The sequence below is a fragment of the Streptomyces sp. NPDC047841 genome (genome assembly GCF_040704085.1).
Taxonomy (GTDB): Bacteria; Actinomycetota; Actinomycetes; order Streptomycetales; family Streptomycetaceae; genus Streptomyces; species Streptomyces argyrophylli.
The window spans coordinates 1-55,781 of the sequence record NZ_JBEYRP010000031.1 but is presented as its reverse complement, the minus strand read 5'-3'; the positions used below and the strand labels follow the sequence as shown (position 1 = coordinate 55,781).

At 73.1% G+C, this 55,781-nt stretch carries 52 protein-coding genes, 1 pseudogene and 1 riboswitch (1 of these 54 running past the window's edge); of the genes and pseudogenes, 19 read left to right on the top strand and 34 right to left on the bottom strand.

Features of this window, described 5'->3' with window-relative positions:
• Both AB0947_RS35875 and AB0947_RS35870 read right to left on the bottom strand, forming a co-directional pair.
• Positions 1-1,093 carry the 5' portion of a hypothetical protein gene (locus AB0947_RS35875; RefSeq protein WP_366754570.1) on the bottom strand. Its footprint begins 437 nt before the window's first position, so the window shows 1,093 of its 1,530 coding nt (coding positions 1-1,093); it begins with the start codon at positions 1,091-1,093; its stop codon lies off the left edge, out of view.
• 179 nt (positions 1,094-1,272) lie between these two features.
• Positions 1,273-1,974, bottom strand: a complete 702-nt coding sequence (locus AB0947_RS35870) for a GntR family transcriptional regulator (RefSeq protein WP_366754569.1) — start codon at positions 1,972-1,974, stop codon at positions 1,273-1,275.
• A 127-nt stretch (positions 1,975-2,101) separates the two neighbouring features.
• On the opposite strand from AB0947_RS35870, the gene AB0947_RS35865 reads away from it, so the two are divergent.
• From AB0947_RS35865 to AB0947_RS35845, 5 genes are all read left to right on the top strand, one after another.
• Positions 2,102-3,427: an MFS transporter gene (locus AB0947_RS35865; protein ID WP_366754568.1), complete on the top strand. Its 1,326-nt coding sequence runs from the start codon at positions 2,102-2,104 to the stop codon at positions 3,425-3,427.
• Positions 3,424-4,263, top strand: coding sequence for a putative hydro-lyase (locus AB0947_RS35860; RefSeq protein ID WP_366754567.1), 840 nt, complete (start codon positions 3,424-3,426; stop codon positions 4,261-4,263). Before AB0947_RS35865 ends, AB0947_RS35860 begins: the two co-directional genes overlap by 4 nt.
• A 75-nt stretch (positions 4,264-4,338) precedes the next feature.
• Positions 4,339-5,097 carry a 5-oxoprolinase subunit PxpA gene (locus AB0947_RS35855; protein WP_366754566.1) on the top strand — a complete coding sequence of 253 codons (759 nt, stop codon included), beginning with the start codon at positions 4,339-4,341 and terminating at the stop codon, positions 5,095-5,097.
• Complete coding sequence (gene pxpB, locus AB0947_RS35850; RefSeq protein ID WP_366754565.1) at positions 5,094-5,711, top strand: 5-oxoprolinase subunit PxpB; 618 nt, start codon at positions 5,094-5,096, stop codon at positions 5,709-5,711. Before AB0947_RS35855 ends, pxpB begins: the two co-directional genes overlap by 4 nt.
• Before the next feature lie 190 nt (positions 5,712-5,901).
• A complete protein-coding gene (locus tag AB0947_RS35845) occupies positions 5,902-6,771 on the top strand; it encodes a biotin-dependent carboxyltransferase family protein (protein WP_366754564.1) in 870 nt (289 codons plus the stop codon).
• A 43-nt stretch (positions 6,772-6,814) separates the two neighbouring features.
• Here the strand turns inward: AB0947_RS35845 and AB0947_RS35840 are convergent, their stop codons facing one another.
• From AB0947_RS35840 to AB0947_RS35820, 5 genes are all read right to left on the bottom strand, one after another.
• Entirely contained in the window at positions 6,815-7,858 is a 1,044-nt protein-coding gene (locus AB0947_RS35840; RefSeq protein ID WP_366754563.1) for an SGNH/GDSL hydrolase family protein, read from the bottom strand.
• Positions 7,855-9,030: a glycosyltransferase gene (locus AB0947_RS35835; RefSeq protein ID WP_366754562.1), complete on the bottom strand. Its 1,176-nt coding sequence runs from the start codon at positions 9,028-9,030 to the stop codon at positions 7,855-7,857. The genes AB0947_RS35840 and AB0947_RS35835 overlap by 4 nt, the downstream gene beginning before the upstream one ends.
• A complete protein-coding gene (locus AB0947_RS35830) occupies positions 9,027-10,154 on the bottom strand; it encodes a glycosyltransferase family 1 protein (protein ID WP_366754561.1) in 1,128 nt (375 codons plus the stop codon). Before AB0947_RS35830 ends, AB0947_RS35835 begins: the two co-directional genes overlap by 4 nt.
• A gap of 228 nt (positions 10,155-10,382) precedes the next feature.
• The gene (locus tag AB0947_RS35825) at positions 10,383-11,801 is read right to left on the bottom strand and encodes a HEAT repeat domain-containing protein (protein ID WP_366754560.1); all 1,419 of its coding nucleotides are present in this window, start codon (positions 11,799-11,801) and stop codon (positions 10,383-10,385) included.
• Between the two features lie 300 nt (positions 11,802-12,101).
• On the bottom strand, positions 12,102-12,494 hold the full coding sequence (locus tag AB0947_RS35820) for an ankyrin repeat domain-containing protein (RefSeq protein ID WP_366754559.1): 393 nt from the start codon (positions 12,492-12,494) through the stop codon (positions 12,102-12,104).
• A gap of 294 nt (positions 12,495-12,788) precedes the next feature.
• On the opposite strand from AB0947_RS35820, the gene AB0947_RS35815 reads away from it, so the two are divergent.
• Positions 12,789-12,983: a hypothetical protein gene (locus tag AB0947_RS35815; RefSeq protein WP_014671463.1), complete on the top strand. Its 195-nt coding sequence runs from the start codon at positions 12,789-12,791 to the stop codon at positions 12,981-12,983.
• A gap of 44 nt (positions 12,984-13,027) precedes the next feature.
• Positions 13,028-14,695 (top strand): hypothetical protein, encoded by a 1,668-nt coding sequence (locus AB0947_RS35810; protein ID WP_366754558.1) that lies wholly within the window; start codon positions 13,028-13,030, stop codon positions 14,693-14,695.
• A 46-nt stretch (positions 14,696-14,741) separates the two neighbouring features.
• On the opposite strand, the gene AB0947_RS35805 is transcribed toward AB0947_RS35810, so the two are convergent.
• The gene (locus AB0947_RS35805) at positions 14,742-16,250 is read right to left on the bottom strand and encodes a PLP-dependent aminotransferase family protein (protein WP_366754557.1); all 1,509 of its coding nucleotides are present in this window, start codon (positions 16,248-16,250) and stop codon (positions 14,742-14,744) included.
• A 103-nt stretch (positions 16,251-16,353) separates the two neighbouring features.
• On the opposite strand from AB0947_RS35805, the gene AB0947_RS35800 reads away from it, so the two are divergent.
• From AB0947_RS35800 to AB0947_RS35785, 4 genes and pseudogenes are all read left to right on the top strand, one after another.
• A complete protein-coding gene (locus tag AB0947_RS35800) occupies positions 16,354-17,025 on the top strand; it encodes a hypothetical protein (RefSeq protein WP_366754556.1) in 672 nt (223 codons plus the stop codon).
• Complete coding sequence (locus AB0947_RS35795) at positions 17,022-17,798, top strand: glycerophosphodiester phosphodiesterase (RefSeq protein ID WP_366754555.1); 777 nt, start codon at positions 17,022-17,024, stop codon at positions 17,796-17,798. Before AB0947_RS35800 ends, AB0947_RS35795 begins: the two co-directional genes overlap by 4 nt.
• Positions 17,799-17,851: 53 nt before the next feature.
• Positions 17,852-18,695: pseudogene (locus tag AB0947_RS35790) on the top strand (MFS transporter); the annotation flags it as partial.
• A gap of 170 nt (positions 18,696-18,865) precedes the next feature.
• Positions 18,866-19,240: an RNA polymerase-binding protein RbpA gene (locus AB0947_RS35785; RefSeq protein WP_003977404.1), complete on the top strand. Its 375-nt coding sequence runs from the start codon at positions 18,866-18,868 to the stop codon at positions 19,238-19,240.
• A gap of 88 nt (positions 19,241-19,328) precedes the next feature.
• Here the strand turns inward: AB0947_RS35785 and fxsA are convergent, their stop codons facing one another.
• The 4 genes from fxsA to AB0947_RS35765 all read right to left on the bottom strand — a co-directional run bounded on the left by fxsA (position 19,329) and on the right by AB0947_RS35765 (position 23,449).
• On the bottom strand, positions 19,329-19,880 hold the full coding sequence (gene fxsA / locus AB0947_RS35780; RefSeq protein WP_366754554.1) for an FxsA family membrane protein: 552 nt from the start codon (positions 19,878-19,880) through the stop codon (positions 19,329-19,331).
• Between the two features lie 93 nt (positions 19,881-19,973).
• On the bottom strand, positions 19,974-20,768 hold the full coding sequence (locus AB0947_RS35775; protein ID WP_366754553.1) for a polyprenol monophosphomannose synthase: 795 nt from the start codon (positions 20,766-20,768) through the stop codon (positions 19,974-19,976).
• 549 nt (positions 20,769-21,317) lie between these two features.
• Entirely contained in the window at positions 21,318-22,925 is a 1,608-nt protein-coding gene (locus AB0947_RS35770) for an amidohydrolase (RefSeq protein WP_366754552.1), read from the bottom strand.
• Positions 22,926-23,008: 83 nt separating this feature from the next.
• On the bottom strand, positions 23,009-23,449 hold the full coding sequence (locus AB0947_RS35765) for an Lrp/AsnC family transcriptional regulator (RefSeq protein WP_014671472.1): 441 nt from the start codon (positions 23,447-23,449) through the stop codon (positions 23,009-23,011).
• 237 nt (positions 23,450-23,686) lie between these two features.
• Between AB0947_RS35765 and AB0947_RS35760 the strand changes: the two genes are divergently transcribed.
• Both AB0947_RS35760 and AB0947_RS35755 read left to right on the top strand, forming a co-directional pair.
• Positions 23,687-24,121: a hypothetical protein gene (locus AB0947_RS35760; RefSeq protein ID WP_366754551.1), complete on the top strand. Its 435-nt coding sequence runs from the start codon at positions 23,687-23,689 to the stop codon at positions 24,119-24,121.
• 246 nt (positions 24,122-24,367) lie between these two features.
• Positions 24,368-24,610, top strand: coding sequence for a hypothetical protein (locus AB0947_RS35755; RefSeq protein ID WP_366754550.1), 243 nt, complete (start codon positions 24,368-24,370; stop codon positions 24,608-24,610).
• Here AB0947_RS35755 and AB0947_RS35750 read toward each other — a convergent pair.
• The gene (locus AB0947_RS35750) at positions 24,573-25,745 is read right to left on the bottom strand and encodes an acyl-CoA dehydrogenase family protein (protein ID WP_366754549.1); all 1,173 of its coding nucleotides are present in this window, start codon (positions 25,743-25,745) and stop codon (positions 24,573-24,575) included. The two genes, AB0947_RS35755 and AB0947_RS35750, sit on opposite strands and share 38 nt — an antisense overlap.
• 329 nt (positions 25,746-26,074) lie before the next feature.
• Between AB0947_RS35750 and AB0947_RS35745 the strand changes: the two genes are divergently transcribed.
• A complete protein-coding gene (locus AB0947_RS35745; protein WP_366754548.1) occupies positions 26,075-27,307 on the top strand; it encodes a glycoside hydrolase family 18 protein in 1,233 nt (410 codons plus the stop codon).
• 14 nt (positions 27,308-27,321) lie between these two features.
• Here the strand turns inward: AB0947_RS35745 and AB0947_RS35740 are convergent, their stop codons facing one another.
• From AB0947_RS35740 to AB0947_RS35720, 5 genes are all read right to left on the bottom strand, one after another.
• Complete coding sequence (locus tag AB0947_RS35740) at positions 27,322-27,969, bottom strand: TetR/AcrR family transcriptional regulator (protein ID WP_366754547.1); 648 nt, start codon at positions 27,967-27,969, stop codon at positions 27,322-27,324.
• A 100-nt stretch (positions 27,970-28,069) separates the two neighbouring features.
• Complete coding sequence (locus AB0947_RS35735; RefSeq protein WP_366754546.1) at positions 28,070-28,210, bottom strand: SCO1431 family membrane protein; 141 nt, start codon at positions 28,208-28,210, stop codon at positions 28,070-28,072.
• Between the two features lie 119 nt (positions 28,211-28,329).
• Positions 28,330-29,697 (bottom strand): peptidase C39 family protein, encoded by a 1,368-nt coding sequence (locus AB0947_RS35730; protein ID WP_366754545.1) that lies wholly within the window; start codon positions 29,695-29,697, stop codon positions 28,330-28,332.
• A gap of 220 nt (positions 29,698-29,917) precedes the next feature.
• Positions 29,918-31,456, bottom strand: coding sequence for an amino acid permease (locus AB0947_RS35725; protein WP_366754544.1), 1,539 nt, complete (start codon positions 31,454-31,456; stop codon positions 29,918-29,920).
• A 45-nt stretch (positions 31,457-31,501) separates the two neighbouring features.
• A complete protein-coding gene (locus tag AB0947_RS35720) occupies positions 31,502-32,458 on the bottom strand; it encodes a hypothetical protein (protein ID WP_366754543.1) in 957 nt (318 codons plus the stop codon).
• A 239-nt stretch (positions 32,459-32,697) separates the two neighbouring features.
• Between AB0947_RS35720 and AB0947_RS35715 the strand changes: the two genes are divergently transcribed.
• Both AB0947_RS35715 and AB0947_RS35710 read left to right on the top strand, forming a co-directional pair.
• Entirely contained in the window at positions 32,698-33,318 is a 621-nt protein-coding gene (locus tag AB0947_RS35715) for a hypothetical protein (RefSeq protein WP_366754586.1), read from the top strand.
• Between the two features lie 431 nt (positions 33,319-33,749).
• Positions 33,750-35,621 carry an AAA family ATPase gene (locus AB0947_RS35710; protein WP_366754542.1) on the top strand — a complete coding sequence of 624 codons (1,872 nt, stop codon included), beginning with the start codon at positions 33,750-33,752 and terminating at the stop codon, positions 35,619-35,621.
• Between the two features lie 69 nt (positions 35,622-35,690).
• On the opposite strand, the gene AB0947_RS35705 is transcribed toward AB0947_RS35710, so the two are convergent.
• From AB0947_RS35705 to AB0947_RS35660, 10 genes are all read right to left on the bottom strand, one after another.
• The gene (locus tag AB0947_RS35705; RefSeq protein ID WP_366754541.1) at positions 35,691-36,764 is read right to left on the bottom strand and encodes a hemolysin family protein; all 1,074 of its coding nucleotides are present in this window, start codon (positions 36,762-36,764) and stop codon (positions 35,691-35,693) included.
• Positions 36,761-38,095: a hemolysin family protein gene (locus tag AB0947_RS35700; RefSeq protein WP_366754540.1), complete on the bottom strand. Its 1,335-nt coding sequence runs from the start codon at positions 38,093-38,095 to the stop codon at positions 36,761-36,763. The genes AB0947_RS35705 and AB0947_RS35700 overlap by 4 nt, the downstream gene beginning before the upstream one ends.
• A 164-nt stretch (positions 38,096-38,259) precedes the next feature.
• Entirely contained in the window at positions 38,260-38,730 is a 471-nt protein-coding gene (locus AB0947_RS35695; RefSeq protein WP_366754539.1) for a PH domain-containing protein, read from the bottom strand.
• A 14-nt stretch (positions 38,731-38,744) separates the two neighbouring features.
• Positions 38,745-39,593, bottom strand: coding sequence for an ATP phosphoribosyltransferase (gene hisG / locus AB0947_RS35690; protein ID WP_366754538.1), 849 nt, complete (start codon positions 39,591-39,593; stop codon positions 38,745-38,747).
• A 55-nt stretch (positions 39,594-39,648) separates the two neighbouring features.
• Entirely contained in the window at positions 39,649-39,921 is a 273-nt protein-coding gene (locus tag AB0947_RS35685; protein WP_007491392.1) for a phosphoribosyl-ATP diphosphatase, read from the bottom strand.
• A 34-nt stretch (positions 39,922-39,955) separates the two neighbouring features.
• Positions 39,956-40,441, bottom strand: a complete 486-nt coding sequence (gene ribH, locus AB0947_RS35680; RefSeq protein ID WP_132786606.1) for a 6,7-dimethyl-8-ribityllumazine synthase — start codon at positions 40,439-40,441, stop codon at positions 39,956-39,958.
• A 23-nt stretch (positions 40,442-40,464) separates the two neighbouring features.
• A complete protein-coding gene (locus AB0947_RS35675; RefSeq protein WP_366754537.1) occupies positions 40,465-41,787 on the bottom strand; it encodes a bifunctional 3,4-dihydroxy-2-butanone-4-phosphate synthase/GTP cyclohydrolase II in 1,323 nt (440 codons plus the stop codon).
• Entirely contained in the window at positions 41,784-42,425 is a 642-nt protein-coding gene (locus AB0947_RS35670) for a nicotinamide mononucleotide transporter family protein (RefSeq protein ID WP_366754536.1), read from the bottom strand. Before AB0947_RS35670 ends, AB0947_RS35675 begins: the two co-directional genes overlap by 4 nt.
• Positions 42,422-43,027, bottom strand: coding sequence for a riboflavin synthase (locus AB0947_RS35665; RefSeq protein WP_366754535.1), 606 nt, complete (start codon positions 43,025-43,027; stop codon positions 42,422-42,424). Before AB0947_RS35665 ends, AB0947_RS35670 begins: the two co-directional genes overlap by 4 nt.
• 163 nt (positions 43,028-43,190) lie before the next feature.
• A riboswitch (FMN riboswitch) is annotated at positions 43,191-43,321 on the bottom strand.
• 357 nt (positions 43,322-43,678) lie between these two features.
• Positions 43,679-45,034, bottom strand: a complete 1,356-nt coding sequence (locus AB0947_RS35660; protein WP_366754534.1) for an ROK family transcriptional regulator — start codon at positions 45,032-45,034, stop codon at positions 43,679-43,681.
• A gap of 140 nt (positions 45,035-45,174) precedes the next feature.
• Here AB0947_RS35660 and AB0947_RS35655 point away from each other — a divergent pair, with 140 nt between their 5' ends.
• Positions 45,175-46,386, top strand: coding sequence for an MFS transporter (locus AB0947_RS35655; protein WP_366754533.1), 1,212 nt, complete (start codon positions 45,175-45,177; stop codon positions 46,384-46,386).
• On the opposite strand, the gene AB0947_RS35650 is transcribed toward AB0947_RS35655, so the two are convergent.
• Positions 46,346-46,804 (bottom strand): thioesterase family protein, encoded by a 459-nt coding sequence (locus AB0947_RS35650; RefSeq protein WP_366754532.1) that lies wholly within the window; start codon positions 46,802-46,804, stop codon positions 46,346-46,348. The two genes, AB0947_RS35655 and AB0947_RS35650, sit on opposite strands and share 41 nt — an antisense overlap.
• Positions 46,805-46,911: 107 nt before the next feature.
• Positions 46,912-48,180 carry an alginate lyase family protein gene (locus AB0947_RS35645; RefSeq protein ID WP_366754531.1) on the bottom strand — a complete coding sequence of 423 codons (1,269 nt, stop codon included), beginning with the start codon at positions 48,178-48,180 and terminating at the stop codon, positions 46,912-46,914.
• A gap of 146 nt (positions 48,181-48,326) precedes the next feature.
• Between AB0947_RS35645 and AB0947_RS35640 the strand changes: the two genes are divergently transcribed.
• A complete protein-coding gene (locus AB0947_RS35640; protein WP_366754530.1) occupies positions 48,327-49,727 on the top strand; it encodes a solute carrier family 23 protein in 1,401 nt (466 codons plus the stop codon).
• Between the two features lie 76 nt (positions 49,728-49,803).
• Positions 49,804-50,490 (top strand): DUF5995 family protein, encoded by a 687-nt coding sequence (locus AB0947_RS35635; RefSeq protein WP_366754529.1) that lies wholly within the window; start codon positions 49,804-49,806, stop codon positions 50,488-50,490.
• Between the two features lie 75 nt (positions 50,491-50,565).
• On the opposite strand, the gene AB0947_RS35630 is transcribed toward AB0947_RS35635, so the two are convergent.
• From AB0947_RS35630 to AB0947_RS35615, 4 genes are all read right to left on the bottom strand, one after another.
• Positions 50,566-52,278, bottom strand: a complete 1,713-nt coding sequence (locus tag AB0947_RS35630) for an NAD(P)/FAD-dependent oxidoreductase (protein WP_366754528.1) — start codon at positions 52,276-52,278, stop codon at positions 50,566-50,568.
• Positions 52,279-52,325: 47 nt separating this feature from the next.
• Positions 52,326-53,114 carry a carbon-nitrogen hydrolase family protein gene (locus AB0947_RS35625; protein WP_366754527.1) on the bottom strand — a complete coding sequence of 263 codons (789 nt, stop codon included), beginning with the start codon at positions 53,112-53,114 and terminating at the stop codon, positions 52,326-52,328.
• A gap of 304 nt (positions 53,115-53,418) precedes the next feature.
• Positions 53,419-53,871, bottom strand: a complete 453-nt coding sequence (locus AB0947_RS35620) for an Lrp/AsnC family transcriptional regulator (RefSeq protein ID WP_366754526.1) — start codon at positions 53,869-53,871, stop codon at positions 53,419-53,421.
• 27 nt (positions 53,872-53,898) lie between these two features.
• Positions 53,899-55,386 (bottom strand): amino acid permease, encoded by a 1,488-nt coding sequence (locus AB0947_RS35615; protein ID WP_366754525.1) that lies wholly within the window; start codon positions 55,384-55,386, stop codon positions 53,899-53,901.
• Between the last annotated feature and the right edge of the window lie 395 nt (positions 55,387-55,781).

Here is a 55,781-nt window from a genome sequence, read left to right as displayed (position 1 = left end):
GGGTGCGCAGTCCGGTGCCGCGCGCGAAGAAGGCGTCGGCGACCCGGATCGCCTGCTCCAGCGGCAGCGGCAGGACGGGGGCGACGAGATGGCCGTAGAGGTCGATCCCGGACGCCGTCGCCGGTGTGGCGAAGGCCTGCCGGTCCTGTTCGGCGCGGAACAGCGGGCCCGCCTCCAGCAGGCGCGACTGGAGCTGGGTGTGGCGCCGGATGCAGTCCTTGACGATGTCGACGAGTTCGGCGGCGCGGCGCTTGTGCTCGGGGTCCTCGGTCTCGTCGCGGGCCTTGCGGATGTTGGTGAGGATCGCGTTCTCGTGGCGGTAGCGCTCGGCCACGTGGTCCAGGGCCTCGGCGATCATGTCGGGGACGGCTTTGAGCCAGTCGACCGCGCGGACGTTGCGCCGGGTGGCCTCCAGGGCCCGGCGCAGCGTCTCGGAGTACTGGACCGTGCGGTAGCGGGCCTGCTCGGCGGCGAGCTGGGCGTCGGCGAGCCGGCCGCGGCTGATCAGCACCTCGAGCTTGACCTCGGCGGCGATCTGGGCGCTGGTGACGTCGGTGTCTAGGGCGCCGACCAGGACGTTGACCGCCTCGTCCGTCGTCCGCAGGTAGACCGTGCCGCCGGGGCCGGGGACCTCCTCGATCAGCTTGAAGTCGTAGTCGCGGCGGACGTAGGTGCCGTCGGGCGCGAAGGTGCCGTAGACCGCGCGGAAGCCGCGGTCCACGCTGCCGACGTTGATCAGGTTCTCCAGCACCCAGCGGGCCACGCGCTCGTGTTCGGCGGCGGGCCGGGCCGGGGCCTGGGCGGCGATGCGCGGGACGAGCCGGGCCACGATCTGCTCGTGGTCGGCGCCGGTGTCGAAGTCCATGTTCAGGGTGACCAGGTCGATGGCGGCCAGCGCCACCTCGGCCATCCCGTACACCGAGTACTCGCCGGCCAGGTTGGCCTTGCGCGCGTCCAGGTCGTGCAGCGGCGCGGTGCAGGCGAGGGCGCGCAGCCGACGCGCCAGCCCCTCGTCGGCGGCCGGGCCCGGAGCCGGGCGCGGCCCCGCGCTGAGCTGGGGCGGAACACGGTCCGTCGATGCAGGCGAAGTCACGGTGCACAGACTAGGTCCTGGGTCTGACATCGGCCCAAACGAGCGGTTCCGCCGGTTCGCCGCCCTGGCCGCGGGTCGTTGCCGGCACGCGGTCCGCCGGGCCGTTCGGGCGGCTCGCGGGCCGCTGAGGGGCACCCTCCTCGCCCGACCGCCCGGCCCGTCGCGCGGCTCCCGCCCCGCTACGGGGTGCCCTCCTCGCCCACCCTGCGCCGGTACACCTCGACGACCCGTTCCAGCGAGTCCGTGAGATAGGTCTCCAGGAGCCGTTCGGCGCCGCGCCGGTCGCCGGCCTGGAGCGCCTGGAGGATCTGGGCGTTGCGGGTGAGGTACGGCTCGTGCAGCCGGCGCGGGTCGTCCACGACGTGGAAGGCCAGGCGCAGCTCGGCGAAGACGCTGCGCATCAGCTCGTCGGTGCGTTCGCTGCCGGCGAGGGCGACCAGTTCCCGGTGGAAGTGGATGTTGGCCGTGCCCAGCGCTTTCCAGTCATTCTCCGCGGCCGCCGCGCGCCCCTCCTCGACGGCCGCGACCAGCCCGTCCAGCCGGTACGGCGGTTCGCCCAGCCCGCGGACGACGGCGCACTCGACGAGGGAGCGCGTGCGGTAGATGTCCTCCACGTCCTCGACAGTCAGGACCCGGACGAACACGCCCCGGTTGAGTTCGTGGATCAGCAGGCGCTCGTGGGTGAGCAGCCGGAACGCCTCGCGCAGGGTGTTGCGGGAGACGCCGAGCGCCCCGCCGATGCCGTCCTCGGACAGCCGGGTGCCGGGCGGGAAGTAGCCCTCGGAGATGCGGCTTCTGAGGATGTCCGAAACGCGCTCCGCGGTGCTCGTGCGGCCCAGAAGGACCCGGTCGCCGGCCAGTCCCGTCAGCTCCTCTGCCATGCCCGGAATTCAATCGCAGACGCCAGGACGAAACAACACGGGTATTGAAGGATCGTTGAACGATCCTCTACGGTGCTCCGCACGGCTCACTTCCCAGCACCCTCCGTCCCTCTCCTGCGAGGTGCCCATGAGCACGACCCCACCGCCACGGTCCGCGCCCCCCACCGGCCTCCGCCCGGGCCCGGCCGAACACACCGCCGAGGACGGCGCGTTCGCCTGGCTGCGCGCCCTCGGCCCGCGCGGCCGGCGCGCGTTCGCCGGAGCTTTCGGCGGCTATGCCCTGGATTCGTACGACTACTTCACCCTGCCGCTGAGCATGGTGGCGCTCTCGGCGTACTTCGGCCTCAGCAGCGGCCAGACCGGCCTGTTCACCACCGTCACCCTGGTGGTCTCGGCGGCCGGCGGCGCCGCCGCGGGCGTGATCGCGGACCGGGTGGGCCGCGTCCGGGCCCTGATGATCACGGTGGTCACGTACGCCGTCTTCACCGTCGCCTGCGGCTTCGCGCCCACCTACGAGACCCTGCTGGTCTTCCGCGCCCTTCAGGGCCTCGGCTTCGGCGGCGAGTGGGCGGTCGGCGCCATCCTGGTCGCCGAGTACGCGAGCGCGCGCCACCGGGGCCGGACGCTCGGCGCGGTCCAGAGTTCCTGGGCGGTCGGCTGGGGGCTGGCGGCGGTCGTCTACACCCTGGTGTTCTCCTTCGCCGGCGACGACCTGGCCTGGCGGGTGATGTTCTGGACCGGCGCCCTGCCCGCGCTGCTCGTGGTCTGGCTGCGCCGCTCGGTGCACGACGCCCCCGCGGCGACGGCGGCCCGTGAACAGGACCCGCGCCGGGGCTCGTTCGCCGCGATCTTCCGGCCGGCCCGCGGCGACGGCGCCCCCGGCCTGCTGCGCACCACGGTCTTCGCGAGCCTGCTCTCCACGGGCGTGCAGGGCGGCTACTACACGCTGGCGACCTGGGTGCCGACGTATCTGAAGTCCGACCGCGGTCTGTCGGTCGTCGGCACCGGCGGCTACCTGGCCTTCCTCATCTCCGGCGCCTTCCTCGGCTACCTGACCGGCGGCCACCTCACCGACCGGCTCGGCCGCCGGAACAACATCTGGCTGTTCGCGCTGCTGTCGGCGGTGTGCATCCTGGCGTACGCGAACATCCCGCACGGCGCCAACACCCTGTTGCTGGTGCTCGGTTTCCCGCTCGGCTTCTGCATGTCGGCCATCTTCAGCGGCTTCGGCTCCTACCTGAGCGAGCTGTACCCGACGGCGGTACGCGGCACCGGGCAGGGCTTCACGTACAACACGGGCCGCGCGGTGGGCGCGGTGTTCCCGACCCTGGTCGGCTTCCTGGCCGACAGCTGGGGCGTCGGCGGCGCGCTGGTCTTCGGCGCGATCGGCTACGGCCTCGCGGCGCTGGCGCTGCTCGGGCTGCCGGAGACGCGCGGGAAGGAGCTGGCATGACACGGGTGAACCGCACCGAGGACCGGCCCGTCGCCACCGTCGACGCGCACGCGCACGCGTGGAGCCCGCAAACCGCGCGGGCTTGCTTCCGCGACGGTCTCACCGGGCCGACCGCCGGGGTCGCGGCGGGCCACACCCAGGCCAACCTGATCGCGGTGCCCGCCGACTGGGCCTACGACATGCTGCTGTTCTGCCAGCGCAACCCCAAGCCGTGCCCCGTGCTCGACGTCACGGACGCCGGTTCCCCGACGACCGTGCTCGCCGAGGGCGCCGACCTGCGCACCGATCTGCCGCGCTACCGGGTGTGGCAGGACGGCGAGCTGGTGGACGAACCCACGGACGCGCGCGCGTACTGGCGGGACGACCTGGTGTCGTTCCTGCTCGGGTGCAGCTTCACCTTCGAGTGGGCGCTGGCCCGCGCGGGCGTGCCGATCCGGCACGTCGAGCAGGGCCGGAACGTGCCGATGTACGTGACCAGCAGGGCCTGCCGGGAGGCGGGCCGGCTGCGCGGGCCGATGGTGGTCTCCATGCGGCCGGTGCCGCCCGAGCGTCTGGGCGCGGCGATCCGGGAGAGCAGCCTGCTGCCGGCCGTGCACGGCGGCCCGGTGCACTGCGGGGACCCCGCGGCCCTCGGCATCGAGGACCTCGGCCGGCCCGACTTCGGCGACCCGGTGACCGTCGCCGACGGCGACATCCCGGTGTTCTGGGCCTGCGGAGTGACTCCGCAGGCGGCCGTGATGGCGTCCCGGCCGCCGTTCGCGATCACCCACGCGCCGGGCCAGATGTTCCTGACCGACGCACGGGACGAGCAGTACCGGCTGGCCGGCGTCGACTGAGCCGCGGCCGTGCGTACCGCAACCCCGAAACCGCGCACGAATGAGCGCCACGAGAACCGGAGACGCGAGAACATCATGACCGCGATCGATCTGAACGCCGACCTGGGCGAGGGCTTCGGCCGCTGGCGGCTGACCGACGACGACCAGCTCCTGTCCGTCGTCACCAGCGCCAACGTGGCCTGCGGCTTCCACGCCGGGGACGCGGCCACCATGCGCCGGGTGTGCGAACGGGCGGCCGAGCGCGGGGTGACGATCGGCGCGCAGGTCTCCTACCGGGACCTGGCCGGTTTCGGGCGGCGCGCGATGGATGTGCCGCCCGCCGAGCTGGCGGCCGAAGTGGCCTACCAGATCGGTGCCCTGGAGGTGTTCGCACGGGCGGCGGGCGCGCGCGTGGCGTACGTCAAACCGCACGGCGCGCTCTACAACCGCGTCGTGCACGACGGGGAACAGGCCCGCGCGGTGATCGAGGGGGTGCGCCTCGCGGACGCCTCGCTGCCGGTGCTGGGGCTGCCCGGCTCGCGGTTCCTGGAGCTGGCGGCCGAGGCAGGTCTTCCGGCCGTCACGGAGGCCTTCGCGGACCGCGCGTACACCGACGAGGGCACGCTGGTGCCGCGCGGTCACGAGGGCGCCGTGGTGACCGACCCGGACACCGTGGTGGAGCGCTCGGTGAGCCTCGCGCGCTCCGGTGCGGTGATCGCGCACTCCGGCGCGCGGATCCGGGTGCGCGCCCGGTCGCTGTGCCTGCACGGCGACACTCCGGGCGCGGTCGGCCTGGCCCGGCGGGTGCGGGAGCGGCTGGTGGGGGCGGGCGTGCGGGTGGAGGCGTTCGCGTGAGGGCGCTTCCCGTCGGCGACGACGCGCTGCTCGTCGAGGTCGCCTCCGGGCAGGAGGCGCAGGCCGTGCACGCGGAACTGCTGCGGCGCCGCGCGGAGGGCTCGCTCACCGTGCGCGAGATCGTCCCGGCGGCCCGTACGGTCCTGCTCGACGGGCTGGCCGAGCCGGCCCGCTGGGCGGCGGAACTGACCGGCGCGCGGGTGCCGCGGGTGCCTGCCCGCGCGCGCGAGCTGGTCGAACTGCCCGTGCGGTACGACGGCCCCGACCTGGCGGCGGTCGCCGCGCACTGGCAGGTGCCGCAACACGAGGTGGCCCGCGTCCACGCCGGCACCGAGTTCACCGTGGCCTTCTGCGGCTTCGCCCCCGGCTTCGGCTACCTCACCGGGCTCCCGGAGCGCTACCACGTGCCGCGCCGCGCCACCCCGCGCACGGCGGTTCCCGCCGGCGGCGTGGCCCTGGCCGGCCCGTACACCGGCGTCTACCCGCGCTCCTCGCCCGGTGGCTGGCAACTGATCGGCACGACGGACGCGGTGCTGTGGGACCCGGCACGCGTCCCGGCGGCCCTGCTGGAGCCGGGCACGCGCGTGCGGTTCGTGCCGGCGGGGGACGCGTGAGCGGCCAGCACAGGGGCGTACCGGCAGGGGTGCGCACCGGGCAGACGGCCGCACCGGTGGCGGTGCGCAGGGCGGGAGCAGCCGCACCGGCGGTCGTGCGCGCCGGGGAGGACCGTGCGGCCGGGCGGCGGACGGCAGCCCACGCGCGCGCGTGCCCGCTGCCTGCCCGACCCGTGGCCTGGGAGGCCCCATGACCGACCGTGCGCTGGTCGTCGTGCGCGCCGGGGCGCTGACCACCGTGCAGGACCGCGGGCGGCCGGGCTACGCGCACCTCGGCGTGCCCCGCTCCGGAGCGCTCGACGCGCCCGCCGCTGCGCTGGTGAACCGGCTCGTCGGCAATCCCCCGGACGCCGCCGTCCTGGAGACGACCCTCAACGGCTGTGCGCTGCGCCCGCGTTCGACGGTGACCGTCGCGGTCGGCGGTGCGCCCTGCCCGGTGACGGTGGGCGGCCGCCCGGCCGCGTGGGGCGCGCCGGTCGTGGTACCGGCGGGCGAACTGCTGGACGTGGGCACGGCCACGGCCGGCGTGCGCGGCTACGTCGCGGTCGGCGGGGGCGTCACCGTGGAGCCGGTCCTCGGCAGCCGCGCCACCGACCTGCTGTCCGGCCTCGGTCCGGCACCGCTCACCGACGGTACGGTGCTGCCGCTGGGCGCCCCGGCCGGCCCTCCCGCGCGCGTGGACGGGGTGCCGCAGCCGGGTCCGCCGGCCGAGCTGGTGCTCCGGGTGACGCCCGGCCCGCGCGACGACTGGTTCACGGCGCGGGCGGTGCGGGATCTCACCACGCGCGCGTACCGGGTCTCCGCGGCGAGCAACCGCATCGGCCTGCGCACCGAGGGGCCCGCGCTGGAGCGGGCCCGGACCGGTGAACTGCCCAGCGAGGGCATGGTCCTGGGCGCGGTCCAGGTCCCGCCGGACGGACGCCCGGTGGTCTTCCTCGCGGACCATCCGACCACCGGCGGCTACCCGGTGATCGCCGTCGTGCGCGCCGCCGACCTCCCGTCCGCCGCCCAGGCCCTCCCGGGCACCCCGGTCCGCTTCGTACCGGTGCGCCGCCGCTGAGCCCCTGCGGCCGGGACGGCGGTCCTCCGCTCCCCCGCCGGTCTCAACCAGCCGCAACGGCCCCCGCGGAGGCGGCCGTCTCCACCACCGCCGTCTCCCCGAGGCCGACCGCCTCGACCGCCCCGTCCCTCCCGTCGCCGCGCCACCGAGCCGCTGCCCGCTCGGCGGAGACGTCCGGCAGGGCCGCCAGCGCCGCCGACACCGCCGCCGACGCACGGAGGTCCAGGTGGGCTCCGGTGCCCCGGGCGCGGTGGCGCAGTTCGCCGGCGGCCAGGAGCAGCAGCTGCGGCAGCAGGTCGTCGCAGCGCCGGAGCACCCAGGCGGTTCCCGCCGTGGCCAGCCACCACAGGCGCGCCGTGCGGGTCGGCGCGGGGAACTCCGGTTCGGGTGAGGGAGGTTGCCCGGTCGCGCGGCCCGCCTCGGCGAGCAGGGCGTGGCAGCGGACGGCGAACCGCCGGTGGCCGCGCTCCGCGGGGTGCAGCCGGTCCGCGCTCCACAGGCTCCGGTCGCCGGTCCAGCGGTCGTCCGCCGCGTGCAGGTGGAGGGCGCCGTACCGCTCGGACAGCGCGTGGACGACCGCGTTGACCGCCCGTTGCCGCCGGGCCAGCGGACGGGCCAGGGCGTCCGGGAGCCGGAGCATGGCGCCGGGGTCGGGCAGACAGGCGGTGAGCAGGGTGGCGCCCTGACGGGTGAGGGAGCCGTAGACCTGGTCGAGGTGGGCGGCCACGGCGTGGATGTCGAAGGTGCGGCGCAGCGTGTCGTTGACGCCGACGACCACGGACACCAGGTCGGGGCGCAGCTCCAGGGCGGCCGGCGTCTGCTTCTCCCGCACGTCCCGCGTCTGCGCCCCGCTGACCGCGAGGTTGGTGAACAGCACCTCTTCGCCGTCCCCGGCGAGGGAGGCGGCCAGCAGCGCCGCCCAGCCCCGCCATCCGGCACCGACCGGGTCGCCCACACCCTCGGTCAGCGAGTCCCCGAGCGCGACGAAACGCGAGGAGCCACCGCGCCCCGTCGCGGCACCGGCTTCCACGTCACGCCCACCCGTGCGCGCGGGGCCACTGCGCCGCAGCGCGGCGTCGGCGCTCATGCCACACCCTCCGGTACGGCGGGCCGCGCGTCGGCGGGACGCAGCACCTCCGTGTCGTGGGCCGCCAGGAAGGCCTCCACGGCCGTCGCCCAGCCGAAGCACTCCGCACGCGCGCGTGCCGCCTCGCGCCGCTCGGGCTCGGCGCGCTCCAGCAGCAGTTCCACGGCGCCCGCGAACGCCTCCCCGCCGCCCACCGCGGTGGCGCCCGCCGAGCCGATGACCTCGGGCAGCGCGGAGGACGCGCTCGCCACCACGGGTGTGCCGCAGGCCAGGGCCTCCAGCGCGGCCAGCCCGAAGGTCTCGGCGGGCCCGGGCGCGAGGCACACGTCGGCGGACGCCTGGAGCGCGCCGAGGGACGTCCGGTCGGAGACGTGCCCGAGGAAGGTCACCGGGAGCCGGCGGTCCCGTGCGCGCTGCTCAAGGCGGGCCCGCAGCGGCCCGTCCCCGGCGACCACGAGCACCGCCCGCCGTCCGCGCCGCAGCAGCGCCTCCAGGGCGTCCAGGGCCGTGCCGGGGCGCTTCTCGACGGAGAGCCGGGACGCCATCACGAGCAGCGCCTCGTCCCCGCGCGCGTGGCGGTCACGCAGCCCGGGGTCGCGCAGCGCGGGGTGCCGTTCCATCAGGTCGACTCCCAGGGGGGCGCGTACGACGTTGCGCGCGCCGATGCGCACGAACTCGCGCTCGGCGAACTCGGTGGTGCACACCACCCGCGAGTAGACGTGCGCGGTCCGGGTGTTGAGGGAGTCGGCGGCGCGCCGCGCGAGGTGCTCGGGCAGGCCCCAGGTGCGCAGCACGCCGTCGGCGGTCTCGTGGGAGACCATCACGGCGGGCACGCGCGCGCGGCGGGCCCAGCGGCCGGTCCAGCGCAGGGTGGTCCGGTCGGAGACCTCCAGGCGGTCCGGGGCCAGTTCCTCCAGGAGTGCGGCCACGCGCCGCTTGTCGGTGAGGACGCGGTAGCCGCCGGTGCCGGGCAGCAGCGGTCCGGGCAGGGTGATGACCCGGCCCTGTCCGGTGTCGCGGTCGGTGTGCCGTTCGCCGGGCACGATCAAGACCGGTTCGTGGCCCGCGGCCCGGAAGCCCTTGCCGAGTTCCCGCAGGGCGGTGCGCAGCCCGCCGGAGGCGGGGGCGACGAAGTTGGCGAGGCGGACGATGCGCAGGGACTGCCCGGTCATGCCGCCACCGCCGTCTTCCGGTCCGCGAGGACGTCGTCGTAGTGGGCGATCAGCTGGTCGCCGACGGCGGCCCAGGTGCGGCCCTCGACCGTCGCGCGGGCGGTGGCGCCGTACGCGGCGCGCCGCGCGGGGTCGGCGGCCAGGGCGCGGACCGCCTCCTGTACGGCGGCGGCGTCGCGCGGCGGGACCAGCAGGCCGGTACGGCCGTGGTCGACCAGGTCGAGCGGGCCGCCGGCGGCCGGCGCGACGACCGGGACTCCGCTGGCCATGGCCTCCTGGACGGTCTGGCAGAACGTCTCGAAGGGGCCGGTGTGCGCGAACAGGTCCAGTGAGGCGAAGATCCGGGCCAGTTCGTCGCCGGTGCGACGGCCGAGGAAGACGGCGCCGGGCAGGGCCTCGGCCAGATGGGCCTGGCTGGGTCCGTCGCCGACGACCACCACCCGCACCCCGGCCAGCCCGCAGACTCCGGAGAGCAGTTCGACGTGCTTCTCCGGGGCGAGCCGGCCGACGTAGCCGACGATCAGTTCGCCGTTCGGGGCGAGGGCGCGGCGCAGCGCCTCGTCCCGGTGCTGTGGCCGGAAACGTACGGTGTCCACCCCGCGCGGCCAGAGCCGTACCCGGGGCACGCCGTGCTCCTCCAGGTCGGACCGGGCCGCGCTGGAGGGGGCCAGGGTGCGGTCGGCGGCGCCGTGCACGGAGCGGATGCGCCGCCAGGCCGCGGCCTCCCCGGCGCCCATGTAGGTGCGGGCGTAGCCGGCCAGGTCGGTCTGGTAGACGGCGACGGCGGGGACGCCGAGCCGGGCGGCTGCGGCCATGCCGCGTACACCGAGGACGAAGGGGCTGGCCAGGTGGATCACGTCGGGGCGGTGCGCGACGAGGGCGGCGGCGAGACGCCGGCTGGGGAGGGCGACGCGGACCTGGGGGTAGCCGGGGAGCGGGAGGGAGGGAATCCGGACGACCGGGCACGGGGCGTCCGTGTCCGGGCCGCTGCCGGGCGCGGGAGCGGGGGCGACGACGAGGGGGAGGTGACCGCGGTCCACGAGGTGCCGGGCGGTCTGGAGCGCGCAGTGGGCCACGCCGTTCACATCGGGGGGAAAGGATTCGGTCACGATGACGACACGCATACGGGTGTTGTCGCCGCGCCGGACGTGCCCGCGTCAACTTCGATCTTTCGGCGCGGGGAACGTCCCATGAGCGTTGGGCTGCACACCCGAGCGGGTCAGGCGGCCGTCATGGCCGCCTGACCCACGGGTCACCGGGTGTTCACCCGGCGGGCGCGCGTCCGCCGAGCGGGGTAGGGCCGGGTGCCGGCGGACACGCCCGGCGGAGGCTCCCTCCGGGTCCGGGACGGCTCAGCCGAGAGCCGCATCCGGTCCGAAGCGGCTGCGTACCGCGGTCTGCACCTCGTCCTCCTCCGCCGGATCGGCGGCCAGGCGGCGCAGGCGCTCCACGACCCGGGCGTCGCCGGTCTCGGCGTGCCGGGCGGCCAGTTCGCGGGTGGTCTCCTCGCAGTCCCACAGGCATTCGACGGCGAAGCCGGTGGCGAAGGAGGGATCGGTGGCGGCCAGCGCGCGGGCGGCGCGGCCGCGGAGATGGGAGGAGGCCGTCTCGCGGTAGACATGGCGCAGGACGGGGGCGGCGCAGACGATGCCGAGGCGTCCGGCGCCGTCGACGAGCGTCCACAGGGTGGGCGCGTCGGGTCCCTCGCCGCGCACGGCCTCGCGGAGGGCGCCGAGGACCAGGTCGCGGTCGCGTGTGCCGCCGCGGCAGGCGAGCATGCGTCCGGCGGCGGCACCGAGCGCGTCGGGGCGCTGGGCCCAGCCGCGCGCGCGGTCGACGGCGGCGACGCTGCGCATGCGTTCGAAGGCGTCGACGGCGGCTTCCACGACGGGTGCCGTCCCGTCGACGACGGCCGCCTCGATCAGGCCCAGCGCGTCACGGTCGTTGCTGTCGGCGAGGTAGCGCAGTGCGGTGCAGCGGGCCCCGTCGGTGCCGGTACGGGCGGCCTGGAGGATCTCGGGCCGGTCCTCCGGGCCGGCCACGGCGACCAGGCAGCGGGCGGCGGGCACGTGCAGGGCGGCACCGCGCTCCATGCCCTGCTGGGCCCACTCGAAGACGGCGCGGACGCTCCAGTCGGGGCGGGGGCCGGTGGGCCGCATCTGCCGCTGCCAGCGGTCGAAGCAGCCGGCCTCCTGGGCGGCACGCACCCGCGTGGCGATCGACGCGCGCGGATCCTCGGCCCACAGCCGCCAGGGCCGTGGCTCGAAGGCGTCGCGTACGGCGGCGGCCAGCTCGGCCTCGCCCTCGGGATCGGTGGGGAAGCGGGCCAGGACGGGGGCGGCGAGGGCGCGCAGGCCCGCGTCGTCGTCCCTGAGGGCCAGCTCGTCCAGGGCCCATGCCCAGTTGGCGCCGTGCGCGGCGTACCTGCGCAGCAGCTCCAGGGCGTCCCGCCTGCCGTAGGAGGCGAGGTGGCCGAGGACGGCCAGGGCCAGGCCGGTGCGGGACTCGTCGGCGTCGACGACGTCCTCGGGGTCGAAGAGGTGCGCCTCCACGGCGTCCAGCTCGCCGTTCAGATCGAGGTAGAGCCGGGCGTAATACAGGGAGCGGTTCTCCACCTGCCAGTCGTGGCGGGGGTCGCGCAGCACACAGTGGTTCAGGGCCGCGAGCGCCTCGGCGCGCGGGGCCGTGAGCGCGTGCAGCGTGCCGTCGCCACGGCCGCGCTGGAGCAGGCCGAGCAGCGTACCGCTCGGCGCTATGACCGGATCGAACATGGGAAACAGCCTCACATCAAGCGTCGACGCAACCGGGAAACGCGCATTACCTGGCCGCGTGACACAACGTCGGAGCGCCCGCCGTCTCTTGCTTGCTGTAGACCATCTCTCTCTGCCTCTCGTCGGTGGCCCATGCGGACCGCATCACGGCCCGCGCGGTGCGGCAACACCTGCCCGGCCATCGCGTCCGTGAATCACGACGTCATGATGACCCGCGGTGTGTGCTGCCGCGACCGTATTTCCGGCGGCCCTGTACCGCCTCCCCCGTTTTCCGTGTCGTTCCTGATCAGTGCGTCAACGTCAGTGGACGCCGAACAGTTCCAGGAGTTCCTTCTTGCCGAACATCCGGGCCGTGTCGACGGCCGACGGCGTGCCTGCGGAAGGATCGGCTCCGCCCTCCAGGAGGGCCTTGATGACGTCCGTCTCACCCTTGAAGACGGCACCCGCGAGCGGGGTCTGGCCCCGGTCGTTGACCTGGTCCGCCGCCGCGCCGCGGGCGAGCAGCGCGCGCACCGCGCCGGCGTGACCGTGGTAGGCGGCGAGCATCACCAGGGAGTCGCCGCGGTCGTTGGTGAGGTTGGCCGGAACACCCGCGTCGACGTACGCCACGAGCGCCTCGGTCTGCCCCCGCCGGGCCAGATCGAAGATCTTGGTCGCCAGCTCCACGACCTCGGGGTCGGGAACGTCACTCATCGGCCGGACCGCCTCTCCATGCTGATTCGGGGACTGCTTCGTACGGGTGAATCGCCAGCGTACTGGCTCGCGCGGCACATGACCCGATCTGCCCGAGGTAAAGATCAACGGCAGCGCCCGTCGGTGCCGCCGCGCCGACAACACACCTGGTCAGTCGCGGTCCGGCACACTCCCCCGAGTGAGCGAATTCCCCCGCTTTTCACCCAGTTGCACCTTTAATCGTATGGATACATCCTGTGATCCTGGAAGAACTCATGGTGACTGTCCCCCACCATCGACACCAGGAGGCCCCAAATGATCCTCTCGCTCTCAGGCGTGCTGCTGCTCGGCGTCGTCGTCTTCCTGTTCTTCCGCAAGGACGGACTGAAGGGCTCGCACGCCACGGTGTCGGCGCTCTTCGGCTTCTACCTGTCGACCACGGGCATCGCCCCGAGCATCAAAGCCGGAGGAGAGAGCCTGGCCAGCCTCCTGGGCGGCATCAAGTTCTGACCCCTCCCGTCCCGCCCGCACGCACGCACCCTCAGGAGACAGCAGTGGCCCGGCGCCCCCTCCCCCGCATCCTGAGCAAGGACAGCGCCCAGATTGCCCGGACGCAGATCGCCCGGAGCAGGGAGCTGGCCCGGACGGCGGCCGACAGCGCCACCGACGTCCTCCAGCCGCTGATCACCGTGACGCGCGGGCTGCGCCTGCTGGCCTCGGCCGGCCGGCGCAGGTGGGCGGACACGCCCAAGGACAAGCGCGGGCCACTGCTGTTCTTCGCGGCTTCCATGGTCCTGGTCGTGGCCCTGATGCCGTACGGGCCGCTGTTCGCCGTCATCGCCGTGATGGCGGCAGCGGCCTGGCACGGCCGCGACCGCACCCCGCCTGCGCCCGAGGGGCCCGACGAGTCCCAGACCCAACGGCTCCAGGCGCTGTACGAGGCCCTGGTGCCGTACTTCTCCAGCTCCGAGGACCCGGCGCCGCTGTACGCGCACGGCGGGGAGTGGGAGAAGGCCTACGCGGCGCACGAGTTCGACGACGCCGGGCGCATCGGCCACCTCGTGATCCGCTACCCCGCCTACTTCCCGGACGGCGAGCCGGCGGCCCGCGCGCGGATCGAGCAGCTGCTCACCGCGAAGGCCGGGCGGAGCCGTGAGTACCACTTCGGGTGGGAGGAGGAGGCCAACCAGCTCACCGTCACCGCCCTCCCCCCGCTGCCCGCCGACATCCCCGCCCAGCGCTTCGTCACCGCGCCCGGCGAGACCGTCCTCGGCTTCACCGACCCCAGCGAGGTCCAGCGCACGCTCCCCCTCTCCTACGGGGAGGAACGGGTCGACGTGCCGCCGGTCGTCTGGCGCACCGGCATCCGCTCCACCGAGCCGCACCTGCTGGCCATGGGCCACCCCGGCAGCGGCACCTCCACCCTGTTGCGCTCCGTCGCCATCCAGGCCCTCCAGTACGGCGATGTGCTGATCGTCGACGGCGGCGGCACCGGCGAGTACGCCTGCCTGACCGGACGCAGCGGCGTCCTGGCCGTGGAGTGCGCGCTGCCCGGGGCGCTGGCCAGCCTGGAGTGGGCCGCGCAGGAGACCGAGCGGCGGCTCATCACGATCAACCTGGCCCGGCAGGCGGGCGACCCGCCGCCCCCGGACACCAGGCGTCCGCTGTGGATCCTGCTGGACCGCCCGAGCGTCTTTGCGCACCTCGCACCGGGGGACGGCCGCAAGGACCCGCAAGTGCTGCTCCAGGCGCCGTTGCGGCACGGCCGCGCGGCGAACGTGACCGTGGTCGTGGCCGAGCAGTTCGACAGCGCGGAGGCGCTGACCGACGCGGTACGGCAGCACACGCGCGCGCGTGTCGTGCTCGGGTCCGCGGCGCCGGAGCAGGTGGAGGCGGTGCTGGGCGCGCCGCCGCCCACGACGTCGACGACGCAGGTGCCACCCGGGCGGGGGTACGCCCGGCTGGGGTCCGGACCGGTGCACCGGCTCCAGGTGCCGCGGACGCCGGACCCGTACGACGACGCCACGAGCGACGCCGACCGGCAGGCGGTACTGGAGCTGCTGCCGCCGCGGACCACCGCCGTGGAGCAGGAGCCGACGGCACTCTCGAAGCCGGTGGACGTCTCGAAGCCGGCGGACGCCCCGGAACGGGCGGACGTCTCGGAACCGGCGGGGAAGAAGGCACCGGTCCCCGCGGAGGCCCTGGCGGCGGAGCCTTCGTAGCTCCCTGACCCAGTGACCCGAACCGCCAGTCCCCCGCGCCCCCGGCCTACGCCACGAACGTCTTCGGCGCCTCGCCCGCCCCCGTCGCCCCCGACTCCACCAGCCGGGCAGCGGCGGCGAGCCGTGCCGCCGCCTCGTCCGCCACCGCTCCCCCGACGGTGAACGGAAGCCGGACGTACCCCTCGAACGCGCCGTCGACGCCGAAGCGAGGACCGGACGGGACACGCACGCCCGTCCGCTCGCCCGCCTCCGCGAGGCGGGAACCGGAGAGTCCGCCCGCGCGCACCCACAGGGTCAGACCGCCCCGGGGCACCTCGAACTCCCAGCCGGGCAGTTCCCGGCGCAGCGCGGCCACCAGGGCGTCCCGGTTCTCCCGGGCCTGCGCCCGGCGCAGCTCGACCGCCTGCTCCCAGCCCCCGGTGCTGAAGAGCCAGTTCACGGCCAGCTGCTCCAGCACCGGTGTGCCGAGGTCGGCGTAGGCCCGCGCGGCGACCAGGCTGCGGATGACGTCCGGAGCCGCCCGCACCCAGCCGATCCGCATCCCCGCCCAGAACGCCTTGCTGGCCGAGCCGACCGTGATCACCGTGGAGCCGGCCGGGTCGAAGCCGCACACCGGGCGGGGCATGCCGCCGTCCCGGACGTCCTCGTCGAGCCACAGCTCGCTCATCGTCTCGTCGGCGACGAGCACCGTGCCGGCCGAGCGGGCCGCGTCCACCAGCCGGCGCCGCTGGTCCTCGTCGGCAAGGGCGCCAGTGGGGTTGTGGAAGTCGGCGACCACATAGGCGATCCGCGGCGCGGCCTCGCGCAGCACCTGGCGCCAGCGGTCCACGTCCCAGCCGGACAGGCCCTCGGCCATCGCGACGGGCACGAGCCGGGCGCCCGCCTCGCGCATCAGCTGGAGGATGTTGGCGTAGGACGGGGACTCCACGGCGATCCGCTCGCCCCGCCCCCCGAAGAGGTGGCAGATGGCGTCGATGGCGCCCATGGCGCCGGTCGTGACCATGATCTGCTCCGGCATGGTGGGGATGCCGCGCGCGGTGTACCGCTCGGCGATCATCGAGCGCAGCGCGGGCAGCCCGGCCGGGTAGTCGCCGTGGGTGTGGGCGTACGGCGGGAGTTCCTCCAGGGCGCCCTGCACGGCCCGGGTGAGCCACGGCTCGGGCGCCGGGAGCGAGGCGCAGCCGAGGTCGATCACCGAACCCAGGGCCTCGGGCGGCAGGGGTTCCAGGCCACGGGCGGGGATGGGGTTGCCGGCCGGTACGGCGGTCCAGCTCCCGGCGCCGCGCCGGGACTCCAGGAAGCCCTCGCCGCGCAGCGCCTCGTAGGCCGCCGCGACGGTGGTGCGGCTGACGGAGAGGGCCAGGGCCAGTTCGCGTTCGGCGGGCAGGCGCGCGGCCACCGGGACCCGGCCCTCCAGCACGAGCAGCCGGACGCCGTCGGCGAGGGCGCGATAGGCGGGGGGACGGCGGGTGCCGGGGCCGGCCGGGCGGTCCTGCTGGGAGTTGAGGAGCCGGGCGAGCTGCGCGGCCCCTACGGCCGAGGTCCACTGCGCCATGAAGATCAGTCCACCTTCCCCAAATTGGCCCTGGATGACGATTCGTCCCAAGCCACAGAGTGTCATGCATCAGGCCACCGCCACCACCCAGGGGGGTAATTCCATGTCCACTCCCAGCCCATCCGCTCCCGCCCGCCACCTCGGACGGCGGCTGGTCCAGCTGTACGCGGGGCTCGCGCTCTACGGTGCGAGCTCGGCGCTGCTCGTGGCGGCGGGGCTGGGCCTGGAGCCGTGGAACGTGCTGCACCAGGGGCTCGCGGAGCTGACCGGGCTGAGCATCGGGGTGGTGTCGATCATCGTGGGCGCGGCGGTGCTGCTCCTGTGGATCCCCCTGCGCCAGCGCCCCGGCCTCGGCACGGTCTCCAACGTCTTCGTGGTCGGCCTCGCCATGGACGGCACGCTCGCCCTGCTCCCGGCGGCGCACTCCCTGACCGCCCGCGTCCCGCTGCTGCTCGCGGGGATCGTGCTGAACGGCGCGGCGACCGGCCTCTACATCGCGGCGCGCTTCGGGCCGGGCCCGCGCGACGGGCTGATGACGGGGCTGCACCGGCGCACCGGCCGGTCGGTCCGGCTGATGCGGACGGCGGTGGAGGTCGCGGTGGTGGTCACTGGATTCCTCCTGGGCGGCACCATCGGGGTGGGCACCGTGCTCTACGCGGTGTCCATCGGACCGCTGGCGCAGGCCTTCCTGCGGGTGTTCGCCGTCGCGCCGGCACCGGCGGGCAGCACGGTCGTCGCCGCGGCGACACCCCGGCGCGCGATACTGCGACCGTGAGCCTCACGACACCGCGCCCGCGCCACCCGTTCCTGGACCACCCGGGGCCGATCGCCTTCGCCCACCGGGGCGGGGCCGCCGACGGCCTGGAAAACACCGTGGCCCAGTTCCGGCGCGCGGTGGGGCTGGGCTACCGGTACATCGAGACGGACGTGCACGCCACGGCGGACGGCCGGCTGGTCGCCTTCCACGACACGACCCTGGACCGGGTCACCGACGGCGCGGGCCGGATCGCCGACCTGCCGTGGGCGGAGATACGGAACGCGCGCGTGGGCGGCCGCGAACCGGTGCCGCTGTTCGAGGAGCTGCTGGAGACCTTCCCCGGGGTGCGCTGGAACGTCGACGTCAAGGCGGAGCCCGCGCTGCGGCCCCTGCTGGAGGTGATCGAGCGCGCGGACGCCTGGGACCGGGTCTGCGTGGGCTCCTTCTCCGAGGCGCGTGTGCTGCGGGCCCAACGGCTGGCGGGGCCACGGCTGGCCACCTCGTTCGGCACGCGCGGGGTGCTGAGCCTGCGGCTGCGTTCGTGGGGGCTGCCGGCCGCCGTGCGCCGGTCGGCCGTGGCCGCGCAGGTGCCGGAGGCCCGGTCGGGCGTGCCCGTCGTCGACCACCGCTTCGTCCGCGCCGCCCACGCCGCCGGGCTCCAGGTGCACGTGTGGACGATCAACGAACCGGAACGGATGCACCGGCTCCTGGACCTGGGGGTCGATGGCATCATGACCGATCGCATCGACACGTTGCGCAAGGTCATGGAGGACCGGGGCGTCTGGGTCTGACCGCCCGGCCGGCCCGGCCCGGACCGTCGCGGTGAGCGGGGAAGCGAGGGCACGCGGCCGATCTCAGGCGCGAGCAGCGCGGCTGGTACGTCTACGACCGGGCGTGCTCCGTCTATGCGACGAGTGTCCTGACCGTCTTCCCCGGTCCGTACCTCACCTCGGTCGCCGAGCACGCGGCGGACGCCGACGGCCATGTGCACCCGCTGCGCAGGCTGCGCGACCGCCACGCGCGCGTGGGCGGCCGGGCCACGGCACCGGGGCAGCCAGCCGCGACGGTCCGGGAGATGCGCGGGTACCCGCTGACCCTGGCGTTCCTGCTGGCGTACCTCGTCTACAACGACGGCATCCAGACGGTCATCACGCAGGCCGTGCTGGCCGTGGCGGGGGCGCTGGCGATGGGGCGGCCGGCGCCGGCGGACGGCGCGCGGCGGACGGTCTCAGCTCGCTGGTGGCGTGGACGCTCACGCTGGCGGCCGGCTGGTTCCTGCCCGCGCGGGCGCCGGTGTGGTTCTTCGCGCCGGCCGCCGCGATCGGCCTGGTCCTCGGCGGCGGCCAGGCGTTGTCCCGGTCACTGTTCTCCCATCTGGTGCCGCCGGGCAAGGAGGCCGAGTACTTCGCGGCGTACGAGATGAGCGATCGCGGGATGAGCCGGCCCGGGCCGCTGCTGTTCGGGCTCACCTACCAGCTGACCGGCAGCTACCGGTCGGCGACGGCTTCGTCCTGCTCGGGCGGGTCCCGGTACGGTGTGCGGTCGCCGAGGCGGGGCACCCTGTTCCGGAGAAGATCCAGCGCCGATTTAGCACTCGGCGTGAAAGGGCGGTAGTGTACGCGTTTGGCCTGCCAGGCGTACCGTTACTGCGCGTCAAAGATGCCGAAACGCTGGGTGACATCTGCTAGCAGATGTGACAAACCGGGCGCCTGTGGGTAGAACAAGGGGCGGCTACGACGGCGACGCATGACCCGGAACGGGACTCGGAACGGGAATCTTTACCGCCGACCGGACGTTGACCGGATGACGACGACAGCGACACCTGTCCTGTGGGCGACAAGCCCGGGAGGCACGATTCATGAGTGAGCGAGCTCTTCGCGGTACGCGCCTCGTGGTGACCAGCTACGAGACGGACCGCGGTATCGACCTGGCCCCGCGCCAGGCCGTGGAGTACGCATGCGAGAAGGGGCATCGCTTCGAGATGCCCTTCTCGGTCGAGGCGGAGATCCCGCCGGAGTGGGAGTGCAAGGTCTGTGGTGCCCAGGCACTCCTCGTGGACGGCGACGGCCCTGAGGAGAAGAAGGCCAAGCCCGCGCGTACCCATTGGGACATGCTGATGGAGCGACGCACCCGTGAGGAACTCGAAGAGGTCCTCGAGGAGCGTCTGGCGGTCCTGCGGTCGGGGGCGATGAACATCGCGGTCCACCCCAGGGACAGCCGCAAGAGCGCGTAACGCGCACACAGCACAACGACCGCGGGCGCCGTACGTGAAGACACGTACGGCGCCCGCGGTCGTTGTGCGTGCTTGTGGTGCCGGGCGCTCAGCGCGTGAGCGGGGGCCTGTGCTCCCCCGGCTCGGGCCGGTCCTCCCTGATGACCTCGCCCTGCACCACCTTGCCGTCGGGCCGGTGGATGCGGACCTGCTGGAACGCGTCGCCCAGGCCGCCCGGGGCAACCTTGCGCAGACTCCGTTCCACGGCGTTCTCCGCCACGCGGCTCACCGCCTTCTGGACCGGCCGGAGCAGCAGGAGCAGGCCCGCCGCGTCCGAGACCAGGCCGGGGATCATCAGCAGCAGACCGCCGAGCATCATCAGGCCGTTGCCGCCGCCGCGCGCCGGTGAGCCGCCCCGCTGCAGCGCCTCGTTCAGGCTCTGGAAGGCGCGGCGGCCGGCCCGCTTGATGACCACGGACCCCGCCACGAGACCCGCGGCCAGCAGCAGGAACACCGTGAGGCCGCCCGCGGCGCCCGCGACCAGGGTCAGCAGCCAGATCTCCAGCACCAGCCACACGGCGAGGCCCAGCGGCAGGTACCTGCGCAGCCGGGAGGGCCGGCGGCGGGCGGTGTACGGAGAGGTCGGAGCGCCAGTCGTCATGGTCCCAGTGTGCCTGGGCGCGCCTCAGCGCGGGATAAGGGGGTGATCAGCCCGGGCACGGCCCGGCCGCGGGGCCGGTCCGCGAACCCGCCACTACGCCTGCCTGCCCTTGCCCGTGAGCTTGCCGAGGCGGTCCCCGACGCCCCAGGAGGTGACCCGCCACAGCGCCTCGACCACGATGTCCCGGCTCATCTTGGAGTCGCCCAGCTCCCGCTCGACGAAGGTGATGGGGACCTCGACGACGTGGTAGCCGGCCTTCACCGCCCGGCGGGCCAGGTCGACCTGGAAGCAGTAGCCCTGCGAGGCGACCTCGCCGAGGCCGAGGCCCTCCAGCGTCCCGCGGCGGAAGGCCCGGAAGCCGCCGGTCACGTCCCGGATGGGCACGTCGAGCATGAGGCGCGAGTAGGTGGAGCCGCCCCGCGAGAGGAACTCCCGGGACTTCGGCCAGTTCACCACCCGGCCGCCGGGCACCCAGCGGGAGCCGAGGACCAGGTCGGCGCCCTTGAGGGCGGTGAGCAGCCGGGGCAGTTCCTCGGGCTGGTGGGAGCCGTCGGCGTCCATCTCGATCAGCACGCCGTAGTCCCGTTCCAGGCCCCAGCGGAAGCCCGCGAGGTAGGCGGCGCCCAGGCCCTCCTTGCCCTTGCGGTGCAGGACGTGGACGTGCTCGTCCCTGGCGGCCAGTTCGTCGGCGAGCTTGCCGGTGCCGTCGGGGCTGTTGTCGTCCGCGATCAGTACGTGCGCCTCGGGGACGGCCTTGCGCACCCGGCCGACGATGGACTTGATGTTCTCCGCCTCGTTGTAGGTCGGAATGATCACCAAGGCCGTGCCGAGCGGACCGAACTGCCTCCCCTGGGCCTTGGCCGCGAGGGTCCCGTCGCCGTCGTTCACTGCTGCCCCTTCATGTCGTACACAGGGGTCCACCATAGTGGCCGCGGCCTGGCAGGACGTGACAGCGCGTTCGTACGGTGGTGTCGGTTCCGCAAGAGCGGGGTAAGAAGCCCTTTTCCGCACCGTCCCGCCAGGCGCCGAACACCTTCGTACCACGACGGATGGGGGCCCGGCGCCCTTCGGTCCGACCCGGGACCCGCTGGCTGCGGGTCGACCGGAAGCCGTTGTCTACTGAGCGCCCGGGCCCCACCCGGGTCACACCTGGCCGACCCGCGGGAACGTCCCCCTCGTCGGCGCGGGCGCTGAGCCTGGCTCCCAGCGACGGTGCGGCAACCGTCCCTGACCCAGCGGCGCTGCGACGAGCCGGCTGAACGTCCCCCGGTCGGGCGTCCGGTGGTGGACTCGGACGAACCTACCGGCCCCTGGCCGCCGACTGTCAACAGCCCTGCGAACCGGGCGGCCGGCGCCGGCGGCCCGGACCGTGGGGAGGATGCGCAGGTCGGGCGGCGGGGCCCCGGCGGCCGGGGCGGCCCGCGCCACCCCGGGAGATCACTCGCCCGGCCGTACGAACACCGTCCGCCCGCCGACCACGGTCCGCAGGCAGACCGGCAGGTCACGGCCCGGGGTGAGGTCGGGCAGGCCGGGCGTGCCGGAACGCGGATCGGTGGACCAGCGGGCGACCCGGTCGTCGGGGGCCTGCACGACCAGTTCGTCGGTCCGCCAGACGGCGTAGTCGGCGGGGGCGCCCGGTACCAGGACGCCCGCGTCGTCGCGGCCGACGGCCCGCCAGCCGCCGCGGGTGTGCGCGGTGAAGGCGGCGCGGACGGAGATCCGGTGCCCGGGCGTGCGGTGGAAGGCGGCGGCACGGACCGTGCCCCAGGGGTCCAGCGGCGTGACGGGGCTGTCGGAGCCGAACGCGAGCGGTACACCGGAGCGGAGCAGGGCGGCGAACGGGTTGAGGGTGCGGGCCCGTTCCGCCCCCAGACGCCGGGCGTACATGCCGTCCTCGCCGCCCCACAGCGCGTCGAAGGCGGGCTGGACGGAGGCGATCAGGCCCAGCTCGGCGAAGCCCGCGATGGTCTCGGGGGTGAGCATCTCGGCGTGCTCGACGCGGTGCCGGGCGGCCCGGATCCGGGCGAGGCCCACCTTCTCGGCGGCGGCGCGCACGCCGTCCACCACGGCGGCGACGGCGGCGTCGCCGATGGCGTGGAAGCCGGCCTGGAGGCCCGCCTCGGTGCACGCCACGACGTGGGCGGCGACGGCGTCGGCGTCCAGGTAGGCGGTGCCGCTGTGGCCGGCGTCGGCGTACGGCTCGTGCAGACAGGCGGTGTGGGAGCCGAGGGCGCCGTCGGCGAAGAGGTCTCCCGCCGCGCCGGTCGCGCCCAGCTCCCGGGCCTTGGCGGTGTCCTCTTCCGCCCAGTAGCCCACCACCCGGGGGCCCGGGATGTCGGCGGCGAGTTGCAGCAGGCCGGTGAAGTCGTCCTCGGAGGAGATCCGCGGGCCGCCGCACTCGTGCACGGTGCCGATGCCGAGGGAGGCCGCGTGCTCCAGGGCGGTGCGCTGGGCCTCGGCGCGCTGGGCGGGGGCGATGGCGGCGAGGGCGGCCTCGCGGACGGCGTGGTGGGCGTCCCTGGTGAGCGGGGCGTCCTCGCGCGGGAGATCACCGGGGACCAGGTCCAGCAGGGCGGTGCTGACGACCGCCGAATGCACGTCGATGCGGGACAGGTACAGCGGGCGTCCGCCGGTGGCCTCGTCCAGCTCCGCGCGGGTCGGCGGCCGGCCGCCGGGCCAGCGGGCGGCGTCCCAGCCGTGGCCCAGCAGGACCCGGTCGCCGGGGCGGGCGGCGGCGAAGTCGCGGACCCGGGCGAGGGCCGCCTCCAGGGAGGGCGCGCCGGACAGGTCCAGACCGGTCAGGGCGAGGCCGGTGGCGGTGGTGTGCACATGGGCGTCGGTGAAGGCCGGGGTGACCAGGGCGCCGTCGAGATCGACCACCTCGTCCACGCCGTCGGCGAAGGCGTCGGCCGCGCCCTCGGAGCCGACCCAGGCGACGTGGCCCGCCTCGACGACCATGGCCGTCGCGAAGGGATCCGCGGGGCTGTGGACCTCGCCGCGGCGGAGCAGGACGGTCTTGGGGGGCTCGGCGGTGCGGTTGTTCATGACCGACAGTTTCTCCCTACGCCGGGCGGACGCCGCACCCGGGGCGCCCGGAAGGCACCCGCGCGCCGTCGGCGGACCGGCGGTCAGATCTTCGGCGGCCGGGCCTCGTACGGTGTCGAGAGGACCACCGTCGTGCGTGTCGAGACCCCCGCGAGCGAGCGCAGCCGGGCCAGCAGTTCCTCCAGTTCGTGCGGGGTGGACACACGCACCTTGAGGATGTAGTTCTCGTCGCCCGCCACGCTGTGGCACGCCTCGATCTCCGGGACCCCGGCGAGGCGGTCGGCGATGTCGTCGGGGGCGCTGGGGTCGAACGGCTTCACCGAGATGAACGCGGTCAGCGGCAGCCCGACGGCCTCGGGGTCGACCACCGCGGCGTAGCCGCGGATGACGCCACGCTGCTCCAGCCTGCGCACCCGCTGGTGCACGGCCGACGTGGACAGGCCCGTGGCCTTGCCCAGGTCTGTGTAGCTCATCCGCCCGTCCTTGACGAGCAGCTGCACGATCTGACGGTCCAGCTCCTCCATGCCGCCAAAACCTACAGTGCGCCTGATCTCCACGGATACCTCAGAGGTGCAGGTCATTCCCTGTTTCGGCAGAAAATGCACCGGGACGGGCACCTGCGCACGGCATGTGACGAAGACCACACGCTTTGGGCACAGGCTCCGTGATGTCCTCGTGATTACCGCCGAGACCGGACGGGAAGTGCTTGCTGTGGTCGAGGCCGCAGTGCCTTCACGGCCCAGCCTTAGGGGGAGAATCCCATGCAGAGTGCCCATCGCCCTGGTCGATCCGCGTCCGCGCACCGGCAGTCGGTCGCCGAACCCGAGCCGGAGGGCGTCGAAACCGACGCCTTCGACGAGGATCCGGACGCCTACGACACCTTCGAGATGTACCGGGTGATCTGCCCGGACTGCGCGCAGCCGATCGCGTTGCTGGCGGACGAGGAGTTCCTGCCGGAGCACGCGCTGTGCGCCTCGCCGTGGAACCCGTTCGGGCTCACGGTGTGCGCGGGCACGGGCCGCGCGGCGGCCGACGCCCGCCCCGCGGACGAGTCCTTCGAGCCGCAGGAGCAGGACACCGCCCTGCTGCTCACGCTCCCCCAGGGTCTGAACTGGCGGACGCAGCCCTTCTCGCACGTCGGCGGCCCGGGCTCACGCCCGATGCGCATGCCGTCGATGCGCCGCCAGGCCGCCTGAGCCGGCTCACCGACGCCCACCCGTACGCGCCCTGGACCGGGCGCGCACGGTGTCGTGGCGCGGGGCCGGCGGGTCCTGCTCCACGGGATCGGCGGCCTCCGGCACGGGACGGCCGTTGGCCCACAACTCCCTGGAACCGAAAGTCAGTCGAGCGCAGGGAGCTCGAGGGGGAACCCGGACGGGGATGAACTGAAGCTCGATTCCGTGGGAGGGTGACCTGTCCGGCCGTCGCCGCGTTGCCCTGGTATGACCCCCATGTACTCGGCAACCGGGCGTCAGCGCCGTATCTTCGTCCCCCGCCCCGGAGAAGCGGTTCCGCCGGCCGCGCCGCCGGACCCGCCCATCTACCGCGACCTCATGCGGACCTGGGCCGACCGCGGCCGCACCCTGCCGGGCCGCCACGACCCGGAGTGGATCAGGCTGGCGGCCCCGACGGTGCTCACGGGCCAGTTCAGCGACCTTCTGGCCCCGCCACGTGACGGGCGATGACCATCCGCTGGATCTGGTTGGTGCCCTCGACGATCTGGAGGACCTTGGCCTCGCGCATATAGCGCTCGGCCGGGAAGTCGGCGGTGTAGCCGTAGCCGCCCAGTATCTGCACGGCGTCCGTGGTGACCTTCATGGCGGTGTCCGTGCAGTGCAGCTTGGCCATGGCGGCCTGCTTGGCGAACGGCCTGCCCGCGTCGCGCAGCCGGGCCGCGGCGAGGTACAGCGCGCGGCCCGCCTCGATCTGGGTGGCCATGTCGGCGATCATGAAGCGCAGGCCCTGGAAGTCGGCGATGGTCCGGCCGAACTGGCGGCGCTGGGTGGCGTAGCGGACCGCCTCGTCCAGTGCGGCCTGGGCGAGGCCGATGGCGCAGGCCGCGATGCCGAGCCGGCCGGAGTCGAGCGCCGCCAGGGCGATGGAGAAGCCCTGGCCCTCCTCGCCGATGCGCCGGCCGTCCGGGACGCGGACGCCGTCGAAGTGCACCTGCGCGGTCGGCGAGCCCTTCAGGCCCATCTTCTTCTCCGGTGCGGCACCGCTCAGGCCGGGGGTGTCGCCGGGCACGAGGAAGGCGGTGATCCCGCGCGGGCCGTCCTCCCCGGTGCGGGCCATCACGGTGTAGAAGTCGGCGATCCCGCCGTGGGTGATCCAGGCCTTGGTGCCGTCGATCACCCAGCCGTCGCCCTCGCGGACGGCCTTGGTGCGCAGGGAGGCGGCGTCCGAACCGGAGGACGGCTCGGACAGGCAGTACGCGCCGAGCAGACCGCCGCCGAGCATCGCGGGCAGGTGCTCGACCTGCTGCTGCTTGGTGCCGTAGGTGGCGAGGGAGTAGGAGGCGAGCGTGTGCACGCTGACGCCCAGGCCGACGGTGAGCCGGGCCGCGGCCAGCTCCTCCAGGACCTGGAGGTAGACCTCGTAGGGCTGGTCGCCGCCGCCGTGCTCGGACGGGTACGGCAGGCCCAGCAGGCCTGATTCGGAGAGCAGAGTGAAGATCTCGCGCGGGAAGCGTCCCGCGTCCTCCTCCTCGGCCGCCCTGGGCGCGATCTCGCGCTGGGCGATCTCCCGGACGAGGGCGAGCAGATCCCTCGCCTCTTCCGTCGGCAGTTGACGCTCCACCGGCTGCGGGTCGCGGTCGGACATGGCGTCGGGCTCCTCCCTGTTCGGACACCGTCGGTCCGGCCCGGGGTGGGGGCGGCTCCGGCTGGTGATCGCGCTTCGCCGAAGGTGCCCGCTCCCGGGTCTCGGAAGCTGCTGACCAGCGGCATGCGCAGTGAGTATGCCCGATCAGCGACCTCCCGTCACCAGTTAACGACCGCTTACTTCAGGAGTCCAGCCGGGGCCCGCGGGGGCCGCGATTGGTCCGAACCATTGACCTAATGGTCTAGTCCTCCTAGGGTGCATGACCAACGCTTTACCGCGTTCATGCCAATCGGCGCGCGTTCCCCTCTCCCCCACGAGGAGACACCCGAATGCACACTCCCCACCGCTCCCTCGTCCGGACCCTCGTCTCGGCCGCGTGTACCGCCGCCCTGGGCGCCGGCCTGCTGGCCGGGACGGGCACGGCGACCGCGGCGGCACCGAGCGCCCCGCGGCTGGCGGCCGGATCCAAGGTCGTCGGCTACTTCACCGAATGGGGCACCTACGACCGCAAGTACTACGTCAAGAACATCGAGACCTCCGGCTCCGCCGCCAAGCTGACCCACATCAACTACGCCTTCGGCAACGTCACCGGCGGCAAGTGCGCCATGGGCGACTCCTACGCGGCCACCGACCGGGCCTACACCGCGGCCGAGTCCGTGGACGGCGTCGCCGACACCTGGGACCAGCCGCTGCGCGGCAACTTCAACCAGCTGCTGAAGCTGAAGAAGAAGCACCCCGGCCTGAAGGTCCTGTGGTCCTTCGGCGGCTGGACCTGGTCCGGCGGCTTCGGCGAGGCCGCGAAGAACCCGGCCGCCTTCGCCCAGTCCTGCTACGACCTGGTGAAGAACTCCAAGTGGGCGGGGGTCTTCGACGGCATCGACATCGACTGGGAGTACCCGAACGCCTGTGGCAACACCTGCGACGCCAGCGGGCGCGAGGCGTTCAAGAACCTGATGGCCGCGCTGCGCTCGAAGTTCGGCTCGGGCAGCCTCGTGACGGCGGCGATCACCGCGGACGCCACCAGCGGCGGGAAGATCGACGCGGCGAACTACGCCGGCGCCGCCCAGTACGTCGACTGGTACAACCCGATGACGTACGACTACTTCGGCGCCTGGGACGCGACCGGACCCACCGCCCCGCACTCACCGCTGACCTCCTACTCGGGCATCCCCAAGGCCGACTACAACACGTCGGCGACGATCGCCAAGCTCAGGGGTCTCGGCGTCCCGGCCTCGAAGCTGCTCCTCGGCATCGGCTTCTACGGCCGCGGCTGGACCGGCGTCACCCAGGCGGCCCCCGGCGGTACCGCCACGGGCCCGGCGGCCGGCACGTACGAGCAGGGCATCGACGACTACAAGGTGCTCAAGGCCAAGTGCCCGGCGACCGGCACCGTGGGCGGCACCGCCTACGCCAAGTGCGGCAGCGACTGGTGGAGTTACGACACCCCGGCCACCATCGCCACGAAGATGACGTACAAGAACCAGCAAGGCCTGGGCGGCACCTTCTTCTGGGAGCTGAGCGGCGACACCGCGAACGGTGAGCTGATCAAGGCCATCAACTGACGGTTCGTCCCGGGTCAGCCGTCCCGGCGGGCGGGCGGCGGGGCCGGGTGGGCGGGGTCCAGCTCCTCGATGGCGCGCAGGGCCCCGCCCAGCGTCTTCACCAGCAGCGCGCACATGGTCTCGCGGGACAGCCGGGGGCGGCCGATCCAGTCCAGGGTGGCGCCCTCCACGCTGCACACCCAGGCGAGCAGGCCCATCCGGGCCACCGGGGAGATGTCGGCGCGGCCGTAGGCCCCCTCGGCGATCGTGCCGACGATCGCCTCGCGCACGCCGTCCCGGATCGCGTGCACCTCGGTGTCGAAGCCGACGCCGCCGCTGACGATGGTGCGGTAGGCGGCCTGGTGGTGCTCGGCGTAGCGCAGGTAGCCGTCGATCGTGCGGTGCACGCGGTCCACGGCGGGGAGCTGGAGCCCGCCGGCGGCGGAGGTGACCAGGTCGGCGACGGATTCCTGGATGATCGCCAGGTAGTAGCCGCGCTTGGACCGGAAGTAGTAGTAGATGAGGCCCTTGGCCACCTGCGCCTGGCGGGCGATGTCATCCATGGACAGCGCGTCGTAGGACGTGTCGGCGAACAACTTCCGCCCGATGGCGATGAGTTCGGCGCGGCGCGCCACGGAGCGCTCGGTGCCGCGCGGCTGAGCGACGGCACGCTGCTGCGGCATGTTCAAGACCGGCCCTGATGTGGGGAGGACGGGACAGCCGCAGTATGTCAGAACAAGCCGCTCGCGTGAGCGGTCCGTCCGAAGCCGGGTGCGCAGCCGTTCAGAGCAGGCCGAGCTGGGTCACGAGCATCGCGAACACCGCCACGAGGACCCAGCCCAGGACGTGCTCGACGATCTTCGGGCCGTCTTCCCGCGGGCCGCCGGTGACGGCGCGGGTGGCGGTGGCCGGGTGTGCGGTCATGGTGTTACTCGCAGAGGTCGAAACGTACACGGCGGAAATCCCCCACCCATCCGTCCACCATGCCACCCGCGACGGCGTGCGCGGCGATGAGCTTGGTCACACGCCGCGCACGCCGGGGCTCAGTACACGCCCACCGCGGCGAGCGCCTTGCGCTGGCGCGGGGTCGGGTGGGCCGGGAAGTAGAGGTAGCAGACCCCTCCGGTGCCGGAGGCCACCTTGCCGGAGGCGTTGTACCGCTTGGTCCTCAGCCAGATGTTCTCCCACTCGCGCCGCTTGTAGACGCGCCGCACCGCCTCGTCGCTCGGCGAGGCGGGGTCGTTGGCGATCACGTCGCCGTCCGCGGTGAAGCCGATGACGGTCATCAGATGGCCGGAGGTGCCGTAACCAGCCCCCGTCAGCTCCTCCTTGAGGAACGACTGGGACGTTATGGCCGGGATGCCGGCCGCGATCAGCGTCTCCAGGTCGGTGAGGGAGGCGAGCCGGGTGACCACGCCCTGCAGATCGTCGAAGGTGGCCGCGTAGGCGGCGTTGAACGGCCAGTTGCCGCAGCCCTGGTACTGGTGGTCGTAGGTGGACCGGGCCGCGTGGCAGACCTGCGGGTCCGCGTAGGACGGGTCGACCCAGGAGAGTTGCTCGGGCGTGAGCCGGCCGCCCCAGTACTCGATGATCATCTGCGAGGAGGTGGGGCTGCACCAGGCCTCGCCGCCGTTGTCGTACTCGGGGTACTGGCCCTTGTGGATCTCCTGCGAGTAGCGCGGGACGGCGAGTTCCTGGGCGAGGCCGGGGGTGGAGGCCGGCACGGTGAAGCGGTCGGGGATGTCGGAGCCCATCGCGCCGAGCCGCCAGACCGTCGGTGTCAGGGACGTGCCGGGCCTGCGGTAGAGGGTGAGGCGGAGCCGGTACGACGCCAGGCGCAGACCGGTGCTCGCGTCGTCGATGGCGAAGGTGTCCGTCCAGATCGTGCTCTTGCCGTCGGTCTGGTCGTCCACCGAGGTCCGCTTGATGTCCTGGTCGCCCGCGGCCCAGCGGCCCATCACGTACCAGGGTGTCTCGGTGCCGTCGGAGTACGTGCCGTGCAGTTCGACCTGGAGCCAGGTGCCGGCGGGGGTGTGCGCGTTCCAGGAGGCGATGACCTCGGTCGCGGGCACGGTGAGCCGGTGCACCGGGGAGGTCCAGGTGGCGTACTCCCAGGTGGCGGTGGTCCCGGTGTGCGGGTCGGTGTAGTCGGTACGGCCCGCGGCGGTACCGATCACGACGCCGGGGCGGCTGCCGGAGACGGACCGGGCGCCCTCGGGGGTGCCGCAGCGCCAGTCGCGGAACGTCGTCCAGCAGTGGTAGTCGATCGGGCGGGCCTGCGCCTGGCCGGGGTCGTCGGTGCCGGCGGGCCGCGGTGCCGCGACGGCGGCGGGAACCGCCGCGCCGGTCACCGCGGCGGCGACGGCCACGGCCAGAACGGTTCTGCGGGACGGCTGTTGGGCTCTGCTCATGGGCGCGATGACCCCCAGGGTGTCCGAGACGGGCTGATCCGGTGCGGTAACTATGAAGCAGGCCGGATCTCGCTGCCAGCACTTCGGCGCATGCCGCCGTACGAATATTGGTCTGAACCACTGGTGGGGGTCGCCCGGAGGGGTGCGGGCCGGGGCCACCGTGCGGCCCGGCCGGCCGGGCGCGACCGGCCCCGCGCACCCGCACCCGCGCCCGGCACGCTCAGACGAGGTCCATCGCGGCGACCTCGTCCGGGCGTCCGTAGCTGACCGGCCCCTGGAAGCGGCGGCGGGCCGTGGCGAACCACCACACCGTCGCCACCAGCAGGACGACGGCGAGCGCGATCGGTGCGTAGTTGAAGGAGTCGACGGTGATCGGGGAGGCCTGCGGCAGCATGAACAGGACGCTGCTGAGCAGGATCCAGGTCACCGCGAGCCAGCCGATCGGCCTGCCCCAGCGGCCCAGGTGCCAGGGGCCGGGCTGGAAGGCGTCGCCGAGCCGCAGCCGCAGGAAGATCGGCACGGCGTAGGCCAGGAAGAGCCCGACCACGTTGACGCTGACGATGGCGGTGAAGGCCGTGTGCGACCACCAGCCCGGCACCACCAGGGCCAGCGAGCAGGCGACCGCGAGCCAGACCGCCTTCACCGGCGTACGGGTGCGCAGCGAGACCGAGTGCCACCAGCGGGAGCCGGGCATGGCGCCGTCGCGGGAGAAGGCGAAGATCTGCCGGGTGTTGCTGGTGAGGTTGGCCAGACCGCAGAAGAGCATCGCGCCGATGACGATGAGGAGCATCACCTTGGCGGTGGGCAGGCCGAGGCCGTCGATGAGGATCTGGACGGGCGGCGCCGCGGCGCCGGCCACCTCGGCGTAGTCACCGATGCTGTAGACCAGTGCCAGCATCAGGACGAGACCGGTGATCGCCGAACACCCGATGGCACGGGTGATGCCCTTCGGTGCGCTGACCGTCGCGTGGACCGTTTCCTCGGACATGTGGAAGCTGCCGTCGAACCCGGTGAAGGTCCAGCTGGTGACCAGCAGGCCGAGCATGCCGCCGTAAAGCCCGCTCGTGAAGCCGGTGTTGTTCTCGAAATGGGTGACGAAGGACGCGGACTGATGGTGATCCGGCATCACGATGAGTGCACCCACGATCACGACGAGTCCGATCAGCAGCCACCACACGGAAATGCGGTTCAGCAGGGCGACGAGCTGGACGGTGTAGGTGTTGGCGAGCCCCTGGAGCACGATGATCAGGGCGGTGACGAGGACCGTCTGGTGCGCCGTCGGCCGGTAGGAGGGCCACTGCAACTGCACGAACACCTGGATGAAGGTGGCGGCGGCATAGCCGGTGGCGGCGGTGCCGCCGATCTGGCCGACGAAGTTCAGCCAGCCGGTGAACCACGACCAGGCGCCCTTGTGCCGCTTGGCGAGTTTACCGGCGGAAAAATACAGGGCGCCGCTCGTCGGATAGGCGGAGGCGACTTCCGCCATGGCCGCGCCGATGAGCAGCACCATGAGCGAGACGCCGATCCAGCCGAACACGAGAATACGCGGGCCGCCCGCGCTCATGCCGAATCCGAAGGACGAGAAAATACCCGAGAGGATATTGATGATGGTGAACGAGATCGCGAAATTGTCGAACGCCCGGAAGCGCCGGGTGAGTTTCCGCGGATAACCCATCGCGTGCAGGGTGGCGTCGTCGTCGAGCACGACGGGGTCCGCCGCGCGGGCGCGGGCCCGGGGGGTCGACATCCGTTCCGACACAGATCGGCCTTTCTCTGGGTGGGGGGTGGAGGCGGGGCGAGCGGGTCAGGCGGGTCCCGGGACGGGCAGGCCGCAGGCACGCCGGGCCCGGGACAGCTGCTCGGCGGGGTCGCCGAAGGCGCTCCAGGGCATGCGCGAGGCGTACGGGCCCATCGCCGTGAAGACCGCCCGGGCCTCGAACGCGCGCTGGGCCATGGTCAGCGCGTGCGCGAGGTAGGCCAGGTCGAGCACCGGGGTGAAGCGGTAACCGGCCACGGTGGGCAGCCAGTTCTGGTAGATCGCCAGCGCGGTGGAGCGCCACTGGGGCTGCTCCCAGACGCGGTCGGCGAGGAGCTGGGTGGGGTTGTAGCTCTCCACCAGGGCCACCAGGGGCAGCAGCCGCAGGGCGGAGTCGGCGGGCGCCCGCTGGCTGAGGAAGGCCGCCACGTCCCAGGCGGCGGTGACCGAGCCGCCGTGGCGCGTGAAGAAGCAGGACAGGAAGCGGTGGTGGGCCTCGCGGTGCCAGGGGTCCAGGGACAGGATGTGCGCGAACAGCCGCCAGGGGCCGGGCGGGGCGGTGAGCAGGCCGCGCGGGGCCGGGTCGCCGAGCCGGTGCAGCCGGGCCATGGAGAGCCGGGCGACCCAGGGGGTGGGGTCGGCGGGGGCCGCCTCGGCGGCCCGGTCGCAGGCGGTCAGCGCGATCCGCTCCAGCGCCTCGGCGCGCTCGTCACGGGCGTCGGCGGCCCGCAGGGCGCGCTGCACCGCGACCCGCGCCCACATGAGCGCGGCCTCGGGCGTCGGCTCCTCGGCGAGCCAGCGTTCCACGAGGTCGGTGCCGGCCGCCTCGGAGGCGAGGACGAGCGAGCGGTGGGCCCGCAGGGCGAAGTCCGCACGCGTCTCGACGAGCGCCTCGTGGGCGTATCGGTGCCGTCCGGCGCGCACGTCCACGCATACGCTCGCCAGGACCCGGTCGTCGGCCGCCGGGTGCCATACATAGTGCCCTTCGAATAATTCCGCGGCCATGGTCCCCCTGCCGGTCCCCGTTCGACGCATCACGTTGCGCAGAAGGCACCTTACTCAGCGTGGGGCACACCCGGAACGCCGAATTCGACATATCGGTCAGCGGATTCGGCCTGATTATCGACGGCCATTGACTGGCCGCCAGCCGATGGTTCAACACGCGACAACCACCACTAGACTGTTTCACGGAAAACCCACAACACCGGATCTCCCCCCCACACGGCACGACCCCGGGAATCACCATTCACGACCTCGCCGCCCGGCTGCACGGGCTCCCGCCCTCCCTGGGCCCGGTCCGGCTCGTCGCCGTCGACGGGCACGCCGGCTCGGGCAAGTCCACCTTCGCCGCACGGCTGGCGCAGGCGCTGGGCGGGGCTCCGGTGCTCCACCTCGACGACATCGCCAGCCACGAGCGGTTCTTCTCGTGGACCGACCGGCTCATGACCCAGGTGATCGAGCCGCTGGCCCGTGGCGAGAGCGCCCACTACACCCCTTACGACTGGCGGTCCCGCGCCTTCGGTGCCCCGCGCCCGCTGCCGGCCGCACCCGTCGTGCTGGTCGAGGGCGTCGGCGCCGGCCGCCGTGCCCTTCGGCCGCACCTGGCCCGGCTGCTGTGGATGGAGCTGCCCCCGGAGGAGTCCTGGTCGCGCGGCCGGCGACGGGACGGCGCGGAGCAACGCGGCTTCTGGGACGGCTGGGTGGCGGCGGAGCGCGCGCACTTCGCCGAGGATCCCTCGCGCCCCCATGCCGACCTGCTGGTGCTCCAGCGACCGGAGGGGTACGAGGTGCTGCCGGGACCCGCGACGGCTCCCGAAGCCGGGTCTGGTGTGACGCTGAGTGACGGGTCCTCCCGGATGTGGTGAACCCGTGAAGGGCCTTGCGGGACAACTTCTCGCAGTGTCCCAACTCCGCTTGACCGGGGGGCCGTACAGGTCTTACGTTCTCAATGTGCGGCTTTCGGAGCCGCCCGCAGACGCGAAGCCCCCGGTTGTTCCCCCGTGACCGGGGGCTTCGTTCTGCCCGCGCAGGCGCGTCTCCCGGCGCCGGGCGCGCCCGCGGTCTCACCCTCGGTCACGAAACGCCGTGCGCCCCGTCTGCTCCCACCTCGTCGAACGCCCTGTGCGGCACCCTTCGGCACGCGCGGGTACCACGGGTACGATGCCCTCGGTGCGACCTTCGAGCGGCTGCCTCGCGCACCTGCAACTCCGGTCCGCGGCACAGCGGTTCGACCGCGGCGGCCGTCGGGCGACCGCCCGGTGGTGAACCACGGGGACACGGTCTGTGGGGGGACGTGATGGACTTCGGCACGCAGGGCCCCGAGGCCCCGGCCGACCTCGCCTGGCTGCGGGGTGTGGACGCCTACACGATGGGCGCCTATCCGCAGGCGGAGGAGGAGTTCCGCACCGCGGTGCGGATGGACCCGGGCATGGCGGACGCCTGGCTCGGGCTGCACGCGCTCCGGGTCGACACGACCACCGCGCTGCTGCGGATGTTCCGGCACCGCGACCGCTTCGGCGAACAGCGCGCCCGGCACCGCCGCAGCCTCAACTCCTGGTACTGGCTGGGCTGGTGGGTGCAGCCGGTGCTGGAGAGCCCGCGCGATCTGCTGCTGGCGCACGCCTCCCACTGGCTGGACGGCCGCCATGTGCCCGAGCTGGACCGCGCCCTCGCCGGACTGCCCCCGGTCGACGCCGACCCGCAGGTCCGCTTCCTGCACGCCTGCCGCGCCTATCTGGTCAAGGACTGGGAACAGCTCGTCCGGCACACCGATCCCCTGCTGGACGACCCCCTGCTCGGCATCGAGGCCGGCCTGTTCGGCGGCATGGCCCGCATCCGGCTGGAGATGTACGGCCAGGCCGAGCCGCTGCTGTCGACGGCGTTGATGCGCTGCCGCAGCGAGCAGCCGCAGCGCAAGGAGCTGCGCTACTGGCTGGCGAGGGCGCACGAGGGAACGGGGCGCTCGGCCGCCGCGCTCCCCCTGTACCGGGCGGTGCACCGGGTCGACCCGGCCTTCATGGACACCGCCGCCCGGCTCGCCGCGATCTCCGAGGGCGACGGGTACGACGAGACGGCCGACTACGCCGCGATCACGCTGACCGGCGCGGGGCAGGACGTGGTGGACGGACCGGACGCGTTCGATCCGCTGTTCGGTACGGAGGGCCGCGATCTGCGGCTGCCGGAGCCCGATCTGCCGACCGGGCCGCTGCCGTCGGTGGCCGGCCCCTCGGTGCGGACCAAGACGGGCATGCCCGGGGTGTCGACCGCGCCGATCCCGGCCGGGCCCACCGACCCCGCGTTACTGGAGGAGGCGCTCGCCGAACTGGAGCGCATGGTGGGACTCGAACCGGTCAAGCGCCAGGTCAAGGCGCTGTCGGCGCAGTTGAACATGGCGCGGCTGCGGGCCGGGCAGGGGCTGCCGGTCCAGCCGCCCAAGCGGCACTTCGTCTTCTCCGGCCCGTCCGGCACGGGCAAGACCACGGTCGCGCGGATCCTCGGCCGGGTGTTCTACGCGCTGGGGCTGCTGGGCGGGGACCACCTCGTGGAGGCCCAGCGCGCCGACCTCGTCGGCGAGTACCTGGGGCAGACCGCCGTGAAGGCCAACGAGCTGATCGACTCCGCGATCGGCGGGGTGCTGTTCGTGGACGAGGCCTACTCGCTGTCCAACTCCGGGTACGGCAAGGGGGACGCGTACGGCGACGAGGCCCTTCAGGTGCTGCTGAAGCGGGCCGAGGACAACCGGGACCACCTGGTGGTGATCCTGGCCGGCTACCCGGAGGGCATGGACCGCCTGCTCGCCGCCAACCCCGGGCTGTCCTCCCGTTTCACCACCCGGGTCGACTTCCCCTCCTACCGGCCGCTGGAGCTGACCGAGATCGGCAAGGTGCTCGCGGCGGAGAACGGGGACCTGTGGGACGAGGAGGCGCTGGACGAGCTGCGGTCCATCGCCGGGCACGTGGTCGACCAGGGGTGGATCGACGAGCTGGGCAACGGGCGGTTCCTGCGGACGCTGTACGAGAAGAGCTGCGCGTACCGGGACTTGCGGTTGTCGGTGTACGCCGGTCCGCTCACGCGGAACGACCTGGCGACGCTCCGGCTGCCGGACCTGATGCAGGCCTACGGTGAGGTGCTGTCGGGGCGGGGGCCCCACGATCCGTCGGGTATGTGAAGCGCCCGAAGGGGCGCGGGGAGCCGCGCGACCGGCCGGCGGCCACACAGCTCCCCGACACCACCCGAGCTAGCCGGCGAGCGCCTCCTCCGGCTCCCCGCTCACCCGGGGCTCCGGCATCTCCCGGTGCGCCGGGTCCCGGACCTCGCCCACCAGCATCTCCAGCACGTCCTCCAGGGCCACCAGGCCGAGCACCCTGCCGGTCGCGTCCGCCACCTGGGCCAGGTGCGTGGCCGCCCGGCGCATCACCGTCAGCGCGTCGTCCAGCGGCAGCTCGGCGCGGAGCGTGGCCATCGGGCGCCACACGTGCTGCGGGACGGCCCGGTCGGAGTCCTCCAGGTCGAGGACGTCCTTCACGTGCACGTACCCCATGAACGGGCCCTTCTCGCCGGCCGCGACCGGGAAGCGGGAGTATCCCGTGCGGGCGGTCAGCTCCACGATCTCGCCCGGGGTGACCGCCGGGGTCACCGTGACCAGGGTCTCCCGGCGCAGCAGGACGTCCGTCACCGGGCGCGAGCCCAGCTCCAGGGCGTCCTCCAGGCGCTCCTGCTCCTCCGGGTCGAGCAGGCCGGCCTGGCCGGAGTCCTCCAGGAGCCGGTTGAGCTGCTCGGTGGTGACGACCGCCTCCACCTCGTCCTTCGGCTCGACCCGGAACAGCCGGAGGATGCCCTGGGCGCAGGCGCCGAGGGCCACCGTGATCGGCCTGCACAGGCGGGCGAACCAGACCAGGCCCGGGCTGAGCCACAGCGCGGCCTTCTCCGGGGCGGCCATCGCGAGGTTCTTCGGGACCATCTCGCCGATGACCAGGTGGAAGAAGACGACCGCGGCCAGCGCGATCACGTAACCCAGCGGGTGGATCACGCCGTCCGGGAGGTGGATCCACGCGAACACCGGCTCCAGCAGGTGCGCCACCGTCGGCTCGGCGACCGCGCCGAGCGTCAGGGAGCAGACGGTGATGCCGAACTGCGCGGCGGCCATCATCTGCGGCAGGTGTTCGAGGCCGTACAGCACCTGCCGGGCCCGGGCGGTGCCGAGCGGTTCGATCTGGCTGCGGCGGACGGAGACGAGCGCGAACTCGGCGCCGACGAAGAAACCGTTGGCCAGCACGAGCAGCGCCGCGAAGACCAGTTGGAGGACGCTCATCGGGCGGCCTCCATCACGTTCGCCACCGGGGCCGTCCTGACCAGGCGGACCCGTTCGGCGCGGTAGTGGCCGACCTGGCGGACCGAGAGCCGCCAGCCGGGCAGCTCGGCCCGGTCGCCGGGGGCCGGAATCCGGCCGAGCAGGTCGGCGACCAGGCCGGCGACGGTCTCGTACGGCCCCTCGGGCACGTCGAGGCCTATGCGCTGGAGGATGTCGACACGGCAGCTGCCGTCCACGTCCCAGGCGGGCCTGCCGTCCTCGGGCGGGGCGGGGGCCAGCTCGGGCACGTCCTTGGCGTCGTGCTCGTCGCGGACCTCGCCGACGAGTTCCTCGACGATGTCCTCCAGGGTGACCACACCGGCCGTGCCGCCGTACTCGTCGACGACGACCGCGATGGGCTGCTCGCTGCGCAGGCGGGCGAGCAGGGGCTGGACCGGCAGGGTCTCGGGGACCAGGAGCGCCTTGCGGGCGATCCGGCTGACCGGCGTACGCAGCCGGTCGTGCACGGGCACCGCCAGCGCGTCCTTGAGGTGGGCCATGCCGACGATCTCGTCGATCTTCTCCCGGTAGACGGGGAAGCGGGACAGGCCGGTGGCCCGGGTGAGGTTGACGACGTCCTCGGCGGTGGCCGAGTCCTGCAGCGCGCTCACCTTCACGCGCGGGGTCATGACGTGCTGCGCGGTCAGCTCGCCCAGGGACAGGGTGCGCACGAACAGGTCGGCCGTGTCCTGCTCCAGGGCCCCGGCCTGGGCGGAGTGCCGGGCCAGGGAGACGAGCTCGCCGGGGGTGCGGGCGGAGGCCAGCTCGTCGGCGGGTTCCACGCCGAGGGCGCGGACCAGCCGGTTGGCGACCGTGTTCAGCGCCGAGATCACCGGGCGGAACAGACGGGCGAAGCGGTGCTGCGGGGCGGCGACGAAGCGCGCGACCTGAAGCGGCCGGGACACCGCCCAGTTCTTTGGCACGAGTTCGCCGATCACCATCTGGATCGCGGAGGCCAGCAGCATGCCGACGACCACGGCGACGCCGGAGGCGGCGCCCTCGGGGATGCCGAGCGCGGCGAACGGGCCGCGCAGCAGCTCGGCCAGGGCCGGTTCGGCGAGCATGCCGACGACCAGCGAGGTGATGGTGATGCCGAGCTGGGTGCCGGAGAGCTGGAAGGACAGCTCCTTCAGCGACTCCACGACCGTGCGGGCGCGGGTGTCGCCGTCGGCGGCGGCCTTCTCGGCCTCCGGACGCTCGACGGTCACCAGGCCGAACTCGGCGGCCACGAAGAAACCGTTGGCGAGAATCAGCAGGAACGCCGCTCCGAGGAGCAGCAGGGGGATGGTCACGCTGCCACCGCCTTCCCGTTCCGTCGGGCAGGGGTGGCGCAGGTACTACAGGACGATCCGTCCATCGCCGGAGGGAGTCACTCCTCGGGTAGCAGGAACCCCTGTGCACCGGGCGGCACGCAGGGGCGGAGGCGCAGCGAAACGCCCTCCGTCTACCAGATTAATCAAGATCTGGGCTCATGCGGCAGGGCGGAGGGCGCCGAGTGGGCCTCGGCGAGCGCGCGCAGGGCCTTGGCGTCGGCGATCGCACGCTGCTTGGCGATGCCCGGCTGGATGCCGAGCGCGGGCAGGCTGGTGCCGTCGCTGAGGTCGAGGAACACCCACGGGTCACCCGGCCGGAGGTTCACCCGGAGGATCTCCGCCCAGGCCAGGCGGCGCTTGCCGGCGATGTTCACGACGGTGACGCCGGACTCGTCGGCGACCACCTTCACCCGGGCGAGCTGGGCCAGGGCCCAGAAGATCAGCGCCCCGGTGACGACGAAACTGAGCCGCGAGCCCGGGCCGAGATGCTCCAGCAGCAACCCGATGCCGGATATCACCAGGAAGATCACGACCCCGGCGGTGAGCAGGATCGCCCGGGTGTGTCCCGGCCGGAAGGTGACGGGGAGGCGGGGCGGAGGGGTCAGGTCGGACATCTCGGGCGTACCTCTTACAGGCGGCAGGCGTGGATGGCCGTGGTCAGGATGGCGCGGGCGCCGATGGCGTAGAGGTCGTCCATGATCCGCTGGGCCTCCTTGGCGGGGACCATGGCGCGGACCGCGACCCAGCCCTCGTTGTGCAGCGGGGAGACGGTCGGGGACTCCAGGCCGGGGGTGAGCGCGACGGCCTTCTCCAGCTGTTCGACCCGGCAGTCGTAGTCCATCATCACGTACGTGCGGGCCACCAGGACGCCCTGGAGGCGGCGCAGGAACTGCTGGACCTTCGGTTCGTCGGCGTCGGCGCCGGTGCGGCGGATGACGATCGCCTCGGACTTCATGATGGGCTCGCCGAAGACCTCCAGGCCCGCGTTGCGCAGGCTGGTGCCGGTCTCGACGACGTCGGCGATGACCTCGGCGACACCCAGTTCGATCGCGGTCTCCACGGCGCCGTCCAGGTGGACGACGGAGGCGTCGACCCCGCGGTCCGCCAGGTGCCTGTCGACGATGCCCTCGTACGAGGTGGCGACCGTCTTGCCCTTGAGATCCTCGATGCCGTCGGCCGTGCCGGGCTTGGCGGCGAAGCGGAAGGTGGAGCGGGCGAAGCCGAGCGGCAGGATCTCCTCGGCGTCGGCGCCGGAGTCGATCAGCAGGTCACGGCCGGTGATGCCGATGTCGAGGCGGCCGGAGGAGACGTAGATCGCGATGTCCCGGGGACGGAGGTAGAAGAACTCGACCTCGTTCTCCGGGTCGACGATGCGCAGCTCCTTGGACTCGCGGCGCTGCTGGTAGCCGGCCTCATGCAGCATCTCCGCCGCAGGGCCGGACAGTGAACCCTTGTTGGGGACGGCGATGCGCAGCATGAGGTCGGCTTCCTTTGTGTGAAGGGGTTTTCCACGGCTGTGTGCGGCGGGCGGCTCAGAGGTGGGCGTAGACGTCGTCCAGGGAGATCCCGCGGGCGACCATCATCACCTGGACGTGGTACAGCAGCTGCGAGATCTCCTCGGCAGCCGCCTCCTTGCCCTCGTACTCGGCGGCCATCCAGACCTCGGCGGCCTCCTCGACGACCTTCTTGCCGATGGCATGGACGCCCTTGCCGACCAGCTCAGCGGTGCGGGAGGTGGCGGGATCGCCGTGGGCGGCCTTGTGCTGGAGCTCGGTGAAGAGCTCCTCGAACGTCTTCTTGGACATGGTGCTGCCCACCCTACGCGGTCGGGTCCGCTCCTCAGTGCCAGGGTTCGGATACCGAGCGGAGCGTGGCCGCGGTCGCGACGGCGGCGGTCACCGCCTCGTGGCCCTTGTCCTCGTTCGAGCCCTCCAGTCCGGCCCGGTCCAGGGCCTGTTCCTCGGTGTCGCAGGTGAGCACGCCGAAGCCGACGGGCACGCCGGTCTCGACGGACACCTGGGTGAGGCCCTGGGTGACGCCCTGGCACACGTAGTCGAAGTGCGGGGTGCCGCCCCGGATGACGACGCCGAGGGCGACCACGGCGTCGTAGCCGCGGCCCGCGAGGACCTTGGCGGCGACCGGCAGCTCGAAGCTGCCGGGGACCCGGATCAGGGTCGGCTCGTCGATGCCCAGGTCGCTCAGGGCGCGCAGGGCGCCGTTCACCAGACCGTCCATCACCTGCTCGTGCCACTGCGCCGCGATGACGGCGACCCGGAGGTCGCTCACATTGCGTACGGACAGTTCCGGTGCACCCTTGCCGCTCACGTCTCTCCTCAGTGCTTTCGTGCTTACTGGTTGCCGCAGGTGGTCGCGGACGCGGCCACCGGAGCCGACACGGCGGGCGTGTCGAGCCAGGGCAGGTCGTGCCCCATCCGGTCCCGCTTGGTGCGCAGGTACCGGAGGTTGTGCTCGCCGGCCTGGACGGGCATCGGCTCGCGGCCGGTGACCTTCAGGCCGTGGCGCAGCAGCGCCTCGGTCTTCTCGGGGTTGTTGGTCATCAGCCGGACGCCCCGGACGCCGAGGTCGGCGAGGATCCGCGCGCCGGCGCCGTAGTCGCGGGCGTCGGCGGGCAGGCCGAGTTCCAGGTTGGCGTCCAGGGTGTCGTGGCCCTGTTCCTGGAGCGCGTAGGCGCGCAGCTTGGACAGCAGGCCGATGCCGCGTCCCTCGTGTCCGCGCAGGTAGACGACGACGCCCCGGCCCTCGGCCTGGATGCGTTCCAGGGCGGTGTCCAGCTGGGGGCCGCAGTCGCAGCGCAGCGAGCCGAAGACGTCGCCGGTGAGGCATTCGGAGTGGACGCGGACCAGGACGTCCTCGCCGTCGCCGATCTCGCCGTGGACGAGGGCGACGTGTTCGACGCCGTCGGCGGTGGACCGGTAGCCGTAGGCGGTGAAGGTGCCGTGCCGGGTGGGCAGACGGGTCTCGGCCTCGCGGCGGACGGTGGGCTCGCTGCCGCGGCGGTAGGCGATCAGGTCCGCGATGGAGATGATCGTCAGGCCGTGCTTGCGGGCGAACGGGATCAGTTCGGGCAGCCGCAGCATCCGGCCGTCCTCGCCGGCGATCTCCACGATGGCGCCGGCCGGGCGGAGCCCCGCGAGCCGTGCGAGGTCGACGGCGGCCTCGGTGTGGCCGTTGCGCACGAGGACGCCGCCGGGCCGGGCGCGCAGCGGGAACACGTGGCCGGGGCGGACGAGGTCGGTGGGTTCCGCCGTGCCGCTCGCCAGCAGCTGGAGCGTCGTCGCGCGGTCGGCGGCCGAGATGCCGGTGGTCACGCCGTGGGCGGCGGAGGCGTCCACCGAGATGGTGAACGCGGTCTTCATCGACTCGGTGTTGTCCTGGACCATCTGCGGCAGCCGCAGCCGGTCCAGCTCCTCGCCCTCCATGGGCGCGCAGATCAGGCCCCGGCATTCGCTCATCATGAAGGCGACGATCTCGGGGGTCGCCTTCTCGGCGGCGATGACGAGGTCGCCCTCGTTCTCCCGGTCCTCGTCGTCCACGACGACCACCGGGCGGCCCGCCGCGATGTCGGCGATGGCCCGTTCGACCGGGTCGAGGGCGAAGTTCTCGATGTCGTCGGTGTCGTCGGTGTCGTACAGCGGCGGTGCCGAGGTCATGCCGGGGCTCCTTCCAGTGCGGGCTGCGGGCCCCGGCGGGAGCGCAGCCACCAGTCGCGCATGCCCCACAGGACGAGTGCGCCGTAGATGACGTAGACGAAGCCGGAGAAGGCGTAGCCGTTGGCGAAGTTGAGGGGGACGCCGACGGCGTCGACGAGCAGCCAGGCGATCCAGAACTCGACCATGCCCTTGGCCTGCGCGTACATCGCGACGACGGTGCCGACGAAGATGTAGGCGTCGGGCCAGGGGTCCCAGGAGAGCTTCGGGTAGGCCGTGAAGAGCAGGGCGACGGCGACCGTGCCGGCGGCGGCCGCGGCGAGCATGGCGGCGCGCTCCCGCCAGGTGGCGAAGCGGGGGGCGATGTGGCCGTCGCCCGCACGGTCCTTGGTCCGCTGCCACTGCCACCAGCCGTACAGCGCCACGGCCATGACGACGACCTGCTTGCCGGCGCTGCCGGTCAGGTGGCCGTAGAAGGCGCCGAACAGGACGAGGCCGGACAGGAACTGCACGGGCCAGGTCCACAGGGAGCGGCGCCAGCCGAGGGCGAGGGTGATCAGGCCCAGGATGTTGCCGGTCATGTCGGACCAGATGATGTGCTGGCCGAAGAGGGTGAACGCCTCGGAGTTCAACCAGTTCACCTGCCGGCCCCCTGTCCGCCCGCGAGCAGCCGCTCCACGTACTTGGCGATGACGTCGACTTCGAGGTTGACCGGGTCGCCGGGCTGCTTCACACCGAGCGTGGTCAGGGCGAGGGTGGTCGGGATGAGGCTGACGGTGAAGTAGTCGGGGCCGGCCTCCACGACGGTGAGGCTGATGCCGTCGACGGTGATGGAGCCCTTCTCCACGACGTAGCGGGAGAGGTCCGCGGGGAGGGAGACCTTCACGATCTCCCAGTTCTCGGAGGGCGTGCGGGCCAGGATCTCGCCGGTGCCGTCCACGTGTCCCTGCACGATGTGTCCGCCGAGGCGGGCGCCGACGGCGGTGGGGCGCTCCAGGTTGACGCGGGAGCCGAGGGTGAGCGCGCCCAGGCTGGAGCGCTTGAGCGTCTCGGCCATGACGTCGGCGGTGAATTCGTCGCCCTCGTGCTCGACGACGGTGAGACAGACCCCGTTCACGGCGATGGAGTCGCCGTGGCGTGCGCCCTCGGTCACGACGGGGCCGCGGAGCCGGAAGCGGGAGGAGTCGCCGAGGTTCTCGACGGCGGTGACTTCACCCAGTTCTTCGACGATTCCGGTGAACACTTCCCGGGTCCTCCTGCCTCTTCGGGCACGGACTCCGGGGCCTGTCGATGACGACAGAAAGGGACGGATGAGCACACACCGGGGGCGTCGCCGACAGGAACGCGTCCACGCACGGACGCGTCCGGGTACGGCGGCGCGCACACGGAAGACGCATGCCCGCCCGCCGCGCACTGCCTCCCATCCGGACTTTAACCGTCGGTCCAGGAATTTCACCTGGTCAACCGGCCGCTGGAAGCGACCGGGTCGCGGACTGTAACCGCCGGTTCGGACTTTCACCGACCCCGGAGTGCGCTGCTTCTGGTACAGGGCCAGTGTGCCACGACCGGCACGCGTCCATGTGAGTGACGGATGTGGGGTCGCTCACAGTGCGTGCCGCCGCCCTTGCGCGGCGCGGCCACCCTCGCCAACTGGCGGTCACGCGAGGAGCGTTGACCAGGTACGGACCATTGACCGCACTGGTCTAGTCCTTTTAGGGTGCGGTCGGGCCCGGCGGCGGTGACGACGGCCCTTGCCCGCCGCCGGGCCGCCACCGCGCCGGGTACGGGCAGCGCACGAGCCCCCTGGGGCCAACTCCACGACCCGCTGACGGACATGGGCCTGTCCTGGCGCTTCGTCACCGTCGAGCGGCTCGGCCGGGAGCCCTCCGGAGTGTCAGCGGCCCGGGCGCTCGGGGGGCGCGAACAGTTCGTCCTGGGCCCGTTCCCGGGCGGTGAGGAGCGCGCCGCGGAGTACGGCCGTCCCGCCGAGGCTGCTCGCCCGCACCTCGGTGACCAGCGGCGACATCCGGCGCAGCCGCTCCTCCACCAGCCCGGCCAGCATCGCGCCCCCGGCCTGGCCGACCTCCCCGCCGAGCACCACGCAGCCGGGGTCCAGAACGGCCACCACGGATGCGGCGCCGACGGCGATCCGGTCCGCGAGGACACGGAGGAAACGGGCGGCGGGGTCCGGCTCGGCGTCCGCACGCCCCGCCCTAGGCCTCTCCCCCGAGGCGTTCGGCCGCTGCACATCCACGTCCCCCGGCCGCGCCGCGAGCACTGCCCCACTCCGCCCCGCCACAGGCATCACCCCGCCCGGCACCGCCATCGGCACCGCCTCCCCCGCCTTCCCGACCTGCGCCACCGCGGCCCGCACCGCCTCCGCCGCCCCGGGGCCGTCCGGTGCGGCAGGGGTCGGCAGGCCGCACTCGGTGGCCAGGGACGCGACCGCCGCCGCGCCGGTGAGGGAGTGGAAGCCGCCGGCGCAGTCGGTCCCCGAGGGCAGGGTGGGGGTTCCCGGGACCGGCAGGAAGCCGATCTCGCCGGTGCCGCCGGAGGCCCCGCGGCGCAGGCTGCCGTCCAGGACGACCGCGGCGCCGACACCGTGGCCGAGCCAGAGCAGGACGAAGGTGTCCCGGTCGCGCGCGGCGCCCTCGCGCTGTTCGGCCAGGGCGGCCAGGTTGGTCTCGTTCTCGACGGTCACCCGCGCGCCGGGCAGCCGGTCGTGGAGGGTGGCGGCCAGGCTGCGGTGCCAGGCGGGCAGCCCGGCCGAGTCGCGGAGGTCCCCGGTGGCCGGGTCGATCAGGCCCGGCGCGCCGATGCCGACGGTGTGCAGCCGGTCGGCGCCGGCCTCCTTCGCCGCGCTCTCCACCGCCGCGACCGCCTGCTCCACGGCGGGCCCGGTCCCGGCATCGGGGCCGATCGGCACGGACGCCTCGGCGAGCACCCGTCCGACCAGGTCGGAGACGAGGACGAAGACGCCCTCGGTGCGGACGTCGAGCGCGGCGAGATGGGCGCGGTCGGCGACGATGCCGTAGAGCCGGGCGTTGGGGCCCCGGCGCTGCTCGCCGGTCTCGCCGACCACCGTGATCAGCCCCGAGGCCGTCAGCCGGTCGACCAGGTCGGCGACCGTGGGCCGGGACAGACCGGTCAGCTGCTTCAACTGCCCCGCCGTGAGCGGGCCTTCCTGCTGCAACAGCCGCAAGGCCAGCCGGTCGTTGAGGGCCCGGGCGGTGCTGGGTGAGGCAGGCATGACGGGAATCCTCCCAGATCGCGTGGCGTGGCCAGGCTTGATGTCCGCTATCTATCAGGCAGGGTTCCTGATAGTTTACGGCGCGTCGCACTGGGGCGGCGCCTACGGGGCCGGGCACTCCCGGGGAGGGGAACAGGATCATGAGTGACGTGACGCGTGCGGGCGACGAGGTCAGGCGCGCCCGGTACGCCGTGGCGGCCGTCTTCGCCGTGCACGGCGCCGTGACCGGCTCGTTCGCGACGCGTGTGCCCTGGGTCCAGGACCACACCTCGCTCGGTGCGGGCCAGTTGGGGTTCGCCCTGGCCTTCACGGCGCTCGGCGCCTCGTGCGCGATGCCGCTGGCGGGCGGGATCACCCACCGTTTCGGCAGCCGCGCGGCCCTGCGCGGGCTGCTCGCGCTGTGGACGCTGTCCCTGATCCTGCCGTCGGTCGCGCCGAACCTGGTCACCTTGTGCCTGGCGATGTTCGTCTACGGCGCGAGCGCGGGCATGGCCGATGTCGCGATGAACGCGCTCGGCGTGGAGGTCGAGCGGCGGCTCGGCAAGTCGATCATGTCGGGGCTGCACGGCATGTGGAGCGCGGGCGCCCTGATCGGCTCGGCGGCCGGCACCCTCGCCGCGCATCTCGGCGCGGACGCGCGCGTGCACTTCGCCCTGGCGTCGGCCGTCCTCACCCTGCTCGGCCTGGTGTTCTGCACCTGGGTGCTGGACCTCCAGCCCGCCGAGGACGAGGAGCCGCCCCCGCGGTTCGCGCTGCCGCCGCGCTCCGCCCTGCTGATCGGCGCGGTCGGTTTCTGCGCGGTGTTCGCGGAGGGCGCGAGCCTGGACTGGTCGGCGGTGTTCCTGCGGGACCGGCTGGACAGTTCGGCCGGGCTGGCGGCGGCCTCCACGACCGGGTTCATGCTGACCATGGCGGTGGCCCGGATCGCCGGGGACGCGGTGGTGAACCGGTTCGGCGCGGTCCGCACGGTGCGCGCCGGCGGTGTCCTGGCCGGGCTGGGCGGGCTGCTGGTCGTGCTCGCCGGGCACCCGCTGGTGGCGATGGCCGGGTTCGCGCTGATGGGGCTCGGCATCGCGGTGGTCGTACCGCTGTGCTTCGCGGCGGCCGGGCACGCGGGCCCCAACCCCAGCCAGGCCATCGCGGGCGTGGCGACCATCACCTACACCTCGGGGCTGATCGCGCCGAGCCTGATCGGCGGGGTGGCCCAGGCGACCAGCCTGATGGTGTCGTTCGTGGTGGTGACGGCGCTGGCGTGCGGGCTCGCGGTGTGCGCGGGGGTGCTGCGCACCGCCGAGCGCGGCGGCGGCGAGGTCAGCCGGCGGGCCGCAGCAGTTCCCGACCCACGGCCCTGAAGGTCTCGCTCCAGGGCGCGGGGCGCAGGGTCGCCGCGTCCAGCCGGACCAGCACCCGGGTGCCCCGGGCGTAGGTCTCGGTCCCGTCGGCCGAGCAGAACCGGAAGCCGTAGGTGAGCCCGGTGGTGCCGAGCCGTTCCAGCCAGAGGTGGACGGCGTAGGTGCCGGGGCGGGTGACCGGCGCCTCGTAGCCGATGCGCAGTTCGCGGACCGCGTTGCAGGCGTCGCCGGCCGCCGCCCAGTCGCCGTCGAAGCGGACGCCGTGCGCGTTCCACAGCTCGGTCCAGGCGCGCTCGACCATCAGCGGGTAGCGGGCGTTGTGCAGCAGCCCGAGCGCGTCGAGGTCGTCGAAGTGGATGGTGACGGGGATCAGCCGGCCGTAGGAGACGGCGGGGGCGGTCGGGGCTTCGGCGGTCACGGGAAGGGCTCCTGAGCAGCGCGTTGGGGTGGCGACACCCCCGTACGCCACCATACTAAGCGACCGCTCAGGAGCCTGGCCGGGAAGCCCCCGGGGGCGGCGGGGGTTCAGCCCGCTATCGAGTCCAGCTGCTCGGCGGCGGGCCGCAGCGCCCAGAGGTCTCCCCCGGGCGGCGCCTCCAGCTTGGGCACGGCCGCCCTGGCCGACGGGTCACCGGCGTCGGCCGCGGCGTGCACCACGTCGGCCGCCGCGTAGCGGTGGAACTCCAGCTCGGGGTGCGGCCAGGCGGCGGCGCCGGTCGCGGCGGGCAGCAGGTAGCCGACCGCCTTGGACAGGCTCTGCCCGTCCGGTCCCGCGTAGCCCCACAGGTCCACTCCCACGTGCCGGCCGATGGCCGCGAGCCGGGTGTAGGCGACCAGGTCGAAGGTCGAGTAGTGCCAGCTGCGGGTGCGGGTCAGCTCCTGGGGCTGGCTGCCGTCGGCCGCGATCTGCGGGTCGATCCGCCTGGCGCGCGCGTCCAGCACGGTCCGCCGGGCGAGCGCGGTGTCGCCGGTGGCGTAGGCGAGGGCGGCGAGCTGCATGTCGTAGAAGGTGCCGTGGTTGTTGGCGGCCGCGCCCTCCTGCCGGCCGAAGTCGCTGTCCGTCAGCCAGTCGCGGAAGTCCTTGTTCCACCGGGTCATCGCGGTGCGGTCGGCGGCCGTCCAGCCGGGTGCGCCTGTGGCGAGGATCGCCTGTGCGTCCAGGACGCTGGTGTAGGACTGCGAGAAGTCGATGATGCCGATGGCCCGGCCGTCGTACCTGCACGGGATGAACTGGGCGTGGTCCAGGCCGGGGTTCATCCGGGTGGCCGGGTCGAGGAACCAGGTGCGCAGGATCTGCCCGGCCTTCTCGGCGTAGCCGCGCCTGCCGGTGTAGTACCAGGCGAGCGAGAGGTCGTACGACGCGTCGAAGACCTTCTCCGCGTCCTGCCGGTCGGTTCCGCTGTCGACCTCCGGATTGCGCCGGCCGTCGCGCTGGACGTACGGGCAGCCCCAGGGGTTGTCGGCGGTGGGAGCGGTCGTGGGCCACCAGTAGGGGGCCTGGCTCAGGTAGTCGTGGACGTCGCCGCCGGGGGCGGGCTTCGGCTTGTCGACGACCGTCCAGGGGCCCTGGTCCAGCCAGGCGTCGGCGCGGGCGGTCAGGTCCGCGAGGGCGCGCCGGAGCCGGGGGTCGTGGGGCAGGCGGGCCCGGGTCCGCTGGAGGCGGACGCCGTCGAGGACGGCGGTCCGCGGAGCCGCCGTGGACGGGGCCGGCGCGGCGTGGGCGGAGGGGACGAGCAGGGCTCCGAAGGCCACCACCGCGGTGAGGAGCGCGGCCGCACGGGGTCTTCCACTCATTCAGGCACTCCGATCTTCGTTCGACCCGATCAGCCGATCAGGTATGTGAACGCAGTTCATGAGGAGGACCGTGCGAGCGTAGAGCCGCCGGCTACCCCTGACAATGGTGCGGAACCTCTTCACGTACAGAGAAAGCGAAACCCCTCATGGATCTCGGCGTGCGCTGGAAGCTGCACGGTGACGGGCGCACGCCCGCGCCCGGAGCGGTGGTACGCCCCGACGAACGGCTGTCCTGGCCCCGCACCGTGGGCCTCGGCGCCCAGCACGTGGTCGCGATGTTCGGCGCCTCGTTCGTGGCCCCCGTGCTCATGGGCCTTGACCCCAACCTGGCGATCATGATGTCGGGCGTGGCGACCGTGATCTTCCTGCTCGCCACCCGGGGCCGGGTGCCGAGCTACCTCGGCTGCTCCCTGTCCTTCGTGGGCGTGGCCGCCGTCATCCGCGCCCAGGGCGGTACGAGCGCGACCGTGACCGGCGCGATCCTCGTCGTCGGCGCCGTGCTCTTCCTGGTCGGCCTCGCCGTGCAGCGCTTCGGGGCGCGGATCATCCACGCGGCCATGCCGCCGATCGTGACCGGCGCCGTCGTCATGCTGATCGGCTTCAACCTGGCCCCGGTGACCGCGTCCACCTACTGGCCGCAGGACCAGTGGACGGCCCTGCTGGTGATGCTCTTCACCGGACTGGCGGTGGTCTGTCTGCGCGGTTTCTGGTCCCGCGTGGCGATCTTCCTGGGCCTCGTGTTCGGGTACGGCCTGTCCTGGGCGTCCGACCGGGTCTTCGGCAAGATCCACTCGGTGGACGCGAGCGGCAAGGTCACCGACCACTGGCGCCTGGACCTCTCCGGCGTCTCCAAGGCCGACTGGATCGGCCTGCCGTCCTTCCACGGCCCGTCCTTCCAGTGGTCGGCGATCCTGGTCGCGCTGCCGGTCGTCATCGCGCTGGTCGCCGAGAACGCGGGCCACGTCAAGGCGGTCGGCGAGATGACCGGCGACCCGCTGGACGACAAGCTCGGTACGGCGATCTCGGCGGACGGCGTCGCCTCCATGCTGTCGACGGCCGTCGGCGGCCCGCCCAACACCACCTACTCCGAGAACATCGGTGTGATGGCCGCGACCCGCGTGTACTCCACCGCCGCCTACTGGGCCGCCGCCGGCTTCGCGCTGCTCTTCGGCGTCTGCCCCAAGTTCGGCGCGGTCGTGGCCGCGATCCCGGGCGGGGTGCTCGGCGGCATCACCGTCATCCTCTACGGCATGATCGGCCTGCTCGGCGCCCAGATCTGGCTCAACGCCAAGGTGGACCTGCGCAATCCGCTGAACCTGGTCCCGGCCGCCGCGGGCATCATCATCGGCGTCGGCAACGTCACCATGAAGTTCACCGACACCTTCTCGCTCAGCGGCATCGCCCTCGGCACGCTGGTCGTCATCACCGGCTACCACGCGCTGCGCGCCTTCGCCCCTGCCCACCTGAAGAAGCAGGGGCCGCTGCTGGACGAGGGCACGTCCTCCTACGACACCGGGACGGACGCCGGCACGCGCGCCGAGCCGTAGCCCGGCGTTCCCCCGTTCCGGCGAAGCACCGGGCCGGTCGGCACGCCGGCCGGCCCCGGGCTGGGACCCTTCCCCCATGGTGCAGCTGGAACACCTCACCGCCCCCGTCGACGCCGTGGTCGCCCGGATGCGCGCGCTGGACGCGGCGCTGCCCCCGCGGGACGGCGTCGCCGTGTTCAACCGGGTCTACCTCGCCGTCACCGAGGAGGTCGACCGGCGCCTGGACGCCGGGGAGTTCCCGGATCCGCGCGCGGCGACCACGCTGGACGTGCGGTTCGCCGAGCGCTATCTGGCGGCGGTGGACGCGGCCGCCGCGGACCGCCGCCCGCCCGCCTGCTGGCGGCCCCTGTTCCAGTTCCGCCGCCACCCCGGCGTACGGCCGCTGCAGTTCGCGCTGGCGGGCATCAACGCGCACATCGGGCACGACCTCGCCCTGGCCGTGGTCGACGCCTGCCGCACGCTCGGCTGTGAACCGGCCGACCTGGAGGACGAGTTCGACCGCGTGGGCGATCTGCTGGTGTCGCTGGAGGAGCGCATCCGCGAGGATCTGATGCCGGGCCCCGACCTGTTCCAGATCGCCGACCCGCTCACCCATCTGCTGGGCTCCTGGAGCCTGGAGCGGGCCCGGGACGCGACCTGGGCGGCGGCCCGGGCCCTGTGGGCGCTGCGGCACTGCGGCGACGTGGCCGGGGAGTTCACCGAGCGGCTGGACGCGGCGGTGGGGTTCGCGGGCCGGATGCTGCTGACACCACTGGCCGGCTGAGCTTCCGGCGCGTGGAGAAGGCGCGGGCGGCCGGAGTCCGTGGCCGGCCGCCCGCGCCCTGGTCGGTCCCCCGGGTCAGTCCTCGGGAAGCTCCACCGGCGCGATCTCGTCGTAGACGTCACCCGGGCCCGGGTTCGTCGCGTCGGTCTCGCCGCCGAAGTGGTGCATGACGCCCCAGACCGCGTTCAGCGCCGTCTGCACGGCACCCTCGGCCCAGCCGGCCGTCCAGGAGATGTCGTCGCCGGCGAGGAAGATGCCCCGCTTGTCCGCGGGCAGCCGGTCCTGCATGAAGTGCGTGAACAGGCGCCGCTGGTAGCGGTAGTGACCGGGCAGGTTGGCCTTGAACGCGCCCATGAAGTAGGGCTCGTTCTCCCAGGAGACCGTCACCGGGTTGCCGATGATGTGCTTCCTGATGTCGACCTTCGGGTAGATCTCGCCCAGCGACTTCAGCATGACCTCCATCCGCTCGTTCGCGGACAGCGGCAGCCACTTCAGGCTGTCGTCGCACCAGGTGTAGGACAGGCAGATCACGGCGGGCTTGTCCGGGCCGTCGTCCAGCAGGTAGGTGCCGCGGGTCATGCGGTCGGTGAGCGTCATCGACATGACGTCCCGGCCGGTCGGATTTCCCCTGTCGTCGACGGCCTTGTCCAGCCAGAAGGGCCGGTCCACGGGCACGAACAGCTTGCTGGACTCCATGTAGTGGGTGCGCTCGATCGCGGTCCAGTGGTCGATCGGGAAGAGCGAGTCGTCGCAGGCGATCTTGGACAGCAGCATCCAGGACTGGGCGGTGAAGATCGCCGCCTTGTAGGTGCGGATGTCGCCGTTCGCGTCGGTGACGGTGATCTGGTTGCCGGCGGTGCGGTGCAGCCGGGTCACGGCGGGCTTCGGCTCGCCGTCCACGTGCAGCGACTTCAGGGACGTCCCGTACGGCCAGTGGACGATCTTCTCCGGCTCGCGCTCCCACAGCCGCAGCGGGAGTTGCTGGGAGCCGCCGACGATGCCGCGGTGGTGGTCGTCGGCCTCGGTGTAGACGACGCGGAGGATCTCCAGGATGGAGTTCGGGAAGTCGGTGTCCCAGCCGCCGGTGCCGAAGCCTACCTGGCCGAAGATCTCGCGGTGCCGGAAGGACTTGAAGGCGTCGGAGTCGCAGAGGAACCCGTAGAAGGTCTGGTTGTCCAGCTTCTCGACGAGCTCGGCCCAGATCTCGCGGATGCGCGGGACGTCCCGCTCGCGCATCGCGCGGTTCATGTCGGAGAAGTCGGCGCCCTCCTCCAGGCACCTGTTCCAGGCGTCGGCGACGTCTCGGTACACCTGGGGCAGGTCGTCGATCGTCTCGGCGTAGTGCGACTCGCCCTTGAGGTCGACCACGGTGGACGGGGTCGCCTCGGCCAGGGGGTTCGGGAACGGCCTGGTCTCCAGGCCGACGAGGTCGATGTAGTGCTGGAGCGCGGTGGAGGACGGCGGGAAGCGCATCGCGCCCATCTCGGCGGTCAGCGAGTCGTCGCAGCCCTCGAAGCCGACCGTGCGGAGCCGGCCGCCGATCTGGTCGGCCTCGTAGACGACGGGCCTGAGGCCCATCTTCATCAGCTCGTACGCGGCCACGATGCCGGACAGGCCGCCGCCGATGACCGCGACCTCGGTGCCGTGCTCGGTCGCCGGGACCTGGCCGAGGCCCGCCGGGTGGGCGAGGAAGTCGTCGTAGGCGTAAGGGAAGTCCGGGCCGAACATGGTGATCGGCGGCTGCTGCTCGTCGGTGTGCTCGACGGCGTTGGGCACCGTGGACGTCATGGGGTACGGACTCCTTGCACGGGGTGGTTCGGGGGAAAGCTCGGGTGTCAGACGAGGGACCCGTACAGACCGGGGCGGCGGTCCTTCAGGTACGGGTTGTGCTCGCGGGAGGCGGCCAGGAAGGCGGGGTCGGCGTCGGCGAGCACCAGCTGCTCGGCACGGCCGGCGCGGGCGCGGGCGACACCGTCGGGACCGGCGAGGACGGAGAGGCCGACGAACTCGAACTCGCCTTCCCGGCCGGCCCGGTTGACGTAGGCGACGTACATCTGGTTCTCGAAGGCGCGCACCGGGATCATCGACTCGGCGACGAACTGGAAGGGGTGCATCTGCGCGGTCGGCACGACCAGGAGGTCGGTGCCGGCCAGGGCGTGGGCCCGGACGTTCTCCGGGAACTCGACGTCGTAGCAGATCAGCAGGCCCACGGTGAGGCCGTTCAGCTCGGCCTGGACGACCTGCTGCCCGCCCGGCGTGAAGTGGTCGCGCTCGAAGCAGCCGAAGAGGTGGGTCTTCCGGTAGTTCGCGAGCCGGGTGCCGTCGGCGGAGATCAGCTGGGCGGAGTTGAAGACCGCGTCGCCGTCGCGCTCGGGGTAGCCGTAGGCGAGGGCGAGGCCGTGCCGGGTGGCGATCTCGGCGATCGCGTCGGCGGAGTCGCCGTCGGCGGGCTCGGCGAGGCGGGCGATGTCGTCGCCGATCGCGTACCCGGTGAGGAACATCTCCGGTGCGGCCAGCAGCCCGGCGCCCGCGGCGGCGGCCCGGCCCGCGGCCTCGTCGAGGACCTTGAGGTTCTCGGTGACCGAGCCGGGGCGGCCGGAGCTCTGGAGCAGGGCGGTGCGCATGCGTGATCCTCACCGGAACGGGGGGTTTGGGGGGCCAGAAAGAAGGTATGTTCGGCGCGCTCGGCCGGACAAGGAGGAGCCGTTGCGCGCCGGTGCGGCATTCGTTGCGCCGGCAGGCGTCTGAGCGGCGATTCGTTGCGCGGGCGCCGGTGAGAGTGACGGGAGGAACACGGAAAAGGGCTCGGGGCGCCTCGTCGTCGGCCGGGTGCGGGTGGTCCGGGGTGCTCGCGCCGTTCCCCGCGCCCCCTCAGGGCGCTGATCCGCACCCGGTGACGACAAGGCGCCCCGAGCCGTGGTTTCGCTCCTATCCCGGCGCCCCGGAGGAGAACCTCCTGAGCAGCGGCGACAGCACCAGCACCGACTTGGTCCGCTCCACGAACGGCTCCCCGGCGATCCGCTCCAGGACCCGCTCGAAGTGACGCATGTCGGAGGCGAAGACCTGCGCGACGGCGTCCGCGTCCCCGGTGACGGTGGACGCGGCCACGACCTCCTGGTACCGCTCCAGCCCCCGCTGGATCGTCTCCGGCGAGGTGTTGCGCCGGCAGTAGATCTCGATGAAGCCCTCGGTCTCCCAGCCGAGCGCCGCCGGATCCACCCGCACGGTGAATCCGGTGATCGCTCCGGTGGCCCGCAGCCGGTCCACGCGCCGCTTCACCGCGGGCGCGGACAGGCCGATCATCTGCCCGATGTCCGCATAGGAGCGGCGGGCGTCCTCGGCGAGGGCGTGCACGATGCGTTCGTCGAGATCGTTCAGCACAGGGGGTCGTTCACTTCTTCGGTCCGGTCACTTCTCTGCCGTCACCGCGAGGGCGTCGTCGGTCGCGAGACGGGAACGGCGGTAGCCGTAGAGGAAGTAGAACACGAGCCCGGCGGCCATCCAGCATCCGAAGACCACCCAGGTGACGGTGTCGAGGCTGGACATGTTGTACGCGCAGAACAGGAAGCCCAGCACCGGCAGGACCGGGCCGAACGGCACCTTGAACGTGCGCTCCAGCTCCGGGCGCCTGACCCGCAGCACGATCACCGCGATGTTGACCAGGCCGAAGGCGAACAGCGTGCCGATGCTGGTGGCGTCGACGAGCTTGCCCAGCGGGATGAGGGCGGCGAGCGCTCCGCAGAAGAGGCACACGAGCACCGTGTTGAGGCGGGGCGCGCCGGTCTTCGGGTGGATCTTGCCGAGCGCCTTCGGCACCAGGCCGTCGCGGGCCATCGCGAAGAGGATGCGGGTCTGGCCGTAGAGCACGGTGAGCACCACGCTGGCGATGGAGATGACGGCGCCGAGCGCGAGCAGCGTGCCCCAGAAGGTCTGTCCGCTGACGTCGTTCATGATGCCGGCGAGGGACGCCTCGGAACCGTCGAACTTCTTCCAGTTCCAGGCACCCACGGCGACGGCCGCGACGAGCACGTACAGCGCGGTCACGATGATCAGCGACAGCATGATCGCCCGCGGCAGGTCCCGCTTGGGGTCCTTCGCCTCCTCACCGGCGGTGGAGGCGGCGTCGAAGCCGATGTAGGAGAAGAACAGCGTGGCACCGGCGGCGCTGACCCCGCTCATGCCGAGCGGCATGAAGTCGGCGTAATTGCCGGACTTGAAGCCCATGACGCCGATCACGCAGAACAGCACCAGCGCGGCGATCTTCACACAGACCATGATCGTGTTGGCGCGCGCGGACTCTCGCGCGCCACCGAGCAGGAGCACCATCGCCAGCAGGACGACGATCAGGGCCGGCAGGTTGATGATGCCGCCCTCGCCCGGCGCGGAGGACAGGGCGGCCGGGATGGTGACGCCGATGGTGCCGTCCAGCAGCTCGTTCAGGTACTCGCCCCAGCCGACGGCGACCGCGGCCACCGAGACGCCGTACTCCAGCACGAGACACCAGCCGCAGACCCAGGCGACCAGTTCGCCCAGCGTTGCGTACGCATACGAGTAGGAGGAGCCCGCGACCGGGATGCTGCCGGCCAGTTCGGCGTACGACAGGGCTGAGAACAGCGCCGTGAGACCGGCGATGACGAAGGCGAGGGTGACCGCCGGACCGGCCTTGGGCACGGCGTCGCCGAGGACGACGAAGATGCCGGTGCCGAGGGTGGCCCCGATGCTGATCATGGTCAGCTGCCACAGCCCGAGGGAGCGCCGAAGCTGCCCTCCCTCACCGTGGCCGCCCTCCGCGACCAGGCGTTCCACGGGCTTGCGACGCATGAGGCGCGCGGCGACGCCCGGGGACGCGGGGGCGGCCGGTATCTGGTTGTGCGGGGGTGCGCCTTGATCGAGCACGCGCTGGCTCCTTATCGCTGCCGGGGTCGGGCGGACCGGCATGAGCGCCGGCCCTCGTGGGCGGGAACCGGCGGAGCCTGCGAAGGCAGGGACCCACCGAGCGGGGTCCCCGCCACGCCACGTACTAGCGCAGCACCCTATGAGGCGGGCCTTCACGGGCGTAATGCAGCAACCTTGCGTATTCCCGCATGATCATTGCGTTCATCGGGGAGGAACGGCACATCGTTGCGCGCCACCCGCCGACCGTTGCACCCGCCTCCCGGAGGACCCGCCCCCGGCCGGCTCGCCCGGCGGCACGGACACGCCGGCGGCCCCCCGCGGGGGGGGGGGCGCCGCCCCCGCGGGGGGCTCGGGGGGCGGGGGCGGGGGGGAGTATAGGCGCCGGGTGGGGGATA

Bases quoted from the DNA above. Each gene is read 5' to 3' on its own strand.
- AB0947_RS35855 (WP_366754566.1), top strand. From the start codon at position 4,339: ATGACCGCGATCGATCTGAACGCCGACCTGGGCGAGGGCTTCGGCCGC.
- AB0947_RS35645 (WP_366754531.1), bottom strand. From the start codon at position 48,180: ATGAGTGGAAGACCCCGTGCGGCCGCGCTCCTCACCGCGGTGGTGGCC.
- AB0947_RS35815 (WP_014671463.1), top strand. From the start codon at position 12,789: ATGATCCTCTCGCTCTCAGGCGTGCTGCTGCTCGGCGTCGTCGTCTTC.
- AB0947_RS35785 (WP_003977404.1), top strand. From the start codon at position 18,866: ATGAGTGAGCGAGCTCTTCGCGGTACGCGCCTCGTGGTGACCAGCTAC.
- AB0947_RS35695 (WP_366754539.1), bottom strand. From the start codon at position 38,730: ATGTCCGACCTGACCCCTCCGCCCCGCCTCCCCGTCACCTTCCGGCCG.
- AB0947_RS35675 (WP_366754537.1), bottom strand. From the start codon at position 41,787: ATGACCTCGGCACCGCCGCTGTACGACACCGACGACACCGACGACATC.
- AB0947_RS35770 (WP_366754552.1), bottom strand. From the start codon at position 22,925: ATGAACAACCGCACCGCCGAGCCCCCCAAGACCGTCCTGCTCCGCCGC.
- AB0947_RS35705 (WP_366754541.1), bottom strand. From the start codon at position 36,764: ATGAGCGTCCTCCAACTGGTCTTCGCGGCGCTGCTCGTGCTGGCCAAC.
- AB0947_RS35755 (WP_366754550.1), top strand. From the start codon at position 24,368: ATGACCCCCATGTACTCGGCAACCGGGCGTCAGCGCCGTATCTTCGTC.
- AB0947_RS35685 (WP_007491392.1), bottom strand. From the start codon at position 39,921: ATGTCCAAGAAGACGTTCGAGGAGCTCTTCACCGAGCTCCAGCACAAG.
- AB0947_RS35840 (WP_366754563.1), bottom strand. From the start codon at position 7,858: ATGAGCGCCGACGCCGCGCTGCGGCGCAGTGGCCCCGCGCGCACGGGT.
- AB0947_RS35630 (WP_366754528.1), bottom strand. From the start codon at position 52,278: ATGACGTCCACGGTGCCCAACGCCGTCGAGCACACCGACGAGCAGCAG.
- AB0947_RS35830 (WP_366754561.1), bottom strand. From the start codon at position 10,154: ATGCGTGTCGTCATCGTGACCGAATCCTTTCCCCCCGATGTGAACGGC.
- AB0947_RS35860 (WP_366754567.1), top strand. From the start codon at position 3,424: ATGACACGGGTGAACCGCACCGAGGACCGGCCCGTCGCCACCGTCGAC.
- fxsA (WP_366754554.1), bottom strand. From the start codon at position 19,880: ATGACGACTGGCGCTCCGACCTCTCCGTACACCGCCCGCCGCCGGCCC.
- AB0947_RS35735 (WP_366754546.1), bottom strand. From the start codon at position 28,210: ATGACCGCACACCCGGCCACCGCCACCCGCGCCGTCACCGGCGGCCCG.
- AB0947_RS35720 (WP_366754543.1), bottom strand. From the start codon at position 32,458: ATGGCCGCGGAATTATTCGAAGGGCACTATGTATGGCACCCGGCGGCC.
- AB0947_RS35710 (WP_366754542.1), top strand. From the start codon at position 33,750: ATGGACTTCGGCACGCAGGGCCCCGAGGCCCCGGCCGACCTCGCCTGG.
- AB0947_RS35765 (WP_014671472.1), bottom strand. From the start codon at position 23,449: ATGGAGGAGCTGGACCGTCAGATCGTGCAGCTGCTCGTCAAGGACGGG.
- AB0947_RS35805 (WP_366754557.1), bottom strand. From the start codon at position 16,250: ATGGCGCAGTGGACCTCGGCCGTAGGGGCCGCGCAGCTCGCCCGGCTC.
- AB0947_RS35870 (WP_366754569.1), bottom strand. From the start codon at position 1,974: ATGGCAGAGGAGCTGACGGGACTGGCCGGCGACCGGGTCCTTCTGGGC.
- AB0947_RS35835 (WP_366754562.1), bottom strand. From the start codon at position 9,030: ATGACCGGGCAGTCCCTGCGCATCGTCCGCCTCGCCAACTTCGTCGCC.
- AB0947_RS35640 (WP_366754530.1), top strand. From the start codon at position 48,327: ATGGATCTCGGCGTGCGCTGGAAGCTGCACGGTGACGGGCGCACGCCC.
- AB0947_RS35760 (WP_366754551.1), top strand. From the start codon at position 23,687: ATGCAGAGTGCCCATCGCCCTGGTCGATCCGCGTCCGCGCACCGGCAG.
- AB0947_RS35730 (WP_366754545.1), bottom strand. From the start codon at position 29,697: ATGAGCAGAGCCCAACAGCCGTCCCGCAGAACCGTTCTGGCCGTGGCC.
- AB0947_RS35750 (WP_366754549.1), bottom strand. From the start codon at position 25,745: ATGTCCGACCGCGACCCGCAGCCGGTGGAGCGTCAACTGCCGACGGAA.
- hisG (WP_366754538.1), bottom strand. From the start codon at position 39,593: ATGCTGCGCATCGCCGTCCCCAACAAGGGTTCACTGTCCGGCCCTGCG.
- AB0947_RS35745 (WP_366754548.1), top strand. From the start codon at position 26,075: ATGCACACTCCCCACCGCTCCCTCGTCCGGACCCTCGTCTCGGCCGCG.
- AB0947_RS35635 (WP_366754529.1), top strand. From the start codon at position 49,804: ATGGTGCAGCTGGAACACCTCACCGCCCCCGTCGACGCCGTGGTCGCC.
- AB0947_RS35800 (WP_366754556.1), top strand. From the start codon at position 16,354: ATGTCCACTCCCAGCCCATCCGCTCCCGCCCGCCACCTCGGACGGCGG.
- AB0947_RS35740 (WP_366754547.1), bottom strand. From the start codon at position 27,969: ATGCCGCAGCAGCGTGCCGTCGCTCAGCCGCGCGGCACCGAGCGCTCC.
- AB0947_RS35825 (WP_366754560.1), bottom strand. From the start codon at position 11,801: ATGTTCGATCCGGTCATAGCGCCGAGCGGTACGCTGCTCGGCCTGCTC.
- AB0947_RS35625 (WP_366754527.1), bottom strand. From the start codon at position 53,114: ATGCGCACCGCCCTGCTCCAGAGCTCCGGCCGCCCCGGCTCGGTCACC.
- AB0947_RS35865 (WP_366754568.1), top strand. From the start codon at position 2,102: ATGAGCACGACCCCACCGCCACGGTCCGCGCCCCCCACCGGCCTCCGC.
- AB0947_RS35655 (WP_366754533.1), top strand. From the start codon at position 45,175: ATGAGTGACGTGACGCGTGCGGGCGACGAGGTCAGGCGCGCCCGGTAC.
- AB0947_RS35845 (WP_366754564.1), top strand. From the start codon at position 5,902: ATGACCGACCGTGCGCTGGTCGTCGTGCGCGCCGGGGCGCTGACCACC.
- AB0947_RS35820 (WP_366754559.1), bottom strand. From the start codon at position 12,494: ATGAGTGACGTTCCCGACCCCGAGGTCGTGGAGCTGGCGACCAAGATC.
- AB0947_RS35660 (WP_366754534.1), bottom strand. From the start codon at position 45,034: ATGCCTGCCTCACCCAGCACCGCCCGGGCCCTCAACGACCGGCTGGCC.